At 73.4% G+C, this 53,644-nt stretch carries 41 protein-coding genes, 3 tRNA genes and 1 pseudogene; 35 read left to right on the top strand and 10 right to left on the bottom strand.

Annotated features, from left to right (window positions below):
* Window positions 1-214: pseudogene (locus tag ACTHAM_RS16405) on the bottom strand (1,4-dihydroxy-2-naphthoate polyprenyltransferase); the annotation flags it as partial.
* On the bottom strand, window positions 211-1,422 hold the full coding sequence (menE, locus tag ACTHAM_RS16400; protein WP_440689405.1) for an o-succinylbenzoate--CoA ligase: 1,212 nt from the start codon (window positions 1,420-1,422) through the stop codon (window positions 211-213). The gene menE and the pseudogene ACTHAM_RS16405, both read right to left, overlap by 4 nt.
* A gap of 64 nt (window positions 1,423-1,486) precedes the next feature.
* Here menE and ACTHAM_RS16395 point away from each other — a divergent pair, with 64 nt between their 5' ends.
* The 3 genes from ACTHAM_RS16395 (at window position 1,487) to ACTHAM_RS16385 (ending at window position 4,182) form a co-directional block, all read left to right on the top strand.
* Window positions 1,487-2,626, top strand: a complete 1,140-nt coding sequence (locus ACTHAM_RS16395) for a DUF3048 domain-containing protein (protein ID WP_440689403.1) — start codon at window positions 1,487-1,489, stop codon at window positions 2,624-2,626.
* Window positions 2,627-2,769: 143 nt separating this feature from the next.
* Complete coding sequence (locus tag ACTHAM_RS16390) at window positions 2,770-3,858, top strand: DUF3048 domain-containing protein (RefSeq protein WP_440689401.1); 1,089 nt, start codon at window positions 2,770-2,772, stop codon at window positions 3,856-3,858.
* Window positions 3,859-4,017: 159 nt separating this feature from the next.
* The gene (locus tag ACTHAM_RS16385) at window positions 4,018-4,182 is read left to right on the top strand and encodes a hypothetical protein (RefSeq protein ID WP_440689399.1); all 165 of its coding nucleotides are present in this window, start codon (window positions 4,018-4,020) and stop codon (window positions 4,180-4,182) included.
* A 10-nt stretch (window positions 4,183-4,192) separates the two neighbouring features.
* Here the strand turns inward: ACTHAM_RS16385 and ACTHAM_RS16380 are convergent, their stop codons facing one another.
* Window positions 4,193-5,164, bottom strand: a complete 972-nt coding sequence (locus tag ACTHAM_RS16380; protein WP_440689397.1) for a 1,4-dihydroxy-2-naphthoyl-CoA synthase — start codon at window positions 5,162-5,164, stop codon at window positions 4,193-4,195.
* A 117-nt stretch (window positions 5,165-5,281) separates the two neighbouring features.
* On the opposite strand from ACTHAM_RS16380, the gene ACTHAM_RS16375 reads away from it, so the two are divergent.
* From ACTHAM_RS16375 to ACTHAM_RS16365, 3 genes are all read left to right on the top strand, one after another.
* Window positions 5,282-6,256, top strand: coding sequence for an o-succinylbenzoate synthase (locus ACTHAM_RS16375; RefSeq protein WP_440689409.1), 975 nt, complete (start codon window positions 5,282-5,284; stop codon window positions 6,254-6,256).
* Complete coding sequence (gene menD, locus ACTHAM_RS16370) at window positions 6,253-8,172, top strand: 2-succinyl-5-enolpyruvyl-6-hydroxy-3-cyclohexene-1-carboxylic-acid synthase (RefSeq protein ID WP_440689395.1); 1,920 nt, start codon at window positions 6,253-6,255, stop codon at window positions 8,170-8,172. Before ACTHAM_RS16375 ends, menD begins: the two co-directional genes overlap by 4 nt.
* Before the next feature lie 113 nt (window positions 8,173-8,285).
* On the top strand, window positions 8,286-9,941 hold the full coding sequence (locus ACTHAM_RS16365) for a trypsin-like peptidase domain-containing protein (protein ID WP_440689393.1): 1,656 nt from the start codon (window positions 8,286-8,288) through the stop codon (window positions 9,939-9,941).
* Between the two features lie 42 nt (window positions 9,942-9,983).
* Here the strand turns inward: ACTHAM_RS16365 and ACTHAM_RS16360 are convergent, their stop codons facing one another.
* Window positions 9,984-11,354 (bottom strand): isochorismate synthase, encoded by a 1,371-nt coding sequence (locus ACTHAM_RS16360; protein ID WP_440689391.1) that lies wholly within the window; start codon window positions 11,352-11,354, stop codon window positions 9,984-9,986.
* Window positions 11,355-11,412: 58 nt separating this feature from the next.
* On the opposite strand from ACTHAM_RS16360, the gene ACTHAM_RS16355 reads away from it, so the two are divergent.
* The 19 genes from ACTHAM_RS16355 (at window position 11,413) to ACTHAM_RS16265 (ending at window position 33,894) form a co-directional block, all read left to right on the top strand.
* Window positions 11,413-12,108, top strand: coding sequence for a demethylmenaquinone methyltransferase (locus ACTHAM_RS16355; protein ID WP_440689389.1), 696 nt, complete (start codon window positions 11,413-11,415; stop codon window positions 12,106-12,108).
* A gap of 82 nt (window positions 12,109-12,190) precedes the next feature.
* Window positions 12,191-13,486, top strand: coding sequence for a geranylgeranyl reductase family protein (locus tag ACTHAM_RS16350; RefSeq protein ID WP_440689387.1), 1,296 nt, complete (start codon window positions 12,191-12,193; stop codon window positions 13,484-13,486).
* Window positions 13,487-13,520: 34 nt separating this feature from the next.
* On the top strand, window positions 13,521-13,883 hold the full coding sequence (locus ACTHAM_RS16345) for an NADH-quinone oxidoreductase subunit A (protein ID WP_440689385.1): 363 nt from the start codon (window positions 13,521-13,523) through the stop codon (window positions 13,881-13,883).
* A gap of 69 nt (window positions 13,884-13,952) precedes the next feature.
* On the top strand, window positions 13,953-14,504 hold the full coding sequence (locus tag ACTHAM_RS16340; protein WP_440689383.1) for a NuoB/complex I 20 kDa subunit family protein: 552 nt from the start codon (window positions 13,953-13,955) through the stop codon (window positions 14,502-14,504).
* On the top strand, window positions 14,501-15,322 hold the full coding sequence (locus tag ACTHAM_RS16335; protein ID WP_440689381.1) for an NADH-quinone oxidoreductase subunit C: 822 nt from the start codon (window positions 14,501-14,503) through the stop codon (window positions 15,320-15,322). Before ACTHAM_RS16340 ends, ACTHAM_RS16335 begins: the two co-directional genes overlap by 4 nt.
* Window positions 15,322-16,671 carry an NADH-quinone oxidoreductase subunit D gene (locus ACTHAM_RS16330; RefSeq protein WP_440689379.1) on the top strand — a complete coding sequence of 450 codons (1,350 nt, stop codon included), beginning with the start codon at window positions 15,322-15,324 and terminating at the stop codon, window positions 16,669-16,671. The genes ACTHAM_RS16335 and ACTHAM_RS16330 overlap by 1 nt, the downstream gene beginning before the upstream one ends.
* Complete coding sequence (gene nuoE, locus ACTHAM_RS16325) at window positions 16,671-17,546, top strand: NADH-quinone oxidoreductase subunit NuoE (RefSeq protein WP_440689377.1); 876 nt, start codon at window positions 16,671-16,673, stop codon at window positions 17,544-17,546. The genes ACTHAM_RS16330 and nuoE overlap by 1 nt, the downstream gene beginning before the upstream one ends.
* A complete protein-coding gene (gene nuoF / locus ACTHAM_RS16320; RefSeq protein WP_440689375.1) occupies window positions 17,546-18,883 on the top strand; it encodes an NADH-quinone oxidoreductase subunit NuoF in 1,338 nt (445 codons plus the stop codon). Before nuoE ends, nuoF begins: the two co-directional genes overlap by 1 nt.
* A complete protein-coding gene (locus ACTHAM_RS16315) occupies window positions 18,880-21,501 on the top strand; it encodes an NADH-quinone oxidoreductase subunit G (RefSeq protein ID WP_440689373.1) in 2,622 nt (873 codons plus the stop codon). Before nuoF ends, ACTHAM_RS16315 begins: the two co-directional genes overlap by 4 nt.
* Window positions 21,498-22,883 carry an NADH-quinone oxidoreductase subunit NuoH gene (nuoH, locus tag ACTHAM_RS16310; protein WP_440689371.1) on the top strand — a complete coding sequence of 462 codons (1,386 nt, stop codon included), beginning with the start codon at window positions 21,498-21,500 and terminating at the stop codon, window positions 22,881-22,883. Before ACTHAM_RS16315 ends, nuoH begins: the two co-directional genes overlap by 4 nt.
* A complete protein-coding gene (gene nuoI, locus ACTHAM_RS16305; protein WP_440689369.1) occupies window positions 22,876-23,661 on the top strand; it encodes an NADH-quinone oxidoreductase subunit NuoI in 786 nt (261 codons plus the stop codon). The genes nuoH and nuoI overlap by 8 nt, the downstream gene beginning before the upstream one ends.
* Complete coding sequence (locus tag ACTHAM_RS16300) at window positions 23,658-24,518, top strand: NADH-quinone oxidoreductase subunit J (protein ID WP_440689367.1); 861 nt, start codon at window positions 23,658-23,660, stop codon at window positions 24,516-24,518. The genes nuoI and ACTHAM_RS16300 overlap by 4 nt, the downstream gene beginning before the upstream one ends.
* The gene (nuoK, locus tag ACTHAM_RS16295; RefSeq protein ID WP_440689365.1) at window positions 24,515-24,814 is read left to right on the top strand and encodes an NADH-quinone oxidoreductase subunit NuoK; all 300 of its coding nucleotides are present in this window, start codon (window positions 24,515-24,517) and stop codon (window positions 24,812-24,814) included. Before ACTHAM_RS16300 ends, nuoK begins: the two co-directional genes overlap by 4 nt.
* 10 nt (window positions 24,815-24,824) lie before the next feature.
* Window positions 24,825-26,786: an NADH-quinone oxidoreductase subunit L gene (nuoL, locus tag ACTHAM_RS16290; protein WP_440689363.1), complete on the top strand. Its 1,962-nt coding sequence runs from the start codon at window positions 24,825-24,827 to the stop codon at window positions 26,784-26,786.
* A 15-nt stretch (window positions 26,787-26,801) separates the two neighbouring features.
* Window positions 26,802-28,355, top strand: a complete 1,554-nt coding sequence (locus tag ACTHAM_RS16285) for an NADH-quinone oxidoreductase subunit M (RefSeq protein WP_440689361.1) — start codon at window positions 26,802-26,804, stop codon at window positions 28,353-28,355.
* Complete coding sequence (nuoN, locus tag ACTHAM_RS16280; protein WP_440689359.1) at window positions 28,352-30,100, top strand: NADH-quinone oxidoreductase subunit NuoN; 1,749 nt, start codon at window positions 28,352-28,354, stop codon at window positions 30,098-30,100. Before ACTHAM_RS16285 ends, nuoN begins: the two co-directional genes overlap by 4 nt.
* A gap of 105 nt (window positions 30,101-30,205) precedes the next feature.
* Entirely contained in the window at window positions 30,206-31,213 is a 1,008-nt protein-coding gene (locus ACTHAM_RS16275) for a polyprenyl synthetase family protein (RefSeq protein ID WP_440689357.1), read from the top strand.
* A 304-nt stretch (window positions 31,214-31,517) separates the two neighbouring features.
* The gene (locus ACTHAM_RS16270; RefSeq protein ID WP_440689355.1) at window positions 31,518-33,026 is read left to right on the top strand and encodes an RDD family protein; all 1,509 of its coding nucleotides are present in this window, start codon (window positions 31,518-31,520) and stop codon (window positions 33,024-33,026) included.
* A 91-nt stretch (window positions 33,027-33,117) separates the two neighbouring features.
* Window positions 33,118-33,894 carry a PP2C family protein-serine/threonine phosphatase gene (locus tag ACTHAM_RS16265; RefSeq protein ID WP_440689353.1) on the top strand — a complete coding sequence of 259 codons (777 nt, stop codon included), beginning with the start codon at window positions 33,118-33,120 and terminating at the stop codon, window positions 33,892-33,894.
* 17 nt (window positions 33,895-33,911) lie between these two features.
* Here the strand turns inward: ACTHAM_RS16265 and rarD are convergent, their stop codons facing one another.
* The gene (gene rarD, locus ACTHAM_RS16260; RefSeq protein ID WP_440689351.1) at window positions 33,912-34,856 is read right to left on the bottom strand and encodes an EamA family transporter RarD; all 945 of its coding nucleotides are present in this window, start codon (window positions 34,854-34,856) and stop codon (window positions 33,912-33,914) included.
* Window positions 34,857-34,993: 137 nt separating this feature from the next.
* Here rarD and ACTHAM_RS16255 point away from each other — a divergent pair, with 137 nt between their 5' ends.
* Window positions 34,994-36,373: an FAD-dependent oxidoreductase gene (locus ACTHAM_RS16255; RefSeq protein WP_440689349.1), complete on the top strand. Its 1,380-nt coding sequence runs from the start codon at window positions 34,994-34,996 to the stop codon at window positions 36,371-36,373.
* Window positions 36,374-36,377: 4 nt separating this feature from the next.
* Here ACTHAM_RS16255 and ACTHAM_RS16250 read toward each other — a convergent pair whose 3' ends face one another.
* From ACTHAM_RS16250 to ACTHAM_RS16240, 3 genes are read right to left on the bottom strand one after another with little or no spacing between them, the layout of a single operon-like run.
* The gene (locus tag ACTHAM_RS16250) at window positions 36,378-37,205 is read right to left on the bottom strand and encodes an amino acid ABC transporter ATP-binding protein (RefSeq protein ID WP_440689347.1); all 828 of its coding nucleotides are present in this window, start codon (window positions 37,203-37,205) and stop codon (window positions 36,378-36,380) included.
* Window positions 37,202-38,074 (bottom strand): amino acid ABC transporter permease, encoded by an 873-nt coding sequence (locus ACTHAM_RS16245; RefSeq protein ID WP_440689407.1) that lies wholly within the window; start codon window positions 38,072-38,074, stop codon window positions 37,202-37,204. The genes ACTHAM_RS16250 and ACTHAM_RS16245 overlap by 4 nt, the downstream gene beginning before the upstream one ends.
* 54 nt (window positions 38,075-38,128) lie before the next feature.
* Window positions 38,129-38,971 carry an ABC transporter substrate-binding protein gene (locus tag ACTHAM_RS16240; protein WP_440689345.1) on the bottom strand — a complete coding sequence of 281 codons (843 nt, stop codon included), beginning with the start codon at window positions 38,969-38,971 and terminating at the stop codon, window positions 38,129-38,131.
* A gap of 243 nt (window positions 38,972-39,214) precedes the next feature.
* On the opposite strand from ACTHAM_RS16240, the gene htpX reads away from it, so the two are divergent.
* The 3 genes from htpX (at window position 39,215) to ACTHAM_RS16225 (ending at window position 50,717) form a co-directional block, all read left to right on the top strand.
* The gene (gene htpX / locus ACTHAM_RS16235) at window positions 39,215-40,108 is read left to right on the top strand and encodes a zinc metalloprotease HtpX (RefSeq protein ID WP_440689343.1); all 894 of its coding nucleotides are present in this window, start codon (window positions 39,215-39,217) and stop codon (window positions 40,106-40,108) included.
* A 119-nt stretch (window positions 40,109-40,227) separates the two neighbouring features.
* On the top strand, window positions 40,228-42,804 hold the full coding sequence (locus ACTHAM_RS16230; RefSeq protein ID WP_440689341.1) for a LuxR C-terminal-related transcriptional regulator: 2,577 nt from the start codon (window positions 40,228-40,230) through the stop codon (window positions 42,802-42,804).
* A gap of 239 nt (window positions 42,805-43,043) precedes the next feature.
* Window positions 43,044-50,717 (top strand): DUF5979 domain-containing protein, encoded by a 7,674-nt coding sequence (locus tag ACTHAM_RS16225; protein WP_440689339.1) that lies wholly within the window; start codon window positions 43,044-43,046, stop codon window positions 50,715-50,717.
* A gap of 51 nt (window positions 50,718-50,768) precedes the next feature.
* Here ACTHAM_RS16225 and ACTHAM_RS16220 read toward each other — a convergent pair whose 3' ends face one another.
* Entirely contained in the window at window positions 50,769-51,266 is a 498-nt protein-coding gene (locus tag ACTHAM_RS16220; RefSeq protein WP_440689337.1) for a YajQ family cyclic di-GMP-binding protein, read from the bottom strand.
* A 213-nt stretch (window positions 51,267-51,479) separates the two neighbouring features.
* On the opposite strand from ACTHAM_RS16220, the gene ACTHAM_RS16215 reads away from it, so the two are divergent.
* The 6 genes from ACTHAM_RS16215 (at window position 51,480) to ACTHAM_RS16190 (ending at window position 53,157) form a co-directional block, all read left to right on the top strand.
* A tRNA-Tyr gene (locus ACTHAM_RS16215) sits at window positions 51,480-51,561 on the top strand.
* 217 nt (window positions 51,562-51,778) lie between these two features.
* A tRNA-Thr gene (locus ACTHAM_RS16210) sits at window positions 51,779-51,851 on the top strand.
* Window positions 51,852-51,902: 51 nt separating this feature from the next.
* A tRNA-Met gene (locus ACTHAM_RS16205) sits at window positions 51,903-51,979 on the top strand.
* A gap of 79 nt (window positions 51,980-52,058) precedes the next feature.
* Window positions 52,059-52,229 carry a 50S ribosomal protein L33 gene (gene rpmG, locus ACTHAM_RS16200; protein WP_146951503.1) on the top strand — a complete coding sequence of 57 codons (171 nt, stop codon included), beginning with the start codon at window positions 52,059-52,061 and terminating at the stop codon, window positions 52,227-52,229.
* A 35-nt stretch (window positions 52,230-52,264) separates the two neighbouring features.
* Window positions 52,265-52,717: an FAS1-like dehydratase domain-containing protein gene (locus tag ACTHAM_RS16195; RefSeq protein ID WP_440689335.1), complete on the top strand. Its 453-nt coding sequence runs from the start codon at window positions 52,265-52,267 to the stop codon at window positions 52,715-52,717.
* Window positions 52,714-53,157, top strand: coding sequence for a MaoC family dehydratase (locus ACTHAM_RS16190; protein ID WP_440689333.1), 444 nt, complete (start codon window positions 52,714-52,716; stop codon window positions 53,155-53,157). The genes ACTHAM_RS16195 and ACTHAM_RS16190 overlap by 4 nt, the downstream gene beginning before the upstream one ends.
* A gap of 61 nt (window positions 53,158-53,218) precedes the next feature.
* On the opposite strand, the gene ACTHAM_RS16185 is transcribed toward ACTHAM_RS16190, so the two are convergent.
* Window positions 53,219-53,644, bottom strand: a 426-nt coding sequence (locus tag ACTHAM_RS16185) for a substrate-binding domain-containing protein (RefSeq protein ID WP_440689331.1), incomplete at its 5' end; no start/stop codon positions are given.

The following is a 53,644-nucleotide window of genomic DNA, read 5'->3' as shown; positions in this document are numbered from 1 at the left end:
GGTCGAGGTCGGTGCCGCGCACCCCGTCGGAGTAGTCGTTCGCGTAGTTGACGCCGACCTGCAGGGCCAGCGCGACACCGGCCGCCAGGACCGCCCTCCCCAGGTGGGCCTGCCCGAGCTGCGCGGCGGCACCGGTGCCGACCAGCACGGGGGCCACCGCGGCGGGCAGGGTGCGGGGGCGGGCGCCGGCCAGCCACTCACGGGTCGTCGTCACAGGGAACTCCTCGGGGTCGGGGACTCGCCGTGCACGTGCGGCGGGCGGTCGAGCAGGCGGGCGGCGAGCGCGGCGACCGCCCTGCGGTCGGTCTTGCCCGGGCCGCGGCGCGGCAGGGCGGGGACCTGCAGAACATGGCGGGGAGCGCTGGCCGGACCGAGCGCGGCGCTCACCACGTCGCGGGCGCGCTCGAGCCCCGGCAGGGCCGAGCCGACCGAGGGCACCACCACTGCCACGACGGCCTGACCCCACTCGGCGTCCTCGACGCCGACCACGCACACCTCGGCGACACCCGGCAGTGCGCTGAGCAGCGACTCCACCGGGGCGGGGGCCACCTTCACGCCGCCCGTGACCAGCACGTCGTCGGCGCGGCCCAGGACCACGAGCCGACCGTGCTGCCACGTGCCCAGGTCCGAGGTGCGCAGCGAGCGCGCACCGTGCTCGGCCACGAAGACCTCGGTGTCGTCCTCGCCCAGGTAGCCGGCGGCCAGCACCGGTCCCGTCAGGCGGATGCGACCGTCCGCCTCGAGCCCGACGTGCACGCCGTCCAGCGGGACGCCGTCGTAGACGCACCCACCGCAGGTCTCCGACATGCCGTACGTCGTGACGACCGCGACGCCGGCACCACGAGCACGGGCGAGCAGCTCCTCGGGGCTCGCTGCTCCGCCCAGCAGCACGGCGTCGAACTGGCGGAGTGCGTCGAGGGCGGCACCGTCGTCCAGCAGGCGGCGCAGCTGGGTGGGCACCAGCGAGACGTAGCGCGGCCCGGGCCCGGTCATCGAGCCGACGGCGTCCACGAACGCCGCCGCGCGGAACGGACCCGGCACCGGCACGGTCGGACGGGTCCCCGCCAGGAGCGAGCGGACCAGCACCTGCAGGCCCGCGACGTGCGTGACAGGCAGGGTGAGCAACCAGTGCCCGGGCCCAGCCAGCCGCGCGGCCGTCGCCTCGGCGGAGGCGCGCAGGGCCTCGGCGCCGAGCATGACCTTCCGAGGTGCGCCCGTCGAGCCCGAGGTCCGCACGACGAGCGCGACATCGTCGGGGACCGTGGGCGACGCCGACCGGGTGGGACCTGCGTCCGCCGGGTCCACCAGACTCAAGGCCGGTCCGCTCCCGTCGAGCGCCGCCGCGAGGGACGCGATCAGCGCGTCCACCTCCGTCGCCGAGAGCGAAGCGGCGCAGGGCACCTCGCGCAACGGACGGCTCACCGCACCAGCCTAGGTGCGCCCGGCCCGTAGAGTGTCCGGCGGTCTCGTCCTCAAGGAGCCTGCCGTGCCGAAACCCGCCAGCCTCACCCGCCATCGCACGCAGCAGCGCGCTGCCGACGTCGGCCGGCGCCCACGCCCCCGCCGCGCCTGGGCCCTGCGGGCCGTGCCCGTCCTGGGTGCCGGACTGGTGCTCGCGCTGGCCGCCTGCAGCGAGGCCGTGCCGACCCCGACGCCCACGGTCACCAGCCCGGCGGTGGTCGTGGCGCAGAAGCAGGCGGTTCCCGCGCCCGTGGTCCCGGCGCGGTGGCCGCTCACCGGGGTCGTCGCCGACGAGCCGGCCGACCGACCCGCGCTCGCCGTGAAGATCGAGAACCCCCGAGAGGTACGCCCCCAGACGGGCATCGACCAGGCCGACATGGTCTGGGAGGAGGTCGTCGAGGGCGGGGTCACCCGGTTCGTCGCCGTCTTCCACTCGCAGGTCCCCGCCGAGATCGGCCCGATCCGGTCCGTGCGACCGATGGACCCGGCGATCGCCGCACCGCTGCACGGCCTGATCGCGTTCTCCGGCGGGCAGGCGGCCTTCGTCAACGCGCTCGGGGCCTCCGGGTTGCAGCTGCTGAGCCACGACGCGGGCGATGACGGCTTCTACCGCAAGAAGGGCGTGCTGCCGGCGCCGCACAACGTCTACGGGAAGCCCGAGACGTTCTGGGCGCAGGCGGACGCCACGCACACCGCGGCGCCGCCCGAGCAGTTCCCGATCGCGCGTCGCGCCGACCAGTCGACGGTCGTGCTGAACGGGACGCCGGCGACCAGCCTGACCACCACCCTGTCCGGGTACGCGCAGCCCTCGTGGAGCTGGGACGCGGCGAGCGCCACCTGGCTGCGCACGGAGGGCACCTCGCCCGCCACGGCCGCGTCCGGCGCACGTCTGGCCGCGACCAACGTCGTCGCGCTGCGGGTCACGCTGGTGGACTCGGGAACGATCGACCCGGCGGGCAGTGCCGTGCCCGAGACGAAGCTCGTGGGGTCCGGCGAGGGTGTGGTGGCCGTGGGTGGCCGCACACTCGACGTGACCTGGTCGAAGTCGGCCGTCGATGCCCCGCTGACGCTCAGCACGGCGGACGGGACGCCGGTCTCCTTGGCGCCGGGCGTCACCTGGGTCGAGCTCGTCCCGAAGTCCTCGGGCAGCATCACGGTCGGTTGACGGCCCGAGCCCCCGCCCGCCCGCCCGCCCGCCGGCCCGGCGCCGGAGGTCGAGGTCCGCGCGTCGCGTTCCGTCTCCAGCGTGCCCGTCTGAGAGGCTGGACCGCGCCGCGGACCGATCGCGGCAGGAACGGGGGACACGCGATGCCGATCGCCGCGACCGCACCACGAGGTGCTCGACTCCGTCTGCGGGGGACCGCAGGGATCGTCGGGGTCCTCGCGCTGCTGACGGCCTGCGGGAGCAGCACCACCCCCGAACCGGCGGAGACGGTGACCTTGGCGTCCACGGTGCAGGCGGACAAGGCGCCCGCGCCGACCCCGACCGTGCCCACCACGTGGCCGCTGACGGGCGTGCCGGTCGACGCGGTCGCACAGCGGCCGGCCCTGGCCGTCAAGATCGAGAACACCGCTGTGGCACGTCCGCAGACCGGGCTCGACCAGGCGGACGTCGTGTGGGAGACGATCGTCGAGTTCGAGGTGTCCCGGTTCGTCGCCGTGTTCCACTCGCAGGTGCCCGACGAGGTCGGACCGATCCGCTCCGTGCGGCCCATGGACCCGCTGATCCTGCAGCCCCTGCACGGGATCCTGGCGTTCTCCGGTGGGCAGGCGGGCATCCTCGCCGAGGTCGAGGCGAGCGGTGTGCAGATGATGAGTCACGACGCGGGGGCGCCCGGCATGTTCCGGGTCAGCACCCGCTCGGCCCCGCACAACGTGTACGGCACGCCGCAGACCTGGTGGGACGCGGTCGATGCCGAGCACGCCGCCGTGCCCGCCGAGCAGTTCGCGTTCGCCCGGACTGCCGAGAAGGCGACGGCCGTGGCGGCGGGGACCCCCGCGACGACCCTGGCGTTCCGGCTCTCCGCCGCGTCCAGCCCCAGCTGGGTGTGGGACACCGCGAGCGGCACCTGGCTGCGCTCGGAGGGGTCGACGCCGGCGATGGCGGCGAGCGGTGCTCGACTGTCCGCGGTGAACGTGGTCTCGATCACCGCGGACCACCCGAACTCCGGGTTCGGGGCCCAGGGTGGTGCCCCGGTGCCGACCTACTCGCTGGTGGGGTCGGGGGAGGGTGTTCTCGCGAGTGGTGGCAAGACCGTGCCCGTGCGGTGGGAGAAGACGGCCGAGGACGCACCGATGGTGCTGCACACCCTGGACGGCGCGTCCGCGACGCTGGCTCCGGGGAACACCTGGGTCGAGCTGGTCCCGGCGGCCACCGGGTCGTTGACGGTGTCCTGACGCCTCAGGCGTCGGCGGGTGCCTCTCGCCCTGACCGTTCGGTCGAGCGGGGTACGACCCGGGGCGGACCCTCGGCCCTGCCGGGGGAGGACCGTGCGCGCAGCGGTTCCGGCCGGCAGGGGGACGCGGATCGCATGGTCGACGCAGTTGGCTGGTGCCATGACCACGATCACGTCCCACACGGCCACCGAGCACCCCGAACGGGTGCGCTCGATCGCCCCCGTCCTGGTGTCCGCGCTCGTGCTGCTGGGGCTGGCGGTCGCCTCGGCGGTGGCGCTGTCCTCGGTGCTCGACCTGATGAGCTGGGCCTTCGCCGGTCGGTGACCGCGACCGCTCAGTAGGCGTACGGGAACCCGGACCAGTCCGGGTCGCGACGCTGCAGGAACGCGTCGCGCCCCTCGACGGCCTCGTCCGTCATGTACGCCAGGCGGGTCGCCTCGCCCGCGAAGACCTGCTGGCCGGCCAGTCCGTCGTCGGCGAGGTTGAACGCGAACTTGAGCATGCGCACGGCCTGCGGCGACTTCGTCGCGATGATCCGGGCGTACTCCAGCCCGGCCTCCTCGAGCCGGGCGTCATCGACGACCTCGTTCACGGCGCCCCAGTCGTAGGCGTCCTGCGCGGAGTACTCGCGGGCGAGGAAGAAGATCTCCCGGGCCCGCTTCTGCCCCACCTGACGGGCCAGCAGCGCGGAGCCGTAGCCCCCGTCGAACGAGCCGACGTTCGCGTCGGTCTGCTTGAACCGGGCGTGCTCGCGGCCGGCGATCGTCAGGTCGGCCACGACGTGCAGGGAGTGCCCGCCGCCGGCGGCCCAGCCGTTGACGAGCGCGACCACGACCTTGGGCATGGTGCGGATGAGCCGTTGCACCTCGAGGATGTGCAGGCGACCGGCACGGGCGGGGTCGACGTCGTCGGCGGTCTCGCCCGAGGCGTACTGGTAGCCGGACCGGCCGCGGATGCGCTGGTCGCCGCCGGAGCAGAAGGCCCAGCCGCCGTCCTTGGGGCTGGGGCCGTTGCCGGTGAGCAGCACGGTGCCCACGTCGGAGGTCATGCGGGCGTGGTCGAGCACCCGGTACAGCTCGTCGACGGTGTGCGGACGGAACGCGTTGCGCACCTCGGGCCGGTCGAACGCGACGCGCACGACGGGCAGGTCACGCTCGACGGCGCCGTCGGCGGCCTGCTCGGCGGTGGGGCGTGCGACCCCGCGGTGGTAGGTGAGGTCGGTGAGGTCCTCGAACCCGCCGACCGTGCGCCAGCGCGTCGGGTCGAACGTCGCGGACACGGGCTCGGGCAGGGGTGAGACGGTCACGGCGCCACCCTAGCGGCGGCCATGCGCGCCTACGCTGGCGGGGTGCCCGCTGCCTCCCACGACCGCTCGCCCGACTCGCCGCCCGGGCGGTCCAGCGGCTCCGGTGCCCTCGCCGACCTGCACGTCTGGTCGATCCCGCTGCGCACCCGGTTCCGGGGGCTGACGGCCCGCGACGGCGTGCTGGTCCGCGGGGACGCCGGCTGGGGCGAGTTCAGCCCGTTCTGGGACTACGACGTCGCCGAGTCGGCGGCGTGGTGGCGGGCGGCCCGCGAGGCCGCCGACGAGGGGTGGCCGGACCCGGTGCGCGACCGGGTCCCCGTGAACGTGACCGTGCCGGCCGTCGGCCCGGAGGAGGCCCACCGGATCGTGCTGGCCTCCGACGGGTGCCGCACCGCGAAGGTCAAGGTGGCCGAGCGGGGCCAGTCGCTGGCCGACGAGGTCGCCCGGCTGGAAGCGGTGCGCGACGCGCTGGGACCAGGTGGGGCGATCCGCGTGGACGCGAACGCCGCCTGGGACCTCGAGACGGCCGTGAGTCGGCTCGCGGTGCTCGACCGGGCCGCCGGCGGCCTGGAGTACGCGGAGCAGCCGGTGCCGTCGGTCGCCGACCTGGCGGCGCTGCGGCGGCGGACGGCCGTGCCGATCGCGGCGGACGAGTCGATCCGCCGGGCCGCCGATCCGCTGGCGGTGGCCAGGGCGCACGCCGCCGACGTCGTGGTGCTCAAGGTGCAGCCGCTCGGCGGGGTCCGGGCGTGCCTGCGGCTGGCCGAGCAGGTGGGGCTGCCCGTCGTGGTCTCCTCGGCACTGGAGTCGTCGGTGGGGTTGGCGGCGGGGATCGCGCTGGCTGCGGCCCTGCCCGAGCTGCCGTACGCGTGCGGTCTGGCCACGGCGCAGCTGCTCACCGACGACGTGGTGGCCGACCCGCTGCTGCCCGTCGACGGGGCGATCGCGGTGCGCCGACCCGTGCCGGACGGGTCGGCGCTGCGTCGCACGGCGGCCGACGCCGGGTTGGCCGACCGGTGGTCCCGGCGGTGCGACGCGGTGGCTCGGTGGTCGGCCGACGCGTCGGTGGGTCCGCAAGGCCCTCGGGCATGATGGCCGACGTGACGCCCCCCGAGCACCCGTCCGAGAGCCCGTCCGAGCGCCCCGCCGAGCCCGCCGGCGAGCATCCGGCCGTGCAGGCCGCGCGGGTGCTCGTGCAGGCCGTGGCCGCCCTGGGTGTCGAGGACGTCGTGCTGGCGCCGGGCTCGCGCAGCGCCCCGCTGGCGTACGCGTTGGCCGACGCCGCGCGCCCCGACGAGACCAGGCCCGCCGGTGCGCCGTCCCTGCGCCTGCACGTGCGGGTGGACGAGCGGGACGCGGGGTTCCTGGCACTCGGGCTGGCGAAGGCCGCGCAGGCCGAGGGCTCACCGCGACCCGTCGCCGTGGTGACGACCTCCGGTACGGCGGTGGCCAACCTGCACCCTGCCGTGCTCGAGGCCCACCACAGCGGCATCCCTCTGGTGCTGCTCACGGCCGACCGGCCGCACGAGCTGCGCGGCACGGGTGCCAACCAGACGACGCAGCAGGTCGGGATCTTCGGTGCCGCGGTCCGGCTGGCCGTGGACGTGCCCGCCCCGACCGGCCGGGCCGAGGAGGACCGTGACCTGCGCCGGACGCTGGCCCGCGCGCTCGCGGCGGCGACCGGTGCCCGCACGGGTGATCCGGGGCCCGTGCACCTCGACCTGGCGTACCGCGACCCGTTGGTGCCCCTCACGCCGGTCTGGCCGGCACCCTCCCGGGTCGGGCTCAGTCATGTGCTGCCCCGGGGGGCGGTCGACACGGGCACGCGAGGCGTCTCGTCCTCTGCGCAGCCCTCCATGCTGCCCTCCGCGCAGCTCACCGCCCAGGCGACGGGCTCGCTCCCGGTGGTGCGCACGCGCGGTCGGGGTGCGGTGCCCACGGTGGTCGTCGCCGGTGACGGGGCCGGTCCCGACGCCCGGACGCTGGCCGAGGCGAACGGGTGGCCCCTGCTGGCCGAACCGTCGTCCGGGGTGCGCGGCGGTCCGCACGCCATCGGTGCGTACCGGTTGCTGCTGGACGACGCGCGGCTCGGGGGACGGGTGGGTCGTGTCGTGGTGCTGGGTCGGCCCACGCTGTCCCGTCCGGTGCAGCGTCTGCTGGCCCGTGAGGACGTGGAGGTCCTGGTGGTGGCCCCGCAGGGGGCCGACTGGCCGGATGCACCGCGCAACGCCACCGATGTGCTCACCGAGGTGCCGGCCCGGTTGCGGCTCGGGCGTGTGGGCGCCCCGGCGGGCTGGCTGGCGGGCTGGCAGGCGGCGGGCACCGCTGCGCTGGCTGCGATCGACGAGGTCCTGGAGGCGGGCGGGGACGTGCGGCCCTCCCGCACCGGGACGCGCGTCACCGGTCCGGCCCTGGCCCGGGCGGTCGCCGCGGTGAGCACCCCGCAGGACGCGCTGGTCGTGGGTTCCTCGAACCCGGTGCGTGACCTGGACCTGGTGGCCCGGTGGGACGCGCCGCCGCTCGTGCTGGCCAACCGGGGTCTGGCCGGGATCGACGGCACGGTGGCCACGGCCACCGGTGTCGCCCTGGGCCTGCCGCACCGGCGGGTGCGGGCGTACCTGGGTGACCTGACGTTCCTGCACGACGCGGGCGGTCTGCTGCGGGGTTCGCTCGAGGCGCAGGCCGACCTGCAGATCGTCGTGGCCCACGACGACGGCGGGTCGATCTTCGCCACCCTCGAGCACGGCGACCCCGACCGGCCCGAACGGGCCGAGGTGTTCGAGCGGGTGTTCGGCACCCCGCACGGCGTGGACCTGGCGGCGCTGTGCGCGGCCTACGGCGTGCGGCACGTGCACGTGGGGGACGTCGACGGGTTGCTGCCGGCCCTGGCCGCCCCGGGGGTGGGCACGAGCGTGGTGGAGGTCCGGGTGGACCGGGCGGGCCGGCGCGCGCTGAACGCCCAGATCGTCGCTGCGGTCGCCGCGGCGGTGGACACCACGCTGTCCTGAGGGGCTCGGTGCCACCCGCGTCGGCACCTGTGGAACTCCAAGCGGACTCCCAGGTTCCGTGAAGGGTGCCTCCAGGACGGCGGGGTCTCATGGTCCTCGACGAAGGAGGGCACATGTCCGAGAACCCCGTTCAGGGAACCCCGCAGCAGGACCAGCCGACCGGCGACACGCAGCCGGTCCCCACCCCCGCAGGCGCGACCCAGCCGCTGCCGCGGATGGCGGACACCCAACCGCTCGACGCGCAGGTGGCCCCTGCCGCCCCCGCGGCGCAGCAGCCGCCGGTGACGGTCACCAGCCACCCCGTGCCGCCCGCCGGCACCCACCCGACCAACCCGTTCCTGCCGCCGCACCCGGCCTCACCGCCCGAGCTGCGCGCGCAGCACGAGGCCCGGCTGGCCCAGCAGCGGGCAGCGCAGGCCGCTCACACCGCCGCGTACGGTGCCCCGCCGCAGCCGGCGCCGGTGCCCGGTCAGCAGCCGTACCCGTACGCCCAGGCGGCCCAGCCCGGCGCGGTGCCGCTGCAGACGATCGAGCCGTCCGGTGCCCCCGCGAAGCGGCGCAGCATCTGGCTGCCCGTCACCACCGTCGGCGTGGTCGCCGCGCTGGCGGCGTCTCTCGGCACCGCGGCACTCACCGGCGCGTTCGCCGACGACTCGACGCAGCCGTCCTCGCTCGCGTCGCTGTCGACCTCGACCAACGAGTCGGTCCCGGTGGCCGGGTCGACGTCCGACGACCCCGACTGGGAGGCCGTGACGACCGCCGTGCAGGCGTCGGTCGTGGCCATCCAGGTCACCACGAGCAGCGGCACCGCCGAGGGCTCGGGTGTCATCATCGACACCGAAGGCCACGTCATCACCAACAACCACGTGGTCGAGGGCGCCGAGGGCGACACGGTCCAGGTCACGCTCAGCGACGGTCGCCTGTTCGACGCGACGATCGTCGGCACCGACCCGACCACCGACCTGGCGGTCGTGCAGATCACCGACGCGCCGGACGACCTGAGCCCGGCCACGCTCGGCGACTCCGACGCGGTGACCGTCGGCGAGGCCGTCATGGCGGTCGGCAACCCGCTCGGCCTGGCCAACACGGTGACGACCGGCATCGTGTCGGCGCTCGACCGTCCGGTGTCGACCTCGGAGTCCGGCTCGGCGTCCGACGCGGTGGTGACCAACGCCATCCAGATCGACGCCGCGGTGAACCCCGGCAACTCCGGCGGTCCGTTGTTCGACGCCGAGGGCAAGGTCATCGGCATCACGTCGTCCATCGCGACCACGTCCAGCGACTCGGGCTCGATCGGCATCGGCTTCGCGATCCCGGTGAACCTGGTCTCCTCGGTGGCCGCGCAGCTGATCGAGAGCGGGAGCGCCGAGCACGCGTTCCTGGGGGTGTCGCTGTCGGACGGCACGGCCACGGCGGACGGCGTCACGCGGCGCGGTGCGGTCGTGGAGCAGGTCAGCTCCGACTCCCCGGCCTCGGCCGCCGGGCTGCAGAAGGGCGACACGATCGTGGCGATCGGCGGCCGGACCGTCGGCGGCGCGGAGTCCCTGACCGCCTACGTGCGGGCGCTGTCCTCGGGCACGAAGGTCACCCTGACGGTGGTGCGGGACGGTGCGGCGATCGACGTCGACGTGACGCTCGCGGCGCGTGAGGAGACGACCGACACCTCGTCGGGCGGCAGCAGCGGCAGCGTCGACCCGCAGGACATGACGCCCGAGCAGCTGTGGGAGTGGTTCCAGCAGCAGCAGGAGCAGCAGGGCTCCGGCCAGTAGGCCAGGGACGCCCCTGCGGCCGGCCGGGGCACCGCACGACCCTCAGCGGTCGGCGGTGTCCCGGCCGAGCGCGTGCCGCATGGGGACCAGCTTGGCCTCGGACTCGGCCAGCTCGGCGGCCGGGTCGGACGCCGCGACGATCCCGCAGCCCGCGAACAGGCGGACGCGTCGTGCGTCGTCGGGGTCGATCTGCGCGGAGCGCAGCGCGATGCCCCACTCGCCGTCACCGTCGGCACCGAACCAGCCGACGGGCCCGGCGTACCGGCCGCGGTCCATGCCCTCGATCCGGGCGATGAGTGCCCGGGCGGCCTGTGTGGGGGTGCCGCACACCGCGGCCGTGGGGTGCAGGGCCGCGGCGAGCGCGAGCGAGGACGGGTGCGCGGCCTGGCCGGTGGGTGTGGCGAGCACCCCCGTGACGTCGGAGGCGAGGTGCAGCACGTTGGGCAGGTGCAGCACGAACGGCACGTCGGGCACGTTGGTCGAGGAGCAGAACGGCTCGAGCGCGTGCGCCACGGAGGACACGGCGTACTCGTGCTCCTCGAGGTCCTTGGAGGAGTGGGCCAGGATCGCGGCGCGCGCCACGTCGGCGGCGTCGTCCCCGGTGCGGCGGATCGTCCCGGCGAGCACCCGTGAGGTGACCAGGCCCTTCTCGGACCGCACGAGCAGCTCGGGGGTGGCTCCCATCAGGCCGTCGACGCTGAAGGTCCAGCAGGACTCGTAGTCGTCGGCGAGCCGGCGCAGCGCCCACCGCACGTCGACGGGGCGCTCGGCGTGGGCGATGACGTCCCGGGCGAGCACCACCTTGTCGACCTCACCGGCACGGATCGCCGCGACGCCGCGAGCCACGACGTCGCGCCAGCCGGCTGCGTCGACGGCGCCGTCGGTCGAGGTGACCTCGCCGGGGTCGTGCACGGGGGTGCGTGTGCCGAGCACGTCCTCGAGCCGCGGGGCGCCGTGCAGCCGGGCGCCGGTGGTGATGGTCGTCAGCCACGCCCGCCCGTTCCGCCGGCCCACCACGACCGAGGGGACCACGACGACGCCGCCGGCGGGGGAGTCCTCGTCGAACGCGAACGAGCCGAACGCGACGGCACCCGTGCCCGGCAGGCGGACCTCGTCGCGCACGATCGCGCGGGCGAGCACGTCCTGCCAGACCTGCTCGGCCTGGGCGAACCGGTCGGGCCCGCCGACCTCGACGCGCAGCGCCTCGCCCCACGCCACCAGGCCGTCGCCGCGCCGCACCCAGGCCAGTGGGGCCTGCGCGGGCAGCAGGTCGAGCAGGTCGGCCGGGTCGGGCGTCGCGCCGGGGGTGCGGGTGGTGCCGTCTCGCGTCAGGTCGTCGTCACCGAGGGCGACCGTGCGGACCACCAGCGGGTGCGGCACGCGGTCGGTCGGCGTGCTCGTCAGCGTGCTCATCCCCACCAGGGTATGCCCGCTGCATGGAGCAGCCCGTCAGACCTGCGACGATGGGCCCATGTCTCGTGCAGGACTGGAGAAGGACCCCCGTGACGTCGCCGCGATGTTCGACGGCATCGCCCGCCGGTACGACCTGACCAACGACGTCGTCTCGCTCGGCCAGGACCGGGCGTGGCGTCGTGAGACGTTGCGCGCGGTGGCCGCCCAGCCCGGTCAGACGGTGCTGGACCTGGCCGCGGGCACGGGCACGTCGAGCGAGCCGCTGGCGGACGCGGGTGTCCGCGTGGTCCCGTGCGACCTGTCGACGGGCATGCTCGCGGTCGGCAAGCGACGGCGACCGGACCTGTCGTTCGTGGCGGGCGACGCGTTGCACCTGCCGTTCGCGGACGCGTCGTTCGACGCGGTGACGATCTCGTTCGGGCTGCGCAACGTGACGGACGTGCCGGCCGCGCTCGCGGAGATGATGCGGGTGACACGCCCGGGCGGACGTCTCGTGGTGTGCGAGTTCTCACGGCCGACGTGGGCGCCGTTCCGCACGGTCTACACCGAGTACCTCATGCGGGCGCTGCCGCCGGTGGCCCGTGCGGTGTCCAAGGAGCCGGACGCGTACGTGTACCTGGCCGAGACCATCCGGGAGTGGCCCGACCAGCAGGAGCTCGGTCGGATCATGGTCCGTGCGGGGTGGTCGCAGGTGGGGTTCCGGAACCTCTCGGGTGGCATCGTGGCGTTGCACAGGGCGGTTCGTCCCGAGTAAGGAAAGCCTTCCAAGACAGTGGGTTGACCGGTCGATAAACTCGGCCGGAGCCAAGTGAACGCCGTCACAAATGGAGCGACCGGTGCTGGGAGCAACGCACGATGACGCGGACGTCATCGTCGTGGGCGCAGGTCCGGCGGGTTCCAGCGCGGCGTACCACTGCGCGGCTGCCGGGCTCCAGGTCCTCCTGCTCGACAAGGCCTCGTTCCCGCGCGACAAGATCTGCGGCGACGGTCTGACCCCGCGGGCGGTGGCCGAGCTGGTGCGCATGGGTGTGGCCACCGACGAGCAGGACGGCTGGATCCGCAACGCCGGTCTGCGGGTGCTCGGCGGCGGGCACCGCCTGGAGCTGCCGTGGCCGGAGATCTCCAGCTACCCGGCGTACGGCCTGGCGAAGGCCCGCATGTCGTTCGACCACCTGCTGGCCACGCACGCGCAGGCCGCGGGCGCCAAGCTGCTCGAGCGGACCATGGTCACCGGCCCCGTGCGTGACGAGCGCACCGGTCGCGTGGTCGGGGTCACGGCGCGCCCGGTCGACGCCGACGGACGTCGCGACGGTGACGAGGTCGTCTACCGCGCACCTGTGGTCGTCGCTGCGGACGGCGTCTCGGCGCGCCTGGCGACCGGCATGGGCCTGCAGAAGCGCGACGATCGTCCGATGGGCGTCGCGGTGCGCACGTACTTCCGCACCCCGCGGCACGACGACCCGTGGATGGAGTCGCACCTCGAGCTGTGGGACGGCGAGCCGCACCGCTCGAACCTGATGCCGGGGTACGGCTGGATCTTCTCCCTGGGTGACGGCACCGCCAACGTGGGTCTCGGTTCGGTGAGCTCGACGGCCGCCGCGACGAAGGTCGACTACAAGGCGCTGTTCGCCGCGTGGATGGCCAACGCGCCTGCCGAGTGGGAGTTCACCCCGGAGAACCAGGTCGGCGAGGTGCGCGGCGCGGCGCTGCCGATGGGCTTCAACCGCGGCCCGCTGTACGGCCAGGGCCTGATGCTCGCCGGCGACGCCGCCGGCATGATCAGCCCGTTCAACGGCGAGGGCATCGCGTACGGCCTGCAGGCCGGCCGGGTCGCCGCCGACGCCATCGCCCAGGGCCTGGCGCGGGGCACGGCCAGCGGGCGCGAGCGCGCGTTCGCCACCTACGAGCGCCGCATGAAGGACGACCTGGGCGGGTACTACACGCTGGGGCGCATCTTCGTGCGGCTCATCGAGCACCCTGAGGTCATGCGGATCTGCACGCGCTACGGCCTGCCGCGTCCGCTCGTCATGCGCTTCACCCTCAAGCTGCTGTCCGACTGCTACGAACCCCGCGGCGGCGATGTCGTCGACCGGGTCATCGCAGGACTCACCCGGATCGTCCCCGCAGCATGACCACCCGCACCTCAGCGCCGAGGAGGCCTGCGCGATGACCAACCCGTTCATTCCCGTCCTGGTGCTGATGGGCATCGCGGCGGTGCTCGCGCTCGGTGGCGTGGGTGCCAGCGCGATCCTGGGCCCCAAGCGGTACAACCGCGCCAAGCTCGAGGCGTACGAGTGCGGCATCCAGCCCACCCCGCACGCCGTGGGCGGTGGCCGGTTCCCGGTCAAGTACTACCTGGTCGCCATGACCTTCATCGTGTTCGACATCGAGGTCGTGTTCCTCTACCCGTGGGCGGTGAGCTTCGCCGAGCTGGCGATGTTCGGCCTGGTGGCGATGATGACGTTCCTCGTGATCATCACGGTCCCGTTCGTCTACGAGTGGCGCCGGGGCGGGTTCGAGTGGGACTGAGCCCGGCTGGGCCGCTCACGGCACCCGCACCCGCACGCACGCACGTCCCGACCCGCAAGGAGGGCTGACATGGGCCTCGAAGAAGCACCCTCGGGTTTCCTGCTCACGACGGTCGAGGACCTCGTCGGCTACTTCCGCAAGGCTTCGCTGTGGCCGGTCACGTTCGGCCTGGCGTGCTGCGCGATCGAGATGATGGCCACCGGTGGCAGCCGGTTCGACATCTCGCGGTTCGGCATGGAGGTCTTCCGGGCCTCGCCGCGCCAGTCCGACCTGATGATCGTCGCGGGGCGGGTGAGCCAGAAGATGGCCCCGATCGTGCGGCAGGTCTACGACCAGATGGCCGGGCCGAAGTGGGTCCTGTCGATGGGTGTGTGCGCGTCGTCCGGCGGCATGTTCAACAACTACGCCATCGTGCAGGGTGTGGACCACGTCGTGCCGGTGGACATCTACCTGCCGGGCTGCCCGCCGCGCCCGGAGATGCTGATCAACGCCATCCTGACGCTGCACGCGCAGATCCAGGACGAGCCGCTGGGCAAGAACCGCCGCGAGATCGCCGTCGCCGCCGAGGCCGCTGCGCTCGAGGCGACGCCGACCTCGCACATGACGGGCCTGCTGCGATGACCGCGCCGAAGGACGAGAAGGACGTGACGGGCGAGAAGGTGGACGCCGCTGCCGCTGCGAAGGCCGGGTCCCCTGTCACCGGCGCCCAGTCGACGACCGAGGCGGCCCTGGAGGCCGGTGCGCAGAACGCCCCGACGGGTGCCGAGCACCGCACGAGCATCCCGGTCGTCGAGGTCCGCACCGGCATGTTCGGCGTGCACGGCACCGGTGACACCTCCGGCTACGGCGGGCTGGTCACCACGGTCACCCTGCCCGGTCCGAGCGAGCGGCCCTACGGCGGCTGGTTCGACGAGGTCGTCGACGTGCTGACCGAGGTGCTCGACGAGTCCGGCACCGGGTTCGCGAACGCGGTCGAGGCCGTGGTCGTCGACCGCGAGCAGCTCACGCTGCACGTGGCGCGCGAGCACGTGGTCGAGGTCGCGCAGGCGCTGCGGGACGACCCGGACCTGCGGTTCGAGCTGAGCCTGGGCGTCTCGGGCGTGCACTACCCGCACGAGACCGGTCGCGAGCTGCACGCCGTCTACCACGTGGTCTCGGTGACCCACGGCCGCCGGCTGCGGTTCGAGGTCGCCGTGCCCGACGGTGACGCGCACATCCCGTCGACGACGACCGTGTACCCGGCCAACGACTGGCACGAGCGCGAGACGTTCGACTTCTTCGGCATCGTGTTCGACGGCCACCCCGGTCTGGCGCGCATCCAGATGCCCGACGACTGGCCTGGCCACCCGCAGCGCAAGGACTACCCGCTCGGCGGCATCCCGGTCGAGTACAAGGGCGCCACCGTGCCGCCCCCGGACCAGCGGAGGTCGTACTCCTGATGAGCACCCAGACCCCCCACGCGACCGGTCACGTCGTCGACGACGACACGACCGCGATCCCGTCCTTCGAGGCCTCCGGCGGCGACTGGTCGGAGATCGCCGAGGAGGCCGCGCGCCTCGGCGAGGAGCGCATCGTCGTCAACATGGGCCCTCAGCACCCGTCCACGCACGGCGTGCTGCGACTCATGCTCGAGATCGACGGCGAGACCGTCACCGAGGCCCGTGCCGGGATCGGCTACCTGCACACGGGCATCGAGAAGAACATGGAGTTCCGCACCTGGACCCAGGGCGTGACCTTCTGCACCCGCATGGACTACGTGGCCCCGCTGTTCCAGGAGGCCGCGTACTGCCTGGCGGTCGAGAAGCTGCTGGGCATCACCGACGACGTGCCCGAGCGCGCCACCGTCATCCGGGTGCTGATGATGGAGCTGAACCGGATCGCCTCCCACCTGGTGTGCCTGGCCACGGCCGGCAACGAGCTGGGCGCGACGACCGTGATGACCACGGGCTTCACGGCCCGCGAGGAGATCCTGAAGATCTTCGAGCTGGTCACGGGCCTGCGCATGAACCACGCGTACATCCGCCCCGGCGGTGTCGCTCAGGACATCCCCCCGGGCGCGGTCGACGCGGTCCGTGAGGCCTTGGTGACGACGCGGCACTACCTGCGTCAGCTCGAGGACCTCATGATGGCCAACCCGATCCTGCACCTGCGGACCAAGGGCATCGCCAACCTGAGCCTGGCCGGCTGCATGGCCCTGGGCATGACGGGTCCGGTGCTGCGCTCGGCGGGCCTGCCGTACGACGTGCGCAAGGCCGACCCGTACTGCGGGTACGAGACCTACGACTTCGACGTGCCGACCTCGACCGATGCGGACGCGTGGTCGCGGATCGTGCTGCGGTTCGAGGAGTGCTACCAGTCGATGCGGATCGTCGAGCAGACCCTCGACCGTCTGCAGGCGATGGGTGCCGGTCCGGTGATGGTCGCCGACAAGAAGGTCGCGTGGCCGGCGCAGCTGGCCGTCGGCGCCGACGGCATGGGCAACTCGCTGGACCACATCAAGGAGATCATGGGCACCTCGATGGAGGCCCTGATCCACCACTTCAAGCTGGTCACCGAGGGTTTCCGCGTGCCGGCCGGCCAGGTGTTCCAGACCGTCGAGCACCCGCGCGGCGAGCTGGGTGTGCACCTGGTCTCCGACGGCGGCACCAAGCCGTACCGCGCGCACTTCCGTGACCCGTCGTTCAACAACCTGCAGGCCGTCTCGATGATGTGCGAGGGCGGCCAGGTGGCCGACGTCGTCGTCTCGGTGGCCTCGCTCGACCCCGTGCTGGGAGGGGTGGACCGCTGATGTCCGTCGAACAGGCTCCGGTCGGGCGCACGCCCGGCGCCCGGCACGCCACGGGGTACGACGAGGCCACGCGCGAGCGTCTGGCCGCCGACGCCGCGGCGATCGTGGCCCGCTACCCGCAGGAGCGTTCCGCGCTGCTGCCGATGCTGCACCTGGTGCAGGCCGAGGACGGCTACGTCTCGCCGCGGGGCATCGCGTTCTGCGCGGCCACGCTGGGTCTGACGACCGCCGAGGTGTCGGCGGTCGCGACGTTCTACACGCAGTACAAGCGGCACCCCAACGGTGAGTACACCGTGGGCGTCTGCACGAACACGCTGTGCGGTGTCATGGGCGGCGACGCCATCTGGGAGGAGCTCACCGAGCACCTCGGCGTCGGGCACGACGAGACGACCGAGGACGGCGCCGTCACCCTCGAGCGCGTCGAGTGCAACGCGGCGTGCGACTACGCCCCCGTGGTGATGGTCAACTGGGAGTTCTTCGACAACCAGACGCCCGAGTCCGCCAAGGCCGTGGTCGACGACCTGCGTGCCGGCAAGCCGGTACGGCCCACGCGTGGCCCCGACTCGGTGGCCTCCTTCAAGGAGGTCTCGCGCGTGCTGGCCGGGTTCACCGACGGGCGGGCCGACGAGGGTCCGGGTGCCGGTGAGGCGACGCTGCGCGGTGCGCGGCTGGCCGCCGAGCACGGCTGGACGGCCCCGGTGCCCGGTGCGCCGGCTGCCGCCGCGGCCGAGCCGGCCCAGGCACCGGCTGCGACCACCGAGCCCAAGACCGGCGGGAAGCAGTCCAGCGCCGAGCGTCCGGCGACCACACCGGCCGACTCCTCGGCGAAGGCCCGCCGCACCAAGAAGTCCACCGACGCCGCGAAGGAGTCGTGATGGCCACCACCCTCACCCCCGTGCTGTCGGCCGGCTGGGACGCCGACCGCTCCTGGACGCTGTCCGCCTACGAGGCGTCGGGCGGCTACGCGGGCCTGCGCAAGGCCCTGACGATGGCCCCGGCCGACATCGTCACCACCGTCAAGGACTCCGGTCTGCGCGGTCGTGGCGGCGCCGGGTTCCCCACCGGGCTCAAGTGGAGCTTCCTGCCGGCCCCGGACGGCGGCCCGCGGTACCTGGTGGTCAACGCGGACGAGTCCGAGCCGGGGACCTGCAAGGACATCCCGCTGATGATGGCCAGCCCGCAGCACCTGATCGAGGGTGTGGCGATCACGTCGTTCGCGATCGGCTGCCACCACGCGTTCATCTACCTGCGTGGCGAGGTCGTGCACGTGTACCGCCGCCTGCTGCGCGCCGTCGAGGAGGCCTACGCGGCCGGGTACCTGGGCAAGAACATCCTCGGTTCCGGCTACGACCTCGAGGTGACGGTGCATGCCGGTGCCGGGGCGTACATCTGCGGCGAGGAGACCGCGCTGCTCGACTCGCTCGAGGGCCTGCGCGGTCAGCCGCGCCTGAAGCCGCCGTTCCCGGCCGTCGCCGGCCTGTACGCGCGGCCGACGGTCGTCAACAACGTCGAGTCCATCGCGTCGGTGCCCAGCATCGTGAAGAACGGGTCCGACTGGTTCAAGCAGATGGGCACCGAGCGGTCGGCCGGCTTCGGCCTGTTCTCGCTGTCGGGGCACGTGACGCGTCCCGGTCAGTACGAGGCGCCGCTGGGCATCACGCTGCGCGAGCTGCTCGACATGGCCGGCGGCATCCGTGAGGGCCACGAGCTGAAGTTCTGGACACCGGGCGGCTCGTCGACGCCGATCTTCACCGCCGAGCACCTGGACGTGCCGCTGGACTACGAGTCCGTCGGGGCGGCCGGGTCCATGCTCGGCACGCGCGCGCTGCAGATCTTCGACGAGACCACCTCGGTGGTCCGCGCGGTGTCGCGCTGGATCCAGTTCTACAAGCACGAGTCGTGCGGCAAGTGCACCCCGTGCCGCGAGGGCACGTTCTGGCTCGCCCAGGTGCTCGCCCGGCTCGAGCAGGGTCAGGGCACCTCGGACGACATCGACCTGCTGCTCGACCTGTGCGACAACATCCTCGGTCGCGCGTTCTGCGCGCTCGGCGACGGCGCCACCAGCCCGGTGACGTCGGCCATCAAGTACTTCCGGGAGGAGTTCGAGGCGGGCACGCACACGCCCGCCGACGTGCTCTTCCCGCCCGAGCGCAGCTCGCTGTTCGCCTACACGCCCCGCCGCAGCGGGGCCCTCGCGGGGGTGCACGCATGACGATCACGTCCCCGCGTCCCGGCCGCGCCGCCGCCTCGACGCCCCTCGTGCCGGACGCCCCGGCCCCCGTGGCCGTCGAGCCGGCCGCGACCGTGACGCTGACGATCGACGACGTCGAGACGACCGTGGCCAAGGGCACGCTCGTCATCCGCGCCGCCGAGCAGCTCGGCATCCAGATCCCGCGGTTCTGCGACCACCCGCTGCTCGCCCCCGCCGGTGCGTGCCGGCAGTGCCTCGTCGAGGTCGCGGTGCCCGACCGTGAGGGCAACGTCCGCCCGATGCCCAAGCCGCAGGCCTCCTGCACGCTCGAGGCCACGCCCGGCATGGTGGTCCGCACGCAGCGCACGTCGGCCGTGGCCGACAAGGCCCAGCACGGCGTGATGGAGCTGCTGCTCATCAACCACCCGCTCGACTGCCCCGTCTGCGACAAGGGCGGCGAGTGCCCCCTGCAGAACCAGGCCATGTCGAACGGTCGGGCCAGCACCCGGTTCGTCGACATCAAGCGCACGTACCCCAAGCCGGTGGCGATCTCGACGCAGATCCTCATCGACCGCGAGCGCTGCGTGCTGTGCCAGCGGTGCACCCGGTTCTCCGAGGAGATCGCCGGCGACGTGTTCATCGACCTGCAGAAGCGCGGTGCGCAGCAGCAGATCGGCACGTTCGACACGCAGGTCCTCGGCTTCACCGGAGACACGCCCTCGGGCGCCTCCGCGATCGACGCCTCCGGCCGCCCGTTCGCGTCGTACTTCTCGGGCAACACCGTGCAGATCTGCCCCGTGGGTGCCCTCACGGGTGCGGCCTACCGGTTCCGTGCGCGGCCGTTCGACCTGGTCTCGACCCCCGGTGTGGCCGAGCACGACTCGTGCGGCTCGGCGATCCGCGTCGACCACCGTCGCGGCGTCGTGCTGCGTCGCCTGGCCGGCGACGACCCGGCGGTCAACGAGGAGTGGATCACCGACAAGGACCGGTTCGCGTTCGCCTGGCAGTCCGCGCCGGACCGCCTCACCACGCCGCTGGTCCGCGCACGCAACGCCGACGGCACGCGAGGCGAGCTCGAGCCGGCCAGCTGGGTCGAGGCGCTCGACGTCGCCGCCGCGGGTCTGCGCTCGGCGCTCGAGGCCGACGGTGCCGCCGCGGGCGTGGCGGTGCTGCCCGGCGGTCGCCTCACGCTCGAGGACGCCTACGCGTACGCCAAGTTCGCCCGCGTCGCGCTGGGCACCCACGACGTCGACTTCCGTGCCCGTCCGCACTCGGACGAGGAGGAGTCGTTCCTGGGTCATGCCGTCGCCGGCCGCACGCTGCAGGTGACGTTCGGCGACCTGGAGCAGGCGCCCGCGGTGCTGCTCGTGGGCCTGGAGGCCGAGGAAGAAGCAGGCATCACGTTCCTGCGCCTGCGCAACGGTGTGCGCGCCGGTCGGACCACGGTCCTGTCGGTGGCCGCCCTGGCCAGCCGGGGCCTGCAGCGCCTGGACGGCGTGCTGCTGCCGGCCGCTCCCGGCACGGAGGCCGAGGTGCTCGACGCGATCGGCACCGACGCGGACGACGAGCTGCTGACCGACGCCGCGACCGCCCTGGCCACGCCGGGGTCCGTGGTGCTCGTGGGTGAGCGTCTGGCCGCGTCGGTCGGGGCGTACTCGGCCGCGCTGCGGCTCGCGGAGCGCACCGGGGCTCGCCTCGCCTGGGTGCCGCGGCGGGCGGGGGAGCGCGGGGCCGTCGAGGCCGGTGCGCTGCCGACCCTGCTGCCCGGTGGCCGCCCGGTGGCCGACTCGGCTGCCCGTGTCGACCTGGCCGCGGCGTGGGGTGTCGAGCAGCTGCCGGCCGCGCCGGGACGTCCCACCGGGGCGATCCTGCAGGCCGCGGTCGCGGGCACCCTGGGTGCGCTCGTCGTCGGCGGTGTCGACCCGGCGGACCTGCCCGACCCGGCGCTGGCCCGTCGGGCGCTGACGGCGGTCCCGTTCGTCGTCGCGCTCGAGGTGCGTCGCTCCGAGGTGACCGACGCGGCCGACGTGGTGCTGCCCGTCGCGCCGCCGGTGGAGAAGCCCGGCACGTTCGTCACGTGGGAGGGCCGCCCGCGGCCGTTCCCGCAGGCGCTGGCCACCACCGCCATGGCCGACCACCGGGTGCTGGACCTGCTGGCCGACGCCCTCGGAGTCGAGCTGGGCCTGCCGACCGTCACCGCCGTGCACGACGAGCTCGACCAGCTCGGCGGCTGGGACGGTGCCCGGGTGGGCGCCCCCACGGTCGAGTCCACCGAGCCGCCGACCATCGCCGCGGGCACCGCGGTGCTGGCCACCTGGCACCAGCTGCTCGACGCCGGTCGGCTGCAGAGCGGGGAGCCGTTCCTGGCCGGGACGGCGAAGCGACCGGTCGCCCGGATCTCCGAGGTCACCGCCCAGGCGGCCGGTGTCGCCGACGGCGCCCAGCTGGCCGTGAGCACCGACGCCGGGACCATCACGTTGCCGGTGGTCGTCACCGAGATGCTCGACCACGTCGTGTGGCTGCCGACCAACGCGGTCGGCAGCGCGGTGCGCGACACCCTGCACGCCGACGCGGGCGACGTCGTCCGCATCGCCGCCGCGACCGCCGAGGTCGCCGTCGCCGAGGAGGTCGACGCGTGAGCGCACCCGCCCTGCTGCCGGGGGCCGCCGTGACCCCCGTCGTGGCCGACTTCGGTCAGGACGTCTTCTGGGTCTGGCTGCTCAAGGCCGTGGCCATCATCGTGTTCCTGCTGACCAGCGTGCTCATCGCCATCTGGTTCGAGCGCCGGGTCGTGGCCCGCATGCAGGTGCGCCCCGGCCCGAACGTGCATGGTCCGCTGGGTCTGCTGCAGTCGCTGGCCGACGCGATGAAGCTCCTGGTCAAGGAGGACATCACCGTCAAGGCGGCCGACAAGCTGGTCTACATCGTCGCGCCGATGATCGCGGTGTTCTGCTCGCTGCTGACGTTCGCCGTGATCCCGTTCGGCCCCGAGGTGAACATCTTCGGCGTGATGACGCCGCTGCAGCTGACCGACTTCCCCGTCGCGGTGCTGTACATCCTGGCCTGCGCGTCCGTCGGCGTGTACGGCATCGTGCTCGGCGGCTGGTCGTCCAACTCGACGTACCCGCTGCTCGGCGGGGTCCGGTCCACGGCTCAGGTCATCTCGTACGAGCTGTCCATGGGCCTGTCGCTGGTGTCGGTGTTCATCCTCGCCGGGTCCATGTCGACCTCGCAGATCGTCGACTCCCAGACGCAGGTCTGGTGGTTCCTGCCGCTGGCACCGGCGTTCGTCATCTACGTGATCTCGATGGTCGGCGAGACGAACCGTCTGCCGTTCGACCTGCCCGAGGCCGAGGGTGAGCTCGTCGGCGGGTACACCACCGAGTACTCCTCGATGAAGTTCGCCTGGTTCTTCCTGGCCGAGTACATCAACATGATCAACGTCTCGGCCGTGGCCACGACGCTGTTCTTCGGCGGCTGGCGTGCCCCGTGGCCGCTGTCGGCGATCAACGACGGCATGTTCAACACCGGCTGGTGGCCCGTGCTGTGGTTCCTGGCCAAGCTGTGGCTGTTCATGTTCCTGTTCGTGTGGATCCGCGGCTCCGTGCTGCGCTTCCGCTACGACCAGTTCATGAAGCTCGGCTGGAAGGTGCTGATCCCCGCCTCGCTGGCCTGGGTGTTCTGCGTCTCGATCGTGCAGGGCATCCGTCAGTTCTCCGGCTGGGAGCTGCGCACGGTGCTGTTCGTGCTGGCCGGCCTGGTGCTGGCCGCGCTGGCCCTGTCGTTCCTGGTCCCGGAGAAGAAGCCCACCGCCAAGGACACCGGTCCGCGCGAGCCCGTGGTGATCGACCCGTTCGCCGCCGGGTACCCGGTGCCGCCGCTGCCCGGCCAGGTCCTCCCGCCGTCCCCCCGCAAGGCCCGCCAGGCCGCCGCCGCGATGGCCGCGACCGCCTCGGCCGACCCCGCCGCCACCGACGGTGATCCCGGACCGCAGACCCCGAAGGAGGTGCACGGTGGCTGACGAGACCACGGACCCCACGAAGGACGTCCGGCCGGCCCGCGACACGGACGCGAGCGGCCGTGAGGTCGCCCGCCCGCAGGACCAGCCGTACCGCTCGCTGATGGAGCCGCGCACGGGTCTGGCCGAGCTGCTCGCCCCCGTGGGCGGGTTCGGCGTGACGATCTCGAACTTCTTCCGGCCGACGGTCACCGAGCAGTACCCCTCGGACAAGGCACCGATCCGGCCCCGGTACCACGGGCGTCACCGGCTCAACCGGTACGCCGACGGGCTCGAGAAGTGCATCGGCTGCGAGCTGTGCGCGTGGGCGTGCCCGGCGGATGCGATCTACGTCGAGGCCGCCGAGAACACCGCCGACGAGCAGTTCTCGCCGGGTGAGCGCTACGGCCGCGTCTACGAGATCAACTACCTGCGCTGCATCTTCTGCGGCCTGTGCATCGAGGCGTGCCCCACCCGGGCGCTGACGATGACCAACGAGTTCGAGCTCGCCGGCCCGACGCGCGCCGGGATGATCTGGGAGAAGGACGACCTGCTCGCGCCGATGCGCTCGGGCATGCTGGCCGCCCCGCACCCCATGGTCGAGGGCACCACGGACACCGAGTACTACCGCGGCGAGGTCACCGGGGCCACCGACGAGCAGGTCGCCTGGGTCGCCGAGCACCGCCCGGACGACCCGACGCTGCCGGCGAACGCCGGGCCCGAACCCGTCCAGACCATCGGCGCCACGGCCGCCGCGCAGTACGCGCGGACGGCCGCCGCCACGAAGCAGGGGTCGAAGTGAGCGCGGCACTGGTCACGTCCCTCACGGACGCGGGCACCACGACGACGGCCGAGGCCGTGCTGTTCTGGGTGCTCGGTCCGGTCATCGTGCTGGCGGCACTCGGTCTGCTGCTCGCCCGCAAGGCGGTGCACGCGGCCCTCGCCGTCGTCGTCGTGATGATCTCCCTGGCGTTCCTGTACGTCGCGCAGGACGCGGTGTTCCTCGGCGTCGTGCAGGTCGTGGTGTACACCGGCGCCGTGATGATGCTGTTCCTGTTCGTGCTCATGCTCGTCGGCGTGGACGCCTCGGACTCCCTGGTGGAGACGCTGCGCGGTCAGCGCTGGATCGGGCTGCTGGCCGGTCTGGGGCTCGGCGTGGTGCTGGCGGGGGTCGTCGGCACGGCGGCGTACGGCACACCCGTCGGCCTGGACACCGCCAACGAGGCCTCCAACCCGGTGGGCATCGCGCGGATCGTGTTCGGCGAGTACGTGTTCGCGTTCGAGGTCGTCGGGGCGCTCCTGGTGACCGCGGCCCTGGGCGCCCTGGTGCTCACGCACCGTCAGCGTCTGACCCGGCACATCGGCCAGAAGGAGCGGGCCGACGCCCGCGTCGCCGCCGGTGCCGTGCTCACCCCGCTGCCGGCACCGGGCGTGTACGCCCGGCACAACGCCATGGACGTGCCGGCGCTCGGCCCGGACGGCCGACCGCTGCCGCACTCCGTGCCCCGTGTGCTGCGGGTGCGCGGCCAGGAGGCCGACGCGGCGGAGTTCTCGGCCCGCACCGAGCGGGTCCTCGCCGGCTACGCGGCCGACGAACCGGTGGAGATCGAGGGCCGGTCGGCCGCTGACGCGGCGAGCGGACAGGAGGAGGGTCGGTGAACCCCACGAACTACCTGGTGCTGTCGTCCATCCTGTTCGCGATCGGTGCGTCGACGGTGCTGCTGCGCCGCAACGCGATCATCGTGTTCATGGGTGTGGAGGTCATGCTCAACGCGACGAACCTGGCGCTGGTCACGTTCTCGCGCATCCAGGGGAACCTCACCGGCCAGACGCTCGCGTTCTTCGTCATGGTCGTGGCGGCCGCCGAGGTCGTCGTCGGCCTGGCGATCATCGTCGCGATCTTCCGGACCCGCCGCTCGGCCTCGGTCGACGACGTCAACCTGTTGAAGAGCTGAGGGGCGGCACGTGCACACCCTGACCTCCGTCCTCCCGTGGGAGGCCGCCGTCCCCGTCGCGCAGAGCGCCGACGGTCTCGTCTCGCTGGCGCCGTGGCTCGTGGGCCTGCCGCTGCTGTCGGCGGCCGTGCTGCTGCTCCTCGGTCGGCGCGCCGACCGATGGGGCCACTGGCTGGGCGTGGCGGCCTCGTCCGCGGCGTTCGTGCTCGGCGCCGCGCTGCTGCTCGACCTGCTGGGCCGACCGGCCGACGCGCGGATCCTCGACGTCGACCTGGGTACCTGGATCGACGCCGGCACGTTCGACCTGTCGGCCGGTGTGCGGATCGACCCGCTGTCGTTGACGTTCGTGCTGCTGGTGACGTTCGTCGGCTCGCTGATCCACGTGTACTCCGTGGCGTACATGGAGCACGACGTGAACCGCCGCCGGTTCTTCGCGTACCTCAACCTGTTCGTCGCGGCGATGCTCGTGCTGGTGCTCGCGAACTCCTACCTGCTGCTGTTCGTCGGCTGGGAGGGCGTCGGTCTGGCGTCGTACCTGCTCATCGGGTTCTGGAACCACCACCTGCCGTACGCGGTCGCCGCGAAGAAGGCGTTCGTGGCCAACCGCATCGGTGACGTCGGCCTGATCGTGGCGCTGGGGCTGATGTTCGCCCAGTTCGGTGCGGTCGACTTCGCCACGGTGCACGCCGGGGCCGCGCACGCGAGCCAGGGCACGCTCACGGCGATCGCCCTCATGCTGCTGCTCGCCGCGTGCGGCAAGTCGGCGCAGTTCCCGCTGCAGTCCTGGCTGGGCGACGCGATGGCCGGCCCGACGCCGGTGTCCGCCCTGATCCACGCGGCCACGATGGTCACCGCCGGCGTCTACCTGGTGGTGCGCTCGGCGCCCGTGTTCGACGGCGCGCCCACCGCGCAGCTGGTCGTCGTGATCGTCGGTGCGATCACCCTGATCTTCGGGGCCGTGGTCGGCTGTGCCAAGGACGACATCAAGAAGGCGCTGGCCGCCTCGACCATGTCGCAGATCGGCTACATGATGCTCGCCGCGGGCCTGGGCCCCATCGGTGCGGCGTTCGCGATCTTCCACCTGCTCACGCACGGGTTCTTCAAGGCCGGCATGTTCCTGGGTGCCGGGTCCGTGATGCACGGCATGGACGACCAGGTGGACATGCGCCGCTTCGGCGGCCTGGGCCGGTACATGAAGATCACCTGGGCCACGTTCGGCCTGGGGTGGCTGGCGATCCTCGGCATCCCGCCGTTCTCGGGCTTCTGGTCCAAGGACAAGATCATCGAGGCGGCCTTCGTCGGCGAGGGCTGGCGTCCGTGGGTCTTCGGCTCGGTCGCGCTGATCGGCGCGGGGATCACGGCGTTCTACATGTCGCGCCTGTTCTTCATGACCTTCGAGGGGCAGCGGCGCTGGTCCACGACGCGCGACGGGCACGAGCAGCACCCGCACGAGTCCCCGGCGCTGATGACCTGGCCGATGATCATCCTCGCCGTCGGCTCGGCAGGGCTCGGGCTGGTGCTGGCCACCGGCGACCGGTTCACCACGTGGCTGGCTCCCGTCACCGGGCACGCCGAGCACGCCGAGCCGGTGCTGCCCGCCTGGTTGCTGATCGTGCTGACGCTCGCCGTGGTGATCGCCGGCCTGGTGATCGCCTGGCGGTGGTACGCCGTCGGCACCGTGCCCGTCACGCCGCCCATCGGCACCGCACTCACGCGCGCCGCCCGCGTGGACCTCTACCAGGACGCCGTCAACGACGCCCTGCTGGTCGAGCCCGGCCAGCACCTGACCCGGTCCCTCGTCTACGCCGACCGCACGCTCGTCGACGGCGCCACCACCGGCGTCGGCCGCGGCGCGGTCGGGCTCGGTGAGGTCGCCCGCAAGACGCAGACCGGGTTCGCCCGCACGTACGCAGCGACGATGCTCCTGGGCCTCGTCGTCCTCGTGGCCGCCGTCCTGGTCGCCCAGAGCTGAGGAGAGCACCGAACGATGTCGTCCTCCTTCCCCTGGTTGACCGCCCTGGTCGTCCTGCCGCTGCTCGGGGCGGTGACGCTGTGGGTGCTGCCCGCCGGTGCCGCCCGGGCCAGGGCCCGCGGTGTCGCACTCGGGTTCGCCCTGGCCGAGCTCGCCCTGGCCGTCGGCGCACTCACCGCGTTCGACACCTCCGCGGCCGGCACCCACCAGCTCGCCGAGACGTACGCGTGGATCCCGCAGCTCGGGGTGTCGTACGCCCTGGCGGTCGACGGCGTGGGTCTCTCGCTCGTGCTCATGTCGGTGCTGCTCGTGCCGCTGGTGGTCCTGGCCGCCTGGCGGGAGCAGGGCAGTGACGGCGCCCCCACGGACCGCCTGCGTCGGTACCTGGCCCTCGTGCTGCTGCTCGAGGTGTTCATCGTGCTCGTGTTCGCCGCGCGCGACCTGTTCCTGTTCTACGTCGTCTTCGAGGCGATGCTGATCCCGGTGTACTTCATGATCGGCGCGTACGGCGGCGCTCAGCGCCGCTACGCCGCGGTGAAGTTCCTGCTGTTCGGTCTGGCCGGCGGTCTGGTGATGCTGGTCGCGGTCATCGGGCTGTACCTGCAGGGCCCGGGCGGGTCCGAGGGGTTCCTGATCGACAACCTCGTCGGTCTGAGTCTCGACCCCACGCTGGAGAAGTGGCTGTTCATCGGCTTCTTCGTGGCGTTCGCTGTCAAGGCGCCCATGTTCCCGGTGCACACCTGGCTGCCCGACGCGGCCGAGCAGGCGCCCGCGGGCACCTCGACGCTGCTGGTCGGCGTGCTCGACAAGGTCGGCACCTTCGGGATGCTCACGCTGTGCCTGCCGCTGTTCCCTGCGGCCTCCCGCTGGGCGGCCCCCGTGGTCGTCGTGCTGGCCGTCGTGTCGATCCTCTACGGGGCGCTGCTGGCCATCGGGCAGAAGGACATGTTCCGGCTGGTGGCGTACACGTCGGTGTCGCACTTCGGGTTCATCGTCCTGGGCATCTTCGCGTTCACCTCGACGTCCGTGGCCGGCTCGTCGTTCTACATGGTCAACCACGGGTTCTCCACGGGTGCGCTGTTCCTGCTGGTCGGGTTCCTGGTGGCCCGGCGCGGCTCGGCGCAGATCGCCGACTTCGGTGGCCTGCAGAAGGTTGTCCCGGTGCTCGCCGGCACGTTCCTGGTGGTCGGCCTGTCCGCGCTCTCCCTGCCGGGCCTGTCGACGTTCGTCAGCGAGTTCCTCGTGCTGGTCGGTTCGTTCGCGCGGCACCCCGCTGCCGCGATCGTCGCGACCCTCGGCGTGGTGCTGGCCGCGATCTACGTGCTGTGGCTCTACCAGCGGGTGTTCACCGGTCCGGTCCGCCCGGGCCTCGAAGGCACGCCCGACCTGCGCGCCCACGAGCGGTGGGCGGTCGCCCCGCTGATCGCCGTCATGCTCGTGCTCGGCTTCGTGCCGGGCCCCGCGCTCACCCTGGTGCGCGAGAGCGCGCACCTCACGCTCGAGCAGGGCGGCGTCGAGGACGTCGCCGCCGTCGTGTCCGCCACCTCGGTCGAAGGGACTGACGAGTGAGCACCTTCACCGCACCCACCATCGCGTGGGCGCAGCTCAGCCCGGTCGTCATCGTGCTGCTGGCCGCCGTGCTCGGCGTGCTGGTCGAGGCGTTCGTCCCGGCGGCCCGCCGCCGCGTCGTGCAGCTGGTCGTCGCGTTCGTCGCCCTGGCCGGGGCGCTGGTCGCCGTGGCCGCGCTGTGGAACGGCGCGGTGGACTCCGGCGGCACCGAGGTGCTGTCCGGCTCGCTGGTGATCGACGGCCCGGCGCTCGCGCTGCAGGGCATCATCGCCCTGCTGGCACTCGTCGCCACGCTCGTCGTCGCGGACCGCACGGACACGGGCGAGGACGCGTTCGCCCCGTCTGCCTCGGCCGTGCCCGGCTCGGAGTACGAGGAGCTGACCCGTCAGCACGGGTTGCAGCAGACCGAGGTCTTCCCCCTGGTGCTGTTCGCCACGGGCGGCATGCTGATCTTCCCGGCCACGGGCGACCTGCTGACGCTGTTCGTCGCGCTCGAGGTGCTCTCGCTGCCGCTGTACCTGCTCACGGGCATGGCCCGTCGGCGTCGCCTGCTCTCGCAGGAGGCGTCGATGAAGTACTTCCTGCTCGGTGCGTTCGCCTCGGCCCTCATGCTGTTCGGCATCGCGCTGCTGTACGGGTACTCGGGCTCGTTGCGGTTCTCCGAGATCGCCGCGGCCACGGCCGACCCGTCCGGGCTGGACGCGCTGCTGCTGGTCGGCGCCCTGCTGGTCGTGTCGGGCCTGCTGTTCAAGATCGGCGCCGTGCCGTTCCACGCCTGGACGCCCGACGTCTACCAGGGCGCACCGACGCCGATCACGGGGTTCATGGGGGCGTGCACCAAGGCCGCCGCCGCCGGGGCGTTGCTGCGCTTCGTGTACGTCGTCATCCCCGGTCTGCAGTGGGACGTGCAGGGCGTGCTGTGGGCCGTCGCGATCCTCACGATGCTCCTCGGTACGGTCGTCGCGCTCGTGCAGACCGACGTCAAGCGGATGCTCGCCTACTCCTCGATCGCCCACGCAGGCTTCCTGCTCACCGGTGTCGTGGCGCTCGAGGCCTCGGGCGTCGCTGCGGTGATCTTCTACCTGCTGGCCTACGGGGCCGCCACGGTCGGCGCCTTCGGCATCGTCTCGGTGGTCCGCGAGAAGGTCGCCGGTCCGGACGACGTGGACGGTGACACCGCCGGCACCGTGCTCGGCGAGGCCACGCACCTGTCGCAGTGGGCCGGGCTCGGCCGCCGGCACCCGCTGACCGCGCTGGCGTTCACGCTGTTCCTGCTGTCGTTCGCGGGGATCCCCCTCACGGCCGGGTTCATCGGGAAGTTCACGGTCTTCAGCGCCGCCGTCGCAGGGGGGGCCTGGCCGCTGGCGGTCGTCGGTGTGGTGGCCTCGGCCGCTGCGGCGTTCTTCTACGTGCGGGTCGTCGTCCTGATGTTCTTCACCGCGCCTGCCGCGGACGCCCGGGCGTCCGCGGGGACGGCCGGTGCCGGCGTGGCGGACGAGGCCAGCGGGGCGGACGAGGCCGGTGCGGCCGGTCCGGACGCCGACGGGGTGGATGTGTCCGCCCCCGACGTCGTGACCACCGCGACCCTGACCCGCCCGGTCCCGGCCGCGACCACGACCGTCGTCACCACGGAGGGCTTCACGGCCGTGGCCGTCGCGGTCTGCGCCGTGCTCACCCTTGCGCTCGGTGTCTTCCCCTCGCCCGTTCTCGAGCTCCTCGACCAGGCCGCGCTGTTCCTGCCCTGACCGGGCGGGGTGCTGCCGACGGATGTGACCGGCGGCACCCCGCCGGACGGGGTGATGCGGCCCTCGGTGACGCGGACGGCCGTGCGCGCCAGATAGGTTCGACCCGTGACGACCGCACTTGCCCTCCCGCTGGCCGACCCCGAGCTGGCCGCCCGGCTCACCGGCCGGCTCTCGCTCGTCGAGGAGCGGCTGCGTGACGCCGTCACGCAGCCCGACCCGCTGGCCGACGACGCCTCACGCCACCTGGTCAACGCCGGTGGCAAGCGGCTGCGGCCGATGCTCACGCTGCTGACCGCCGAGCTCGGGGACGGTGCCCGACGCGAGGTGCTCGACGCGGCCGTGGTGGTCGAGCTGACGCACCTCGCGACGCTGTACCACGACGACGTGATGGACTCCGCGCCCCTGCGGCGCGGTGCGCCCTCGGCGCACGAGGTCTGGGGCAACTCGGTCGCGATCCTCACCGGTGACCTGCTGTTCGCGCGGGCCTCGACCACGGTTGCCGGTCTTGGGCCGGACGCGGTGCGCATCCAGGCACAGACGTTCGAACGGCTGTGCCTGGGTCAGCTGCACGAGACCGTGGGTCCCCGCCCCGACGAGGACCCGGTGGCGCACTACCTGCAGGTCCTCGCCGACAAGACCGCCTCGCTCATCGCCACCTCGGCGCGGTTCGGGGCGATGTTCGCCGGCTGCCGTCCGGCCGTCGTCGACCAGGTCACCGAGTTCGGCGAGAAGATCGGCGTGGCCTTCCAGCTGGCCGACGACGTCATCGACCTCACCTCGGACAGTGCGGTCACCGGCAAGACACCGGGCACGGACCTGCGTGAGAAGGTCCCCACGATGCCCGCGCTCCTGCTGCGCGCTCGTGCCGCGCGCCCCGACGCCAGCGCCGAGGACCTGCGCGTCCTGGCCCTGCTCGACGGTGACCTGACCGGTGACGAGGCCCTCGCGGAGGCCGTGGCGGCGTTGCGCACGCACCCGGTGGTCGACGAGACCCGTCGGCACGCCGTGGCCCTGGCCCGGGCGGCCGTCGTCGAGCTCGAGCCGTTGCCCTCGGGGCCGGCCAAGGACGCCCTGGTGTCGTTCGCGCAGTCGCTGGTCGACCGGACCGCATGACATGTCAGGAGCGGCTGTGACGAGCGGACCCACCCCGCCCCGGTGCACGGTGTGCGGGCTCCCGCTGACTCCCGGGGCGGCGCTGTGCAGCGAGTGCGGGGCGCGCGTCGCCCTGGCACCGGCGGCGAGCGACCGCTCCTTGCCGACCGTGGGCCCGACGGGTGCACGGAGCGCGGGTCCGACGACCGGCCCCGTGCCCGTGCCGATGGCCCTGCCCGGCGGGGCGCCCGGGCAGGTCCCTGCGGGGCACGCACCCGGCCCGGGTGTCAGGGAGCCGCACAGGGCCGGCACGGGGGCTGTCCCGGTGGCACCCACCGCGGTGGCCCCGGTGGGCCTGCGTGTGCTCGCCTACCTGGTCGACAGCGTCGTGCTCGGCCTGGTCGTGGGGCTCGGCTGGGGGATCGTCGCGCTCCTGGGACCGCAGGACCCGACCGGTTCGGCGATCACCCTGCTCCCGTCGGTGCTGGCCCTGCTGGCGGTCGTCGGACAGCTGGTCGCCGAGGCCACCACGGGCGCGACGGCAGGTTCGGCGCTGCTCGGCATCCGTACCCTCTCGGCACGCACGGGCCGGCCGGCGGGGCTGCTCGCGGTGCTGGTCCGCGCACTGGTCGTGGGTGCGGGGGCGCTCGTGTGCTTCGTGGGTCAGTGGGTCGTGGTGGCCTCGGGGGCGTGGGACCGCGGGCCGGCGTTGCGCGGCTGGCACGACAAGGCCAGCGGCACGATGGTGCTGCGTGCGCGCGCGGCAGGCGCGAGCGCACCTGCCGCGCCGGGTTCGTCGCAGCGCCACGGGCCGGGTGCACCGCCTGTGCCGCGCGGGGTCACCTCCTCGCCGACGGGAACCGCGGCACCCGCGCCGATGGCACCCGCGGGTCCGGTGACCCCGGTGGCCTCGGTGCCGGTGCTCACGTTCCCCGGGCCCACTGCGCGCGTCGAGCCGTCCGTGGCGCCCGCGGCCCCGACCGTCGGACCTCCGCCGCCGTCGGCCCCACCGCCTGCAGGCACCCCGGCCGCGGGTGCGCCGGTCGGCGCACCGCCCGTGGCCGAGGTGCCTTTCGTCGGTCCGGTGGCACCCGCCCAGCCGCCGCTCCAGCCCGTCGCACCGGCACCGGTAGAGCCTGGGAGCAGTCGCCGGGCGCGCCGTGCGGCGACCGGCCAGACGCCGATGGTCGACGTGCCCTGGGCCGTCGCGCTGCCCACGGTCACCGGCGCGCAGCCCACGGTGACCGGCGCGCAGCCTGTGGTGACCGGCGCGCAGCCTGTGGTGACCGGCGCGCAGCCTGTGGTGACAGGCCCGCAGTCGGCGCTGACGCCGACGGGGATCGAGCCGGTCGTGTCGACGGCCGCCCAGCCGATCGTGGCTGGCCCCCCGCCTGTCGCAGCACCGCGGGCCGCTGCCGCGTCCGCAGCTGACCCCTTTGCCGAGCTGGAGCTCACCCGGCTCCGCGAGGCGCCCGGCCCGACCGGTGGCCCCACGCCGGGCATCGGGCTGCGGCTCGTGCTCGACACCGGTGAGCGGGTCGAGGTGGCCGGTGACGGCCTGATCGGGCGCCGCCCGGATCCCGCGCCCGGTGTCGTGCACCTGGTGCCGGTCGACGATCCTGCCCGGTCGGTGTCCAAGGTGCACCTGGCGTTCGGCCTCGACGCGGGCGCACCCGGCCAGATGTGGGTCATGGACCGCGGGTCGACCAACGGCTCGGTGGTCGTGACACCGTCGGGTGCCGAGTCGGTGCTGCCGGCCGGGGCGCGGGTCAGCGTCGGTCCGGGGTGGACCGTCCGGTTCGGGGAGCGTCGCCTGCGGGTCGAGCAGGCCTGACCGCTGCCGCGACGTGCCGGCGGCACAGCCGTGGTCGTTATGCTGACGGGCGTCCAGCTCCTCCCGATTGTCGATCCTGACCGGAGCCACGATGACCGCCGCGCCCGTCCCCACCCCCGGGGCAAGGGTGCCTCGCGTGCGGGTGCGGGCAGGGGCCGCCACGGCCACGGCCCGCCGGGAGACCAACGAGGACACCTACTTCGCGGCCGACGGCCTGTACGTGGTGGCGGACGGCATGGGCGGTCACGACGCCGGGGAGCTGGCCAGCCGGACCGCGGTGGACGTGCTCGCGGCGTCCTTGGTGGGGCGCACGCCGCGGCCGGCGGACGTCGTGGCAGTGGTCCGTGAGGCCAATGCCCGTGTGCGTGACCTCGCGGCCGGGCACAGCACCCGACCGCCGGGCACCACCGTGTCGGGTGTGGTGCTCACCGTGTGGCAGCGCACACCGTGCTGGATCGTGCTCAACGTCGGCGACTCGCGCACCTACCGCATGATCGGCGGCGTGCTCGAGCAGGTGACGAACGATCACTCGGAGGTGGCGGAGCTCGTGGCCAGCGGTGTCGTGGCCCCCGAGCAGGCGTTGCGGCACCCGCGCCGCAACATCGTCACGCGTGTGCTGGGTGGTGTCGACGACGCCGTCGAACCCGACGTGCTGCTGTTCCCCGTCAGTCAGGGCGACCGCATGGTCGTGTGCTCCGACGGCCTCAGCGATGTGCTGGGCGACGCCCGGATCGAGGCCGAGCTGCGGCTCGAGGAGGACCCGCAGGCGGCGGCCGACCGGCTCGTGGCCGCTGTCCTGGCCGCCGGCGGCAGCGACAACGTGACCGTGCTGGTGGTCGACGCGGCGGTAGGAGGCCGGTCGCGCTGAGCGCGGCGGTGCGCGGGTCAGACCACGTCGGCCGCGGTCCGCTCGGCTGCAGCACGGCGGATGCGTCGCGCGGCGCGTGAGCTGCGCAGCCCGTCGACGGTCATCAGGACCAGGGCGACCCACACGAGCGCGAACCCCCACCACCGGGCCGGCGGCATGGTCTCGTGCAGCACGCCGACGCCGATGAGGAACTGCAGCGTCGGCCCGATGTACTGCAGCAGGCCCAGGGTGCTCAGCGGCAGGTGCCGCGCGGCGGTGTTGAACAGCAGGAGCGGCACCGCGGTCACCACCCCGGATCCGACGAGCGCGGCGGTGTGCCCTGCACCGTGCTGGCCGAAGCTGGACGTGCCGGCCGCGGCGAGCCAGCCCAGGTAGCCCAGTGCGACCGGCGCCAGCACGGCGGTCTCGACGGCCAGCCCCGGGACGGCGCCCACGGTGCGCCCCACCCTGTTCTTCAGCAAGCCGTACAGGCCGAAGCTGGTCGCGAGCACCAGGGCGATCCACGGCACGGTGCCGTACCCGACGCTGATGACGACGACCGCGCTCGCGGCGACCCCGAGCGCGACCCACTGCACCGGCCGGAGCCGTTCTCGCAGCACCAGGACCGCCAGGCCCACGGTGACCAGCGGGTTGACGAAGTAACCGAGCGCCGTGTCGACGACACGGTCGGTCAGGACGCCGAACACGAACACCAACCAGTTGACTGCCAGCAGCGTGGAGGCCGCCGCCAGCACCAGCACGGTGCGGCGGTCCCGCACCGCGGCGGCGAACCCGCTCCAGCTGCGGGTGACGGCGAGCAGCAGCAGGCAGACGACCAGCGACCACACGACCCGGTGGGCGATGATCTCGACTGCACCGGCCGGTGCCATGAGCGGGAAGTACAGGGGGAGCACCCCCCACAGCGAGTACGCGGCGATGCCGCAGGTCAGGCCCAGGCGGGACGGGGCGGGGGAGTCGCTCACGCGCACGACCCTAGGCCTGTGACGTGGCGCCCGGCTGACGACGATGTCCGGATCCTGGCGAGCGGGTGAGGCCGCCTTCCGCGGGCGCCCTATGCTGGAACGCTGGATCTGTCACCGCCCGGAAGGCACCCGCGCTCGTGAGCACCCCCACCCTTCGCGTCGCCGTCGTCGGCGCCGGCCCGGCCGGCATCTACGCCGCCGACATCCTGTCGAAGACCGACCTCGACGTGAGCATCGACCTGTTCGAGCGGCTGCCCGCCCCGTTCGGTCTGGTGCGGTACGGCGTGGCCCCCGACCACCCGCGCATCAAGCAGATCATCGTCGCGCTGCACAAGGTCCTCGAACGGGGCGACATCCGGCTGCTGGCCAACGTCGACTACGGCACGGACCTCAAGCTGGACGACCTGCGCCAGTTCTACGACGCGGTGATCTTCTCCACCGGCTCGTTCCGGGACGCGGCGCTGCCGATCCCCGGCATCGAGCTGGACGGGTCGTACGGGGCGGCGGACTTCGTGTCCTGGTATGACGGTCACCCGGACGTGCCGCGCACGTGGCCGCTGCACGCCCGGCAGGTCGCCGTGCTCGGGGCCGGCAACGTGGCGCTCGACGTGGCGCGGATCCTGGCCAAGCACGCCGACGACCTGCTGCCCACCGAGATCCCGGCGAACGTGTACGAGATCCTCAAGGCCAGCCCGGTGACCGACGTGCACGTGTTCGCCCGTCGCGGCCCCGCGCAGGTCAAGTTCTCGCCGCTGGAGCTGCGCGAGCTCGGCCACGTGCCCGACGTCGACGTCATCGTGTACCCCGAGGACTTCGAGTTCGACGAGGGGTCGATGGCGGCGATCCACTCCTCGAACCAGACCAAGCAGGTCGTCAAGACCCTCACGGACTGGACGCTCAAGGAGCCCGAGGAGCTGACGGCGAGCCGTCGCATCCACCTGCACTTCCTGCACAAGCCCGTCGAGGTGCTCGGCGAGGACGGCAAGGTCGTCGGGCTGCGGACCGAGCGCACGGCGCTGAACGGCGACGGGAACGTCACGGGCACCGGGCAGACGCAGGACTGGCCGGTGCAGGCGTTGTACCGCGCCGTGGGGTACTTCGGCTCGCCGCTGGTGGACATCCCGTTCGACGACGTCGCCGGCGTGATCCCGAACCGTGAGGGTCGGGTCGTCGACGTCGACGGTGAGCACATCCCGGGTGTGTACGCGACGGGGTGGATCAAGCGTGGCCCGGTCGGTCTGATCGGTCACACCAAGTCGGACGCGTCGGAGACCATCCGGCATCTCGGCGAGGACGTGGCGGCCGGCGGTGAGGCGTTCTACTCGGCGAGCGACCGCGACCCGCAGGCGGTGCTGGACTTCCTGGTGCAGCGCGGCGTGGACGTCGTGGACTGGTCGGGGTGGGAGCTGCTCGACGCGTACGAGCGCTCGCTGGGCGAGCCGCACGGGCGTGAGCGCATCAAGGTCGTGCCGCGTGAGGAGATGACGGCGATCGCCCTGGGCCGGCACCAGGCCTGAGTCGTCAGCCGGAGACCCGCCGCAGGAACTCGCGGGTCCGTTCCTCCTGCGGGTCGCCCAGCACCTGCGCGGGGGTCCCACGCTCGTGCACGCGCCCTGCGTGCAGGAACACGACCTCGTCGGCGACCTCGCGGGCGAACGCCATCTCGTGGGTGGCCACGACCATCGTCAGGCCGGTCTGCTTGAGCTCGGTGAGCAGCTCGAGGACCTCGCCGACCAGCTCGGGGTCGAGCGCGCTGGTGACCTCGTCGAGCAGCATGACGGCCGGCTTGCCCACCAGGGCCCGGGCGATGGCGACGCGTTGCTGCTGACCGCCGGAGAGCTCGTCGGGGAATGCACGGGCCTTGTCGGCCAGACCGATCCGGTCCAGCACGGCCAGCGCCTCCTCCTCGGCCTGCGCGCGCGGCACCTTGTGCACGAGCCGGGGGGCCAGCGTGACGTTGTCGAGCACGCGCAGGTGCGGGAACAGGTTGTACGCCTGGAACACCATGCCGATGCGTGCGCGGATCGTGTCGGCGTCGAGCCGAGGGTCGGTGATGTCCTGGCCTTCGAGCTCGATCACGCCGTCGTCGACGTCTTCGAGCAGGTCGATGCAGCGCAGCAGGGTCGACTTGCCCGAGCCGGAGGCGCCGATGAGCACCACGACCTGGTGGGCGCCCACCTCGAGCGAGAGGTCGTCCAGCACGACGTGCTCGCCGAAGGCCTTGCGGACGTGGCGCACCGCGAGCACCGGGGCGTCGGGGCGCACCGAGGCAGGAGGGGTGTCCGGGGCACCCGGTGGCGGGGGCAGCGGGCGCCCCGGCGGCGGGTTGCGCAGGCGTCCGGGGCTCATCGCATGGCCCCCGCTCCGGCGAGCGCCCCTTGCGAGCCGAGCCAGCCCGAACGTCGTGCGAGTGCGTCGGTGAACCGCGTCAGCGGGATGGTGAGGATGACGAACAGCACGCCCGCGACCACGTAGGGCGTGAAGTTCGCGTAGGTGGCCGTCTGGATCTGCGCGGCACGCACGGCGTCGACGGCTCCCAGGATCGAGATGAGCCCGGAGTCCTTGGACAGGGCGACCAGGTCGTTGAGCAGGGGCGGCACGACGCGGCGGACCGCCTGCGGCAGCACCACGTGCCGGAGGGCCTGGCCGCGGCTGAGCCCGAGGGAGCGTGCTGCGGCGACCTGCGAGGGGTGCACCGACTCGATGCCCGCGCGGAACACCTCGGCGACGTACGCGGAGTAGGTGAGGACCAGCGCGAGCCCGCCGAGCACGACGGCGGAGGTCGGCACCCCTTGCAGCCGCAGACCCGGCAGCCCGAACCCGACCAGCAGCAGCACGAGGATGAGCGGCAGCCCCCGGAACACGTCGACGTAGGCGGTGGCGGCGGCCCGCACGGGGAAGAAGGCCGGGCCGCGCAGCGTCCGCGCCAGCGCGAGCGCCATCGCCACGACGACGATGAGCACCGCGCACACGACCATGACGCGCACGTTGAGCCACAGCCCCTCGAGTACCGCCGGCAGTGACGAGCGGGCGACGTCGGGGTCGAAGAACGAGCCCTTCACCCGCGGCCAGCCGGGTGAGGACACGAGGCCGAGCACCGCGACGGCGGTCAGGACGAGCGTCGAGGTCAGTGCGACGGCCGTCGAGCGACGGGCGCGACCCCGCCGGAAGGCGTCACGGTCACGCTGACGCTCCGACGGGGTCCACGCACGGGGCATGTCCCCGGGGTTGTCGCTCACTGCGGTCGGCAGGCTCCTCGGATCGGGGCGGGCTCAGGACAGCACAGGTGCGCCGGCGGCGTCCGTCAGCCACTGCGCCTCGAGCTCGTCCAGCGTGCCGTCGGCCCGCAGCGCGTCGACGGCCTCGGTGACCGGGTCGGTCAGCGCGGAGCCCTTGTCGAGCACCAGACCGAACTCGTCGCCGCCCGCGCTGTCGGGCAGCTGCCCCAGCAGCACCCCGCCGTCGAGCTCGGCTGCCGTGATGTAGAGCGCGGTCGGCAGGTCGACCACGATCGCGTCCACCAGCCCGGAGGTGAGGGCCTGCTTGACCAGGTCGTTGTCGTTGAACACCTGGACGTCGGTGGTGGGTGCGATCTCCTGCTGCGCGGCGGTCAGGCTCGTGGTGCCGACCATGGCGCCGATGCGCAGTCCCTGCAGGTCGGCCAGGCTCGTGGCCTCGGCGGCCGCGGTGCCCTCGAGGGTCACGACGGCCTGCGCGGTCGTGTAGTAGGGGCTGGAGAAGTCCAGGTTGGCCTTGCGCTCGTCGCTGATCGAGACCTGGTTGACGGCGAAGTCGAAGGACTTGGTCCCCGGCGCGATGATCTGGTCGAACGTCACCGGGACCCACTCGACGTGCTCGGCGTCGAACCCGAGGTGCGCGGCGACCGCGTAGGCGACCGCGGACTCGAAGCCTTCCCCGCTCGTGGGGTCGTTGTCGACGACCCAAGGGCCGTAGGCCGGGTCCGAGGTGCCGACGGTCAGCACGCCCTCGGTCACGGTTGCCAGGGCGCCGTCGGTGGAGGCGACGGACGCGGCAGCCTCGTCGTCGACCGGCGCACAGGCCGCGAGCGCCAGGGCGGCGAGTGCGGCCAGGGCGGTCCAGCGGGGTGCGCGCATGGGTGTCTCCATCGTTCGGGGAGTCGAAGGGCTGGTCACAGCGGTACCGGACCGATCGGTGAGCCGGTCCGGGGTGAGCACAGGATACGAGCAGGCGCCACCGGGCGGGGCGGACGTCCGCGCTGCGAGAGGACCGCACGTGACGTCTCCCGGGAACCGTGCCGCTCCCGGGAGCGTTCTGCTGGTGCGAGTGGTCCCGCGGTACGCGCCGGGTCCGGGACCAGGGGAAGGAGACGGACGAGGATGGGTCGCCAGCACTTCAACGGCGTCAAGACGGCCGCGCTGTTCGGGGCCATGTGGGCGGTGCTGCTCGGGATCGGCTGGGTGCTCGGCCGGGGCCGTCCCACCTACCTGCTGCTCTTCGCCGGGATCGGTCTGCTGACCACGGCGTACAGCTACTGGAACTCCGACAAGATCGCGATCCGCGCCATGCGCGCCCGGCCCGTCTCCGAGATCGAGCAGCCGACGATGTACCGGATCGTGCGTGAGCTGTCGACGGCCGCACGCCAGCCCATGCCGCGTCTGTACGTCTCGCCGACCGCTGCGCCGAACGCCTTCGCCACGGGACGCAACCCGAAGAACGCGGCGGTGTGCTGCACCGAGGGGATCCTGGCGATCCTCGACGAGCGCGAGCTGCGCGGGGTGCTCGGGCACGAGCTGATGCACGTCTACAACCGCGACATCCTCACCTCGTCGGTCGCGGCGGCCGTCGCGGGTGTCATCACCTCGCTGGCCCAGTTCGCGCTCTTCTTCGGCGGCGGGGGCGACCGTGAACGGGGCGGGAACCCGATCGCCGGTCTGCTGCTGGCCCTGCTCGCACCCCTGGCCGCCATGATGATCCAGCTCGCGATCAGTCGCACACGTGAGTTCGACGCCGACGAGGACGGGTCGCGGCTGACCGGTGACCCGTTGGCGCTGGCCTCGGCCCTGCGCAAGCTCGAGCAGGGCACCGCCGCCCGTCCGCTGCCGCAGGACCGCGAGCTGGTCGACGTCTCGCACCTGATGATCGCCAACCCGTTCCGCGGGGCCGGCATGGGCAGGCTGTTCGCCACGCACCCGCCCATGGCGGAGCGGATCGAGCGGCTCGAGGGCCTGGCCGGCGCAGGGTTCGGCCCAGGGGGTAGCACCCCCTCCTGACCCGGCGTGACCCGACTCACCCCCCTTTCACCCGATGCGTCCGCGAGCGGAAGCGCGCTGACCACGCACGATGGGTGCGACAGGAGGTTTCGGCACGACTGCGGACGGAGCGGGCACGGGTGGACTCCGCGGGCGACGTGCACGACCTCGGGCGTGCGGCACCCGTGCTGGACCGTCCCCGGCTGCTCGGGATGCTCGACACGGCTGCGCCGCTGACGGTCGTCCGTGGACCGCTGGGTGCCGGGGCCGGTGTGCTGGTCGAGCAGTGGCTCGCGGCGGGCGGTGCCGACGGCACCCGGCTGGTGCGGTTCGACGAGGAGCCCGCCGAGGGTTACGTGGCCGCGTTGCAGGACGTCCGCGCCGACCCGCGGCCCACGACACTCGTCCTGGCACGACTGCGTCCCGGCGACCCGCACCGGGATGCGGCCGTCCTGGCGCTGGCCGGTGCGGCGCCGCACGTGCGCTGCGTGGTGACGACCCGCGGCGGCACGCTGCTCGACGTGCCGTCGCGGCGCGACGGGGTGCTCATCGGACCTGAGGACCTGGCGTTCACGGTCGACGAGGCGCACCGGCTCGCCCGGCTGCTCGGGCTCGACGACGACGCGGCGGGACGCATGCCGGTCGCAGCCGTCCACGGGCGGGTCCGGGGCTGGTGCGCGGCCGTGGTCGCGATCCTCACCGGTGCGCGGTCGACCGACGGCTCGAGCGCCGGGGGTGCCGAGGCCGGACGTCGCGCGGGTGGACCGGTGTCCGTGGACGAGTCGCCGGTCGAGCCGCTGCTGACCGCGGCGCTCGACGCGCTGGTCGCGCCCGACGGTCGCAGCGCCGGGGCGGTCGGTCGCCTGGCGTTGGCCGACGAGATCGACGAGGCGACGGCGCGCGCGGTCGCGGTCGACCGGTCGACCGTGCAGCTCCTCGTGCGGGGTGGCCTGCTGGAGGCCGACGACGACGGTCTGGCCACGTTCGCGCCCACGGTGCGCCGACTGCTGGTCGCGCGGCTGGCGCGGACCGAGCCGGACCTGCATCACGACCTGCACGTCCGGCTGGCGGAGGTCACGCTCGCCTCCGGTGCGAGGGACAGGGCGCTCGCGCACGCGATCCTCGCCGAGGAGTGGGATCAGGCCTCCACGATCCTGCAGGACGGGATGGTCGAGCTCATGTGCCACCGGTTGCCCCTCGTGCAGCGGGTGATCGAGCTGGCACCGCCAGGGCGGATGCACGTCGAGCCGAGCATGGAGCTGCTGCGCTCGTTCCTGGTCGGCATCCTGCCCGTGCACTCCGACCGCACCGGCACCGGCACGGTGCTCGACGTCGTCGCGGCCCGCGGCTCCGACGAGATGCCCGGTGGTCTGCGCCCCGACGTGGCGACCCCGGTCCCGGTGCCCGTCCCGGAGACCGACCGGGACCGGATCGGTGCGGCGCTCGCGCAGGTGCTGACCTTGCGCACTCTCGGTCACGTCGACGAGGCCGAGGAGGTCGCGGCCCGCTCCGAGCACCTGCTGCGGCTCGACGCCGAGGCGCTCGACCTCGTCGCCCTCGCCCGGTTGCACTGGGGGATCCTGCGGCTGCTGCGTGGCGACCTGGTGCGTGCCGGGCAGGACCTGCGGGCGTCGGCCCGTGCGGCCCGGCGCACCGGCATCGACTTCCTGCTGCGCAACGCGTGCGGCGACCTCGCGCTCGTGCATGCGCTGCAGGGCGACCTGGTTGCCGCGCAGGGGTGGCTGGACCAGCTCGACGCGGTCCCTCCGGCCGGCGGGGAGCTCGAGGACCTCTCGCGGACCGGCTGGACGGTGGCCCGGGCGCTCGTGGCCCTCGGGCGGCTCGACCTGGCGGCGGCCGAGGACCTGCTCGCCGAGCTGGCCGGAGCCGAGCGGCTCGTGGTGCGTGAGGAGCTGTGGGCGTTCGTGGCGTACGCACGTGCCGAGCTGGCCGTGCTGCGCGGGGACCGGGTGGGTGCGCTGCACGCGCTCGAGGTGGAGGTCGCCTCGCACGCGGACACGTGCCGCCCGGGCAGCTTCGTGCGTGACCTGCTGGTCGGCGCGCGCGCGGACCTGCTCGTCGCGCTGGGTGACGGCAACCGCGCGCGGGACGCGGTCGAGGATGCCGCGGACCTGCCCGAGCTGTTGCGGCTGCGGCGCGCGCGCATCGACCTGCTGACCGGTGACGTGCTCGCGGCGCGCACGCAGGCCGTCCGGGTCGCGCATGCGACGACCACGACGCGGCACCGGGTCTCGGCCCTGCTCCTCGAGGCGGTCGCCGAGCACAGGCTCGGCCAGGGCGCCGCCGCACTGGTGGCCGCCTCCCGCGCTGCGGAGCTGGCGCATCCGCAGGGTCTGGTCCAGGGGTTCGCCCAGCTGCCCACCGACGAGCTGCGCGCCGTCGCCGCCCAGCCGCTGACGCCCGGCGGTCCCACGCCGCACGCCGTCGGCCTGCTGCGCGACCTGCTCGAGGGTCAGGCCATCGACCAGGTCGCTGCCGTGCCGGCGAGCCTGACGGTCGTGGAGCTCACCGAACGTGAGCGCGCGGTGCTGACCGAGCTGGTCTCCACGCCGTCGCTCGACGTGGTCGCGGCGCGGCTGTTCGTGTCGCCCAACACCGTCAAGTCCCAGGTGCGGTCGTTGTACCGCAAGCTCGGCGTGCACAACCGGGACGACGCCCTCGTGACCGCGTACCGACGGGGTCTGCTGCACGCCTGAGCGTCCGGGCGGTGCCCGACTCGGGCGAATCGGGACGAAGGTCCTGGACGCGTGTCCGGTTCACCCCTCGAATCACCTCGGCCTCACCCTGTCCGGCCTCGGCCGTGCTGAGTCACTTGTCCACGACCTCCCCGTGTGCCCGTTCTCGGGCCTCGAGACCCGTTCGTGAACAGAGGGAAAGCCCTGTGCCCCGACCGTCCAGCACCCTGCGCCGGCAGCCCCGACGACCGTTGAGGCGGTTGACCGCGACGCTGGCCTCCCTGGCGGTCGTCGCCACCTCCGTGCTCGCGGGCGCGGCACCCGCGCTCGCCGCCCCCGGTGACCCGGGCTGGTCCGACATGCACCTGACGAAGACCGTCTCGACGTCCACCGTCGACGCGGGCGAGACGTTCTCGTTCCTGCTGACGTTCGACTGCTACTCGAACGTCAACAGCTGCCAGGACGCCGTCCTGACGGACACCCTGCCTGCGGGGCTCACGCTGATCAGCGTCGACCCTCTCTCCGCGAGCATCCCCGCCACCGTGGCCACGTCGGGAAACACGGTCACGGTGGCGTTCACGAAGGAGCTGGGGGACCCGCACCCCGCCGGGTCGGTCGGGCTCGTCGAGGGGTCGACCGGCTCGCTGCGCGTGCACGCCCGCTTCCTCGACCGGGACGCCTCCGACGGCGACCTGACGGTGACGAACACCGCGACGATGACCGCGAGCAACCGTGGCACCGTCACCAGCTCGGCGGACGTCACGCTCAGCGTGGTGCCCGCTCCGCTGGCCACCGCGGGCAAGACGTGGGCGGACGCGGTCGACGGTCCCGGACCGGCGCCCGTCGACGAGCTCGTGCAGCCCGGCGCCGCCAAGCGGGTGACCCTCACCGGCACGACGAGCTCGAACTTCACCGCCACGTCGCTCACCCTGCGTGAGCCGTCCGACCCGACGTCCATCCCCGCCGGGAGCGCGTTCGACCGGCTGGACCTGGCGGCGTTGACCGGTGCGGACGTCGCCTGGCCCGCCGGGTCCACCGGCCTGCGCGTGGTCGCGTACGTCGGCGGCACCGCGTACGACCTGGGCGAGTCCGCGCGGGCCTCGGTGTCCGCCGGCGACGACCTGCTCGGCTCGTTGCCCGTGGACGTCGCGGACGTCACCGGGCTCGAGCTGACGTTCCTCGGGGCGATGGGCACAGGGGCCACGGGCGGCGTGACGCTCGGCACCGTGCAGCGCACCAGCGCGCGCTCGGGCGGCCCGGTCGAGGGCACGGTGACCAACACGGTCGCCGTCGTGTCCGAGGGCCAGGTCGACGGCACCGTCTACACCTCGCCGGCCGCGACCGCCTCCGCGTCCTTCGAGCTCGTGCCCGCGCACCTGGCGGCGACGTCCGCCAAGTCGACGTTCAGCCCGGCGACGCTCCCGCTCGCGGGCGCGACCTCGACCGTCACGATCTCGGGCACCAACACCTCGAACGTGCCCGCCGCCGCGCTCACGCTCAGCGACCCGGCCCCGGGCTCGTCCGGTGTGTTCGCCGCCGACGGGATCCAGCTCGCAGGTCTCGGCACCGACGGGGCCGGCGCAGGGATCCAGTGGCCGAGCGGCGCCACGTCGGCGACCCTCACCGTCACCACCGCCGGCGGGACGTCCTCGGCGAGCACCACGACGGCCGGCACACTGCCCACGCTCGCCGCACTCGGCCTGGGTGCGTGGACCGAGGTCACCGGGCTCCAGGTCGAGTTCGCCGGCGCGATCGCCGTCGGTGCCGTCGCCCGCGTGCCGTACCAGGTCGCCGCCGGACCGACCGCGCACGTGACCGACGGCTCGCACGCGGCACCGGTGAACTGCGTCGCGGCCACGACCACCGCCGCGGGCACGACCTCCGCCCCGAGCACCCCGGCGTGCTCCACCGTGACGCTCGTCGCCCCCACGCTGGCCGTCAGCGCCGCCAAGCGGCTCACGTCGTCGACCATCTCCACCGCGCCCGGCACGACGACCACTGCGGTGCTCGGCGCGACCGCGCGCGTGGGCGGTGCCAGCGGGGCCAACGCGCGGCCGACCACGCTCGTGATGACCGAGCAGCGGGTCGACGGCGACGCGACCTCCGAGGCGTGGTGGGACACGTTCGAGCCGACCTCGCTCGTGGCCACGCCGGTCGCCTCCGGCGACACCCTGACCGTGCAGGTGCACGTCAGCGGCGCCTGGCAGACGGTCCGCACGCTCGCAGGGCCGGCGACGCTGACGCAGTCGATCGCGTCGGCGATGTCCGCGGCCGCGGTCAACGGCACCGTGACCGGGGTGCGGATGCTCGTGGAGCGCCCGACCGGGTTCGCCGACGGTGCGACCGTGCGCGCGAACCTCACGTTCGCGGTGCGGGCAGGATCGTCGTACGCGGCCGGTCAGACGCTGACCAACTGCACGCAGGCGACCGCGGAGCTGGCGGGGAACCCGTCGTCCTCCGCGACGTCGGCCGCGGAGTGCGACGACGTCACGGGTCTGGCGTCCGGGCCGGGCGGCCCCGCGCCGCTGACCAAGGACGCGGACCGTCTCGTCACCGAGGGGGCGTCCGGGGCAGCCGGTCAGCTCACGCTGGGGATCGGGTGGAGCACCAACGGTGCTGACGACCTCGCCCGCGTCGAGGTGAGCGACTTCGCCGACCCCGCCACCGGTGACGGCGTCGACGGTACCGACTCGTTCTTCGACGCGTTCGACCTCGTCGGCCTGCCACGGATCACGGCGGGCCCGACCGCGACGGCCGGGTCCGCCTGGGACCCGTACCTCGTGTTCGACCAGGTCGTCGGGGTCGAGCTGTGGGACGGCACGACCTGGCGGGCGCTGGCGAACACTCCGTGCACGGTCGCCGCGCCCTGCACCGCGGGGTTCCCCGGTGTGACGCTCACCGCGCAGGACCGTGCTGACGCGTGGGCCGTCCGCCTCGTCTACGTCCCGCTGCCCACGGCGGAGCGGGCTGCCGTCGTCGACGCACTCGTCGCCGCGGGCGACTGGCGTGCTGCGCTCACCCCCACGGGCAGCGGCGTGGCGGCCGTCCCGGCCGGCGACACCGCGCGCGGCCTGGCCCTGCAGGTCCGGCTGCGCGACGTGCTGCGCTCGGACCCGGCGTTGCCCGTCAACGACGCGCGCACCTACAACGCCTGCGCGGTCGGCGCGAGCACGGCCCCGCCGCTCGACGACTGCGTCGGGCAGGTCGTCAACGACGGGCTGGTGCGCGGCGGGTCCGGTGCAGGCTCGATGAGCCCGCTCGGTGCCGGGACCGCCGGCAACGCCGCGTCCGGACGCACCGTGACGATCCTGCCGATGGCGCTCGCCGTGACGGCCACGAAGTCGTGGCTGCGCGCCGACGCGTACGGGCAGTCGCCGCACGACCTCGCGCTGCCGGAGGCGGGGACCCCGGACGCCGACTTCCCCCGTGCCACGCTGCACGTCACGGCCACGAACGCCACCGCGGACTCCGCCGTCGACACGCTGACGATCACCGAACCGTCCTCGCTGGGGGCCGCGGGCACCAACCCGTTCGACCGGTTCACGATCACGTCGCTGAGCACGGTGCCGCCGACGGGCGCCGACGCCTCGCGCACGGTCGTCCGTCTGGACACCGGCAGCGGCCTGGCCGACGTCGCCTGGTCGACTCTCAGCACCACGCAGCGCACGACGCTGCTCGCCGACGCGGTGCAGGTGCAGGTGGAGTTCGCCGGGCGGATCGCGCCCTCCGCCACCGGTGCGCTGACGCTCGACACACGTCTGCGCCCGACCGTCCGCGGGACGGGCGACCCGGTGACCGCCACCGCCGCGGGCGCCCCGGTCACCAACGAGGTGACGGCCACCTCGACCGACGGTCGCGTGTGCGAGGACTCGACCGCCACGGGCGCGCGCATGGAGGACGTCGACCCGTGCGTGCCGCAGCCGGTGACCGACACCGCCACCGACCACGTGACCATCAGCGCGCCGTCGCTGGACGTGCTCGTCACCAAGGACATCTCGCGTGCGAGCGTCGACCGTGACGTGGCGGGCACCCAGCCGTTCGACGTGCGGCTCACGATCCAGAACGTGGGCAACTCCGAGGCGAGTGCCCTCACGCTGACCGATGCGGCCACGATGCCGGGGGCTGACGCCGACACCGGAAGCCAGCCCGCCGAGCACGCGTCCCCGGCGTTCTACGACGCGGTGGACCTCACGGGGGCCACGGTGACGCAGCTGCCGACCGGGACCACGCGGATCCGGCTCGACGTGCTGACCGGTGCGACGTTCACCGCGACGGGCTCCGACCTCGCCGTCACCGGAGGTACCTGGACCACCGGGACGCCGGTCGCGGCCACGACGGGTGCGCTCGCGCTGCCCGCAGGTGCGGCCTGGTCCGACGTCACCGGTGTGCGCGTGGTGTTCCTCGGCGACGCGCTGGCCACGCCGGGGCAGGTCGGCCGGGTGACGCTCGCCGCCGTGCTGCGCGACACGTTGCGCTCGGGTGGTGCGCCCTCGGCCACCGGTGGGACACCCTCCACGATGGACGACACGGTCGCCAACCCCGGCGCGAGCGTCGTCGGCGAGGTCGCCGACACGGTGACCGGCCGGGCCGACGGCGGTGGCCTGCCGTCCTCGGTGCGGACCGGGTCCGACACGCTGAACGTCCGGGCGGGCACGATCGCCGTGCAGGTCTCCAAGTCGCCGACCGGTGACGTGCTGCCCGGCTCGACCGTGACCTTCACGCTGGGTGCCACGCACACCGGTACCGCCGACCTGCCCGACCCCGTGCTGGTCGACGTGCTGCCCACCGACGCCTCGGGCGAGGTCCTGCGGCTCGACACGACCGAGACCGGCCTGGTCGCCGGGACCGGTGGCGCACCGTGGTCGGTCGCTCTGGACGGTGCGGGCGAGGACCTGCTGGGCACGCCGCAGTCCTTGCGCTACAACGACTCCGCGGTCCCCGCCACGATCGACGGGGTACTGGTACCGGCGCACGCGGTGCTGCTGCGGTGGGAGCCGGGTGCGGTGCTGCTGCCCGGCCAGACCGTGCGCCTGACGTTGCCGCTGGTCGTGCGTTCGAGCGCGCTCGGCCCGGCCACCAACACGGTCGCCTTCGGCTCGGCCTCGTCCACGCGCACGGTGCAGGACCCGACCTGCACCTCGACCGGCACCGGCACCCGGTCCTACTCGGCGTCCGACGCGACGTGCCGGCTGGGCGTCCCGCTGACCGTGTCCAGCTCGGGTGCCTTCACCTCGCGCAAGGACGTGCGCGCCTGGCCGACGGACCTCGGGGCGACGGACACGCGCGCCGGTCACTCCGCCGCGTCCTGCGCCGCGGACGCGGAGGGCTACGTGGCCTACCCGTGCGCCGCGAACGTGCAGCCGGGCGGGCTCATGCGCTGGCGCACCGCGGTGACGTCCGGCAACGTCCCGGGTTCGTCGCTGGTGCTGGTGGACGTGCTGCCGGCGCGGGGTGACGTGGGTGAGGTGACGGCCCTGCCGCGCGACACCGCGTGGCGACCGACCTGGGACGGCACGACGCCCGTGCTGGACGTGGCCCCGGCCGGCGCGACGATGACCGTGCTCTACACGACCGTCGCGCAGCCGCCCGTCACCTACCCGACCGGCCCGGACGCGACCTGGTCGGCCACGCCACCGGCCGACCCGGCGGCGGTCACCGGCTTCGCGTACGTGCTCGACTTCAGCGGCACGGCCGACGGGACGCTCCCGGCCGGGTCGTCGGTGCGTGTGGCGTGGACCATGCGTGCGCCCTACGACCTGCACGCCGACGACTGGGAGGGTCTGGTCGCCTGGAACACCTTCGGGTACCGCGGTGTGTCCGATGCGACGTACACCTCGCAGCCGCGCAAGGCCGGTGTGCTGTTCCCCGAGGGTGCGGTGGGCGTGCGCAAGGCGGTCCAGGACGACACCGACTTCTCTGTCGCGGCGAGCTCGGTCGACGTGCAGGTCACCTGCACGGTGCCCACCGACCCGACCGACCCCGCGGGCCCGCGGACGACCGTCACGCTGCCCGGCGGGGGAGCGGTGACGCTCGGCGCCGCCGGCGGATGGACCGGTCAGGTCGAGCACGTGCCCGCCGGGGCGTCCTGCGTGGTCACCGAGCCGGACGCCGCGGGCGCCAGCCGCACCACGTTCGACCCGGTCGGGTCCACGGACGGGCAGTCCGCGACGGTCGAGGTCCTGGCCGGCGAGAGCGCGGCCGACAACCTCGTCACCGTGACCAACGTGTACGAGGCGGCCTCGCTCACGGTGCGCAAGGCAGCCGCGGGGGCGACCGGTGCGCTCGCGGACGCCGACTTCTCCGTCGAGCTCACGTGCACGTTCGGCGGGCAGACCCTGCCCCTGGCGGCGGGCGACGCGTCGTTCACGCTCAAGGACGGCGCGAGCCGGACCGTCACCGGGCTCCCGGTGGGTGCGCAGTGCCGGGTGACCGAGACGGACGCCTCCGGGGCGACGATCGGCTACCGGATCGACGGGGTCGTGCAGAGCGGTCACGGTGACCTGACGCTGACGACCGCGGACGCCCTCGTGGTGGTCGAGAACGCGTTCTCCGAGCTCGAGCTCACCAAGGACGCAAGCGACGACGACGTGCAGGGTTCCGACACGATCGACTACACGCTCGGCGTGCGGAACACCGGTCCGGCCGCGACGGCCGACGTGCGGCTCGTCGACCCCGTCCCGGCCGAGCTCGACGTCACCGGCGTGACCGCACCGGCGCCGTGGACGTGCACGGTCGACCCCACCGACCCGGCGGACCCGGCGGCGGGCGACACGGTCCGCTGCGCGTACCCCACGGGCAGCACGCTCGTCCCTGGCGCGTCGGCACCGCTCGTCACGGTGCACGTCCGGGTGCCGGACGACGTGGCGGTCGACCAGGTCGTGAACACCGCGACCGTGCGGTGGACCGACACCGGCTCGCCCGACCCGACCCCGACCGAGCGGTCCGACACCGACGACGCCCCCGTCGTGGTCCGGTGGGTCGACGCGACCGCGGGCTCGGTCTGCCGCGCGGACGGCACGTGGCTCGACTACGCGATCGACGTCCGCAACGTCGACACGTCCAGGCAGCCCGTCACGCTCACCTGGTTCGCCGACGCCGACCAGGACGGCGTGCCCGACGGACCGGCCGTGCACGTCGACACCATCCCTGCGGGCGGCGCCCTGACCGGCGCGCTGCTCTGGCCTGGTGCGGCGGTCGATCCTGCGGGTGTGGGCGTCGCGTGGCCGGGCTGGCGTCAGGCCCGGGCGGGCGAGACCCCTGTCTGGCAGGACCAGGTGCCCGACGCGTCGCTGCCCGAGGCGGCGCTCCGCGACGGTGCGCTGCTGACGGTCACGGCCGGGCCGAGCACCACGCTGGCCGTGCCGTTCCCGGCGCTGACCATGGCCTGCGCCGCGCCGCGCGCACCTGAGCTGACGGTCGACAAGGTCGCCTCGACCTCGGTCGCGCGACCCGGTGCGCCGGTCGACTGGACGCTCACGGTGTCGAACACCGGCCACGGCGCCACCGACCGGATCACGCTGCGTGACGACGTCCCGGCGACCCTGCGGGTGGTGTCCGTGCAGCCCGCGGCACCCGCGACGGACGGTTCGGCTGCGTGGACGTGCACCGTGACGGGCCGCACCGCCGAGGGCCGTGGTGGCCTGGTCGAGTGCGTGCTCGGCGGCTGGCTCGGCGCCCGGGGCACCGCCCCCGCGGTCGTGGTGAGCACGGTCGTCGAGAGCACCGGCACCGTCGAGAACGTCGGTGAGGTGGCGTGGGCCGACCCGGACGGCTCCGCGCGGTCGATGCGCTCGTCCACGGGGTCGGCCGAGGTCGTCGTCGCGGTGCTGGCCCTGACGGGCGCGGAACGGCTGGCCCTGCTCGTGGCGCTCGCCGTGGGCCTCGTGCTGGCCGGTCTGACGAGCCTGGTGGTGCGGCGCCGGTCGCGCGCCTGACGTCACCCGGGGCCCGTGCGCGCCGGGCGCGGGCCCCGGGGACGAGGCAGGTCAGCGGTAGTTCACGAACTGCAGCGCGGCGTCGACGTCGGCGCCCTTGAGCAGCGCGATCACGGCCTGCAGGTCGTCGCGGCTCTTGGCGCTCACGCGCAGCTCGTCACCCTGGATCTGCGTCTTGACGCCCTTGGGGCCCTCGTCGCGCACGATCTTGGCGAGCTTCTTGGCGACCTCGGTGCTCAGGCCTTCCTTGATCAGCCCCTCGAGCCGGTACTCCTTGCCCGAGGGCTTGGGCTCGTCGTCGCCCGTGTCGAGCGACTTGAGCGAGATGCCGCGCTTGATGAGCTTGGACTGGAACACGTCGAGCACCGCGAGCACCCGCTCGGAGGAGTTGGCGACCATGAGGACCTTCTCGCCGCTCCACGTGATCGAGGCGCCCACGCCCTTGAAGTCGTACCGCTGGAGGATCTCCTTGGCGGCCTGGTTGAGCGCGTTGTCGACCTCCTGCCGGTCGACCTTGCTGACGACGTCGAACGAGGACTCGCTCGCCATGTTCCCTCCTTGTCGCCCGGTCTGGTGCCGGGCTCGTCCGTGTGCCTGCGGGGCCCTCTCCACGGCGGGGAGGGCTGGTGCGCGGGCTCGTGCAGGGTCGTGCGGGAGCTCGCGTGCACGAGGAGCCCCCGGAAGTTGCTATCCTTCCACCCGCACGTTGCTCGCGCGGTCGCGGTGGTCCTGCCACCCCGGTCACCGGGCGGCACGCACCCTGGCGGGTTACCCGAGTGGCCAAAGGGGGCTGACTGTAAATCAGCTGGCAACGCCTACGGGGGTTCGAATCCCTCACCCGCCACGGGCAAGACCCCCGGACCTGATGGTCCGGGGGTCTTCTGCTTCGCCGGGTCCGGTTCCGGGTCCGGGCACGGGCCCCGGGGTCGGTCGCAAGGCCTCGCGCGGAGGTGTAGCGGGGGTGGGCGGAGCTCGCCCGCACCGCTCCCGGGCGCCTCGACGTGCGCCTGCCGGGGCCGATTTCGCCCTGACGCCCTGGCCCGTGTAATCTTGCTCGCGCTGCCCCGATAGCTCAGTCGGCAGAGCGTCTCCATGGTAAGGAGAAGGTCAAGGGTTCGATTCCCTTTCGGGGCTCTGTGGTGTGTCACGGGTCAAGGTTCACGCCTTGACCCGTGAGGCACCCGTGGCGGGGTAGCTCAGGTGGTTAGAGCACACGGCTCATAATCGTGGTGTCGCGGGTTCGAGTCCCGCTCCCGCTACCACTCAAGGAACACACCGCGCGTCGGCCGGCGCGCGTCGACAAGATCGCAAGCACCGTGCGGTGCGAGAGGTGGCAAGACCATGGCCAGCAAGAGCTCGGACGTCCGTCCGAAGATCACGCTCGCGTGCACGGAGTGCAAGGAGCGGAACTACATCACGAAGAAGAACCGTCGGAACGACCCCGACCGTCTCGAGATGAAGAAGTTCTGCCCGCGCGAGAACCGCCACACCATCCACCGCGAGACCCGCTGACCCTGCCTCCGGGCAGCAGCAACGGCTGATCGCTGATGGGCGTCGACACCGGCTACGCGGGGCGTGAGTACCCCGCGAACGCGGTCTACGAGGTCTCCCGCGAGAAGCTCCGTGAGTTCGCGTCCGCCGTCGGGTCCACGCACCCGGCGCACACCGACCCCGACGCCGCACGGTCGTGGGGGTACCCGGACGTGATCGCACCGGCGACCTTCGCGGTCGTCATCGCGCAGCGGGCCGAGGCCCAGCTGTTCGAGGACCCGGCGGCCGGTATCGACTTCAGCCGGGTCGTGCACGCCGACGAGCGGTTCACGCATCACCGGCCCATCCACGCCGGCGATCGGCTGGTCACGGTGCTGCACGTCGACCAGATCGTCGAGCGCGCCGGGCTGGCCATGATCACCACGCGTGCGGAGATCGCCACCGAGGCAGGCGAGGCTGTGGCTACCGTCGTCTCGACGCTGGCGGTCCGCCCCGAGGAGGCGGCGTGAGCGGCCAGAGTCGTCCCGGCCTTCCCTCGGCCGCCGGGCTGAGCGTCGGCGAGCAGGTCACCTCCGGCACGGTCACCGTCGACCGTGCACGGCTCGTGCGGTACGCGGGGGCGAGCGGTGACTTCAACCCGATCCACTGGAACGAGCGCGTGGCCACCTCGGTGGGTCTGCCTGGTGTGATCGCGCACGGCATGTGGACCATGGGCGCAGCCGTGACGGTCGTGACCGACTGGCTGGGCGACCCGGGTGCGGTGCTCGACTACCAGGTGCGTTTCACGCGCCCGGTCCCGGTCCCCGACCCGGGCGAGGTCGCCGTCGACGTCGTCGCGACCGTCGGCACCGTGGATCTCGAGGCGCGCACCGCGCGGATCGACCTGACGGTGTCCGTCGACGGCGCTCGCGTGCTCGGCAAGGCACAGGCAGTCGTCCGCCTGAGCTGACCGGCGCCCGGCTGACCGGGGCTCGCTGGCCCTGCCGGTGTCGTAACGCTGCCTGTGACGATCAGCCCGGCGCCGGGCCTGTCGTGGTGCCGATGCGCAGCGTGACGGGCAGCTCGACGTTGGCCGGCTGCTCTCCGGCGAGCAGGGCCTCGACGGCGTGACCGGCGGCCGCGCCCTTCTCGGCCAGCGGCTGCACCACCGAGGTCAGCACGTCGGGGGCGAGCCAGGGCAGGTCGAGCCCGTCGAAGCCGGCCACGGAGACGTCCTGCGGCACGCGCAGGCCGAGCTCGCGTGCGGCGAGCACCACGCCGGAGGCCAGCAGGTCGGACTGGCACAGGATCGCGGTGGGGGGTTCCGGTGCGGTCAGCAGCGCACGGCCGGCGACCGCGCCGTGCTCGACGAGCGAGGCGGGCGTCTCCCACACGGAATGGGGGGTCACGCCGGCGTCGAGGACACCGGCGAGCCGCCGCCCGGTGATGTCCCAGGC

The sequence above is a fragment of the Cellulomonas soli genome, assembly GCF_052036975.1.
GTDB lineage: Bacteria > Actinomycetota > Actinomycetes > Actinomycetales > Cellulomonadaceae > Cellulomonas > Cellulomonas soli_A.
Note: the sequence above shows the minus strand (reverse complement) of the source record. Positions and strands in the feature narration are given on the sequence as shown.

Excerpts from the sequence above, each read along its gene's own strand:
- ACTHAM_RS16390 (WP_440689401.1), top strand. The coding sequence starts at position 2,770 with ATGCCGATCGCCGCGACCGCACCACGAGGTGCTCGACTCCGTCTGCGG.
- ACTHAM_RS16385 (WP_440689399.1), top strand. The coding sequence starts at position 4,018 with ATGACCACGATCACGTCCCACACGGCCACCGAGCACCCCGAACGGGTG.
- menD (WP_440689395.1), top strand. The coding sequence starts at position 6,253 with ATGATGGCCGACGTGACGCCCCCCGAGCACCCGTCCGAGAGCCCGTCC.
- ACTHAM_RS16365 (WP_440689393.1), top strand. The coding sequence starts at position 8,286 with ATGTCCGAGAACCCCGTTCAGGGAACCCCGCAGCAGGACCAGCCGACC.
- ACTHAM_RS16360 (WP_440689391.1), bottom strand. The coding sequence starts at position 11,354 with ATGAGCACGCTGACGAGCACGCCGACCGACCGCGTGCCGCACCCGCTG.
- ACTHAM_RS16355 (WP_440689389.1), top strand. The coding sequence starts at position 11,413 with ATGTCTCGTGCAGGACTGGAGAAGGACCCCCGTGACGTCGCCGCGATG.
- ACTHAM_RS16345 (WP_440689385.1), top strand. The coding sequence starts at position 13,521 with ATGACCAACCCGTTCATTCCCGTCCTGGTGCTGATGGGCATCGCGGCG.
- ACTHAM_RS16340 (WP_440689383.1), top strand. The coding sequence starts at position 13,953 with ATGGGCCTCGAAGAAGCACCCTCGGGTTTCCTGCTCACGACGGTCGAG.
- ACTHAM_RS16335 (WP_440689381.1), top strand. The coding sequence starts at position 14,501 with ATGACCGCGCCGAAGGACGAGAAGGACGTGACGGGCGAGAAGGTGGAC.
- ACTHAM_RS16330 (WP_440689379.1), top strand. The coding sequence starts at position 15,322 with ATGAGCACCCAGACCCCCCACGCGACCGGTCACGTCGTCGACGACGAC.
- nuoE (WP_440689377.1), top strand. The coding sequence starts at position 16,671 with ATGTCCGTCGAACAGGCTCCGGTCGGGCGCACGCCCGGCGCCCGGCAC.
- nuoF (WP_440689375.1), top strand. The coding sequence starts at position 17,546 with ATGGCCACCACCCTCACCCCCGTGCTGTCGGCCGGCTGGGACGCCGAC.
- ACTHAM_RS16315 (WP_440689373.1), top strand. The coding sequence starts at position 18,880 with ATGACGATCACGTCCCCGCGTCCCGGCCGCGCCGCCGCCTCGACGCCC.
- ACTHAM_RS16285 (WP_440689361.1), top strand. The coding sequence starts at position 26,802 with ATGTCGTCCTCCTTCCCCTGGTTGACCGCCCTGGTCGTCCTGCCGCTG.
- ACTHAM_RS16265 (WP_440689353.1), top strand. The coding sequence starts at position 33,118 with ATGACCGCCGCGCCCGTCCCCACCCCCGGGGCAAGGGTGCCTCGCGTG.
- ACTHAM_RS16250 (WP_440689347.1), bottom strand. The coding sequence starts at position 37,205 with ATGAGCCCCGGACGCCTGCGCAACCCGCCGCCGGGGCGCCCGCTGCCC.
- ACTHAM_RS16245 (WP_440689407.1), bottom strand. The coding sequence starts at position 38,074 with ATGCCCCGTGCGTGGACCCCGTCGGAGCGTCAGCGTGACCGTGACGCC.
- ACTHAM_RS16240 (WP_440689345.1), bottom strand. The coding sequence starts at position 38,971 with ATGCGCGCACCCCGCTGGACCGCCCTGGCCGCACTCGCCGCCCTGGCG.
- htpX (WP_440689343.1), top strand. The coding sequence starts at position 39,215 with ATGGGTCGCCAGCACTTCAACGGCGTCAAGACGGCCGCGCTGTTCGGG.
- ACTHAM_RS16220 (WP_440689337.1), bottom strand. The coding sequence starts at position 51,266 with ATGGCGAGCGAGTCCTCGTTCGACGTCGTCAGCAAGGTCGACCGGCAG.
- rpmG (WP_146951503.1), top strand. The coding sequence starts at position 52,059 with ATGGCCAGCAAGAGCTCGGACGTCCGTCCGAAGATCACGCTCGCGTGC.
- ACTHAM_RS16195 (WP_440689335.1), top strand. The coding sequence starts at position 52,265 with ATGGGCGTCGACACCGGCTACGCGGGGCGTGAGTACCCCGCGAACGCG.